Origin of the sequence: Intestinibacillus massiliensis, from assembly GCF_900155735.1 — a bacterium.
GTDB lineage: Bacteria > Bacillota > Clostridia > Oscillospirales > Butyricicoccaceae > Intestinibacillus > Intestinibacillus massiliensis.
The window spans coordinates 429,640-486,450 of sequence record NZ_LT707059.1 but is presented as its reverse complement, the minus strand read 5'-3'; the positions used below and the strand labels follow the sequence as shown (position 1 = coordinate 486,450).

Annotated in this window: 55 protein-coding genes and 1 riboswitch (1 of these 56 only partly in view); of the genes, 13 read left to right on the top strand and 42 right to left on the bottom strand. The window is 58.8% G+C overall.

Going from position 1 to position 56,811, the window contains the following annotated elements; all coding sequences use genetic code 11:
- The 4 genes from CZ203_RS10210 to glgB all read right to left on the bottom strand — a co-directional run.
- Positions 1-737, bottom strand: the 5' portion of a protein-coding gene (locus CZ203_RS10210; protein ID WP_087066239.1) for an ABC transporter substrate-binding protein. It extends 253 nt beyond the left edge of the window; only the first 737 of its 990 coding nucleotides appear in the window; the start codon lies at positions 735-737; its stop codon lies off the left edge, out of view.
- A gap of 5 nt (positions 738-742) precedes the next feature.
- Entirely contained in the window at positions 743-991 is a 249-nt protein-coding gene (locus tag CZ203_RS10205; RefSeq protein WP_087065992.1) for a TM1266 family iron-only hydrogenase system putative regulator, read from the bottom strand.
- Positions 992-1,167: 176 nt separating this feature from the next.
- The gene (rbr, locus tag CZ203_RS10200; protein ID WP_087065991.1) at positions 1,168-1,707 is read right to left on the bottom strand and encodes a rubrerythrin; all 540 of its coding nucleotides are present in this window, start codon (positions 1,705-1,707) and stop codon (positions 1,168-1,170) included.
- 117 nt (positions 1,708-1,824) lie between these two features.
- Positions 1,825-3,597: a 1,4-alpha-glucan branching protein GlgB gene (gene glgB, locus CZ203_RS10195; RefSeq protein ID WP_087065990.1), complete on the bottom strand. Its 1,773-nt coding sequence runs from the start codon at positions 3,595-3,597 to the stop codon at positions 1,825-1,827.
- Positions 3,598-3,789: 192 nt separating this feature from the next.
- Here glgB and CZ203_RS10190 point away from each other — a divergent pair, with 192 nt between their 5' ends.
- A complete protein-coding gene (locus tag CZ203_RS10190) occupies positions 3,790-3,951 on the top strand; it encodes a DUF1540 domain-containing protein (protein WP_087065989.1) in 162 nt (53 codons plus the stop codon).
- A gap of 85 nt (positions 3,952-4,036) precedes the next feature.
- Here the strand turns inward: CZ203_RS10190 and CZ203_RS10185 are convergent, their stop codons facing one another.
- The 4 genes from CZ203_RS10185 to htpG all read right to left on the bottom strand — a co-directional run bounded on the left by CZ203_RS10185 (position 4,037) and on the right by htpG (position 10,525).
- On the bottom strand, positions 4,037-5,884 hold the full coding sequence (locus CZ203_RS10185; RefSeq protein WP_143436189.1) for an ABC transporter ATP-binding protein: 1,848 nt from the start codon (positions 5,882-5,884) through the stop codon (positions 4,037-4,039).
- Positions 5,884-7,617: an ABC transporter ATP-binding protein gene (locus CZ203_RS10180; RefSeq protein WP_087065988.1), complete on the bottom strand. Its 1,734-nt coding sequence runs from the start codon at positions 7,615-7,617 to the stop codon at positions 5,884-5,886. The genes CZ203_RS10185 and CZ203_RS10180 overlap by 1 nt, the downstream gene beginning before the upstream one ends.
- A gap of 61 nt (positions 7,618-7,678) precedes the next feature.
- Positions 7,679-8,575 carry a YegS/Rv2252/BmrU family lipid kinase gene (locus tag CZ203_RS10175; protein ID WP_087065987.1) on the bottom strand — a complete coding sequence of 299 codons (897 nt, stop codon included), beginning with the start codon at positions 8,573-8,575 and terminating at the stop codon, positions 7,679-7,681.
- Between the two features lie 48 nt (positions 8,576-8,623).
- A complete protein-coding gene (gene htpG, locus CZ203_RS10170; RefSeq protein ID WP_087065986.1) occupies positions 8,624-10,525 on the bottom strand; it encodes a molecular chaperone HtpG in 1,902 nt (633 codons plus the stop codon).
- Between the two features lie 325 nt (positions 10,526-10,850).
- Between htpG and CZ203_RS10165 the strand changes: the two genes are divergently transcribed.
- Positions 10,851-12,053 carry a saccharopine dehydrogenase family protein gene (locus CZ203_RS10165; protein WP_087065985.1) on the top strand — a complete coding sequence of 401 codons (1,203 nt, stop codon included), beginning with the start codon at positions 10,851-10,853 and terminating at the stop codon, positions 12,051-12,053.
- A 102-nt stretch (positions 12,054-12,155) separates the two neighbouring features.
- Positions 12,156-13,286 (top strand): carboxynorspermidine decarboxylase, encoded by a 1,131-nt coding sequence (nspC, locus tag CZ203_RS10160; protein WP_087065984.1) that lies wholly within the window; start codon positions 12,156-12,158, stop codon positions 13,284-13,286.
- 46 nt (positions 13,287-13,332) lie between these two features.
- Here the strand turns inward: nspC and CZ203_RS10155 are convergent, their stop codons facing one another.
- Entirely contained in the window at positions 13,333-14,172 is an 840-nt protein-coding gene (locus tag CZ203_RS10155; RefSeq protein ID WP_087065983.1) for an AraC family transcriptional regulator, read from the bottom strand.
- Positions 14,173-14,347: 175 nt separating this feature from the next.
- Between CZ203_RS10155 and CZ203_RS10150 the strand changes: the two genes are divergently transcribed.
- Positions 14,348-15,478, top strand: coding sequence for a Gfo/Idh/MocA family protein (locus tag CZ203_RS10150; RefSeq protein WP_087065982.1), 1,131 nt, complete (start codon positions 14,348-14,350; stop codon positions 15,476-15,478).
- Between the two features lie 40 nt (positions 15,479-15,518).
- Positions 15,519-16,400 (top strand): sugar phosphate isomerase/epimerase family protein, encoded by an 882-nt coding sequence (locus tag CZ203_RS10145; protein ID WP_087065981.1) that lies wholly within the window; start codon positions 15,519-15,521, stop codon positions 16,398-16,400.
- A gap of 131 nt (positions 16,401-16,531) precedes the next feature.
- On the opposite strand, the gene CZ203_RS10140 is transcribed toward CZ203_RS10145, so the two are convergent.
- Positions 16,532-17,551: a hypothetical protein gene (locus CZ203_RS10140; protein WP_087065980.1), complete on the bottom strand. Its 1,020-nt coding sequence runs from the start codon at positions 17,549-17,551 to the stop codon at positions 16,532-16,534.
- Between the two features lie 131 nt (positions 17,552-17,682).
- On the opposite strand from CZ203_RS10140, the gene CZ203_RS10135 reads away from it, so the two are divergent.
- The 6 genes from CZ203_RS10135 to CZ203_RS10110 all read left to right on the top strand — a co-directional run bounded on the left by CZ203_RS10135 (position 17,683) and on the right by CZ203_RS10110 (position 22,490).
- Positions 17,683-19,080, top strand: coding sequence for an MATE family efflux transporter (locus CZ203_RS10135; RefSeq protein WP_235847506.1), 1,398 nt, complete (start codon positions 17,683-17,685; stop codon positions 19,078-19,080).
- A 19-nt stretch (positions 19,081-19,099) separates the two neighbouring features.
- Positions 19,100-19,312 (top strand): hypothetical protein, encoded by a 213-nt coding sequence (locus CZ203_RS10130; protein WP_087065978.1) that lies wholly within the window; start codon positions 19,100-19,102, stop codon positions 19,310-19,312.
- A complete protein-coding gene (locus CZ203_RS10125) occupies positions 19,309-19,677 on the top strand; it encodes a DUF2085 domain-containing protein (RefSeq protein WP_227103246.1) in 369 nt (122 codons plus the stop codon). The genes CZ203_RS10130 and CZ203_RS10125 overlap by 4 nt, the downstream gene beginning before the upstream one ends.
- 181 nt (positions 19,678-19,858) lie before the next feature.
- A complete protein-coding gene (locus tag CZ203_RS10120) occupies positions 19,859-20,317 on the top strand; it encodes a MarR family winged helix-turn-helix transcriptional regulator (RefSeq protein WP_087065977.1) in 459 nt (152 codons plus the stop codon).
- Positions 20,304-21,743, top strand: a complete 1,440-nt coding sequence (locus CZ203_RS10115) for an MATE family efflux transporter (protein WP_087065976.1) — start codon at positions 20,304-20,306, stop codon at positions 21,741-21,743. The genes CZ203_RS10120 and CZ203_RS10115 overlap by 14 nt, the downstream gene beginning before the upstream one ends.
- Positions 21,744-21,956: 213 nt before the next feature.
- On the top strand, positions 21,957-22,490 hold the full coding sequence (locus CZ203_RS10110; RefSeq protein ID WP_087065975.1) for a hypothetical protein: 534 nt from the start codon (positions 21,957-21,959) through the stop codon (positions 22,488-22,490).
- A gap of 59 nt (positions 22,491-22,549) precedes the next feature.
- Here CZ203_RS10110 and CZ203_RS10105 read toward each other — a convergent pair whose 3' ends face one another.
- The 6 genes from CZ203_RS10105 to CZ203_RS10080 all read right to left on the bottom strand — a co-directional run bounded on the left by CZ203_RS10105 (position 22,550) and on the right by CZ203_RS10080 (position 28,790).
- Positions 22,550-23,431, bottom strand: a complete 882-nt coding sequence (locus tag CZ203_RS10105; protein WP_087065974.1) for an aldose 1-epimerase family protein — start codon at positions 23,429-23,431, stop codon at positions 22,550-22,552.
- Between the two features lie 20 nt (positions 23,432-23,451).
- A complete protein-coding gene (locus tag CZ203_RS10100) occupies positions 23,452-24,447 on the bottom strand; it encodes a helix-turn-helix transcriptional regulator (protein WP_087065973.1) in 996 nt (331 codons plus the stop codon).
- Positions 24,448-24,450: 3 nt separating this feature from the next.
- Entirely contained in the window at positions 24,451-24,957 is a 507-nt protein-coding gene (locus CZ203_RS10095) for an O-acetyl-ADP-ribose deacetylase (RefSeq protein WP_087065972.1), read from the bottom strand.
- Between the two features lie 129 nt (positions 24,958-25,086).
- Positions 25,087-26,019, bottom strand: a complete 933-nt coding sequence (gene cysK / locus CZ203_RS10090; RefSeq protein WP_087065971.1) for a cysteine synthase A — start codon at positions 26,017-26,019, stop codon at positions 25,087-25,089.
- Positions 26,020-26,032: 13 nt separating this feature from the next.
- Positions 26,033-27,331 carry an O-acetylhomoserine aminocarboxypropyltransferase/cysteine synthase family protein gene (locus CZ203_RS10085; protein WP_087065970.1) on the bottom strand — a complete coding sequence of 433 codons (1,299 nt, stop codon included), beginning with the start codon at positions 27,329-27,331 and terminating at the stop codon, positions 26,033-26,035.
- Positions 27,332-27,578: 247 nt separating this feature from the next.
- On the bottom strand, positions 27,579-28,790 hold the full coding sequence (locus tag CZ203_RS10080) for an AI-2E family transporter (protein ID WP_087065969.1): 1,212 nt from the start codon (positions 28,788-28,790) through the stop codon (positions 27,579-27,581).
- 177 nt (positions 28,791-28,967) lie between these two features.
- On the opposite strand from CZ203_RS10080, the gene CZ203_RS10075 reads away from it, so the two are divergent.
- Complete coding sequence (locus tag CZ203_RS10075; RefSeq protein WP_200809470.1) at positions 28,968-30,041, top strand: 6-phosphofructokinase; 1,074 nt, start codon at positions 28,968-28,970, stop codon at positions 30,039-30,041.
- Between the two features lie 44 nt (positions 30,042-30,085).
- On the opposite strand, the gene CZ203_RS10070 is transcribed toward CZ203_RS10075, so the two are convergent.
- The 5 genes from CZ203_RS10070 to ribD form a co-directional block, all read right to left on the bottom strand.
- Positions 30,086-30,751, bottom strand: a complete 666-nt coding sequence (locus CZ203_RS10070; RefSeq protein ID WP_087065967.1) for a hypothetical protein — start codon at positions 30,749-30,751, stop codon at positions 30,086-30,088.
- Positions 30,752-30,887: 136 nt separating this feature from the next.
- Positions 30,888-31,349 (bottom strand): 6,7-dimethyl-8-ribityllumazine synthase, encoded by a 462-nt coding sequence (gene ribH, locus CZ203_RS10065; RefSeq protein ID WP_087065966.1) that lies wholly within the window; start codon positions 31,347-31,349, stop codon positions 30,888-30,890.
- 28 nt (positions 31,350-31,377) lie between these two features.
- Complete coding sequence (locus tag CZ203_RS10060; RefSeq protein WP_087065965.1) at positions 31,378-32,583, bottom strand: bifunctional 3,4-dihydroxy-2-butanone-4-phosphate synthase/GTP cyclohydrolase II; 1,206 nt, start codon at positions 32,581-32,583, stop codon at positions 31,378-31,380.
- Between the two features lie 18 nt (positions 32,584-32,601).
- Positions 32,602-33,246 carry a riboflavin synthase gene (locus tag CZ203_RS10055; protein ID WP_087065964.1) on the bottom strand — a complete coding sequence of 215 codons (645 nt, stop codon included), beginning with the start codon at positions 33,244-33,246 and terminating at the stop codon, positions 32,602-32,604.
- On the bottom strand, positions 33,246-34,325 hold the full coding sequence (gene ribD, locus CZ203_RS10050; protein ID WP_087065963.1) for a bifunctional diaminohydroxyphosphoribosylaminopyrimidine deaminase/5-amino-6-(5-phosphoribosylamino)uracil reductase RibD: 1,080 nt from the start codon (positions 34,323-34,325) through the stop codon (positions 33,246-33,248). The genes CZ203_RS10055 and ribD overlap by 1 nt, the downstream gene beginning before the upstream one ends.
- A 140-nt stretch (positions 34,326-34,465) precedes the next feature.
- Positions 34,466-34,591, bottom strand: a riboswitch (FMN riboswitch).
- Between the two features lie 298 nt (positions 34,592-34,889).
- Between ribD and nrdR the strand changes: the two genes are divergently transcribed.
- A complete protein-coding gene (gene nrdR, locus CZ203_RS10045; protein WP_087065962.1) occupies positions 34,890-35,345 on the top strand; it encodes a transcriptional regulator NrdR in 456 nt (151 codons plus the stop codon).
- A gap of 85 nt (positions 35,346-35,430) precedes the next feature.
- On the opposite strand, the gene CZ203_RS10040 is transcribed toward nrdR, so the two are convergent.
- The 21 genes from CZ203_RS10040 to CZ203_RS09940 all read right to left on the bottom strand — a co-directional run.
- The gene (locus CZ203_RS10040; RefSeq protein ID WP_143436188.1) at positions 35,431-36,249 is read right to left on the bottom strand and encodes a sugar phosphate isomerase/epimerase family protein; all 819 of its coding nucleotides are present in this window, start codon (positions 36,247-36,249) and stop codon (positions 35,431-35,433) included.
- A 91-nt stretch (positions 36,250-36,340) separates the two neighbouring features.
- Positions 36,341-37,249, bottom strand: coding sequence for a protein translocase subunit SecF (gene secF, locus CZ203_RS10035; RefSeq protein ID WP_087065960.1), 909 nt, complete (start codon positions 37,247-37,249; stop codon positions 36,341-36,343).
- 18 nt (positions 37,250-37,267) lie between these two features.
- Positions 37,268-38,548 carry a protein translocase subunit SecD gene (gene secD, locus CZ203_RS10030; RefSeq protein ID WP_087065959.1) on the bottom strand — a complete coding sequence of 427 codons (1,281 nt, stop codon included), beginning with the start codon at positions 38,546-38,548 and terminating at the stop codon, positions 37,268-37,270.
- 138 nt (positions 38,549-38,686) lie between these two features.
- Complete coding sequence (gene purB / locus CZ203_RS10025) at positions 38,687-40,117, bottom strand: adenylosuccinate lyase (RefSeq protein WP_087065958.1); 1,431 nt, start codon at positions 40,115-40,117, stop codon at positions 38,687-38,689.
- A 126-nt stretch (positions 40,118-40,243) separates the two neighbouring features.
- On the bottom strand, positions 40,244-41,374 hold the full coding sequence (locus tag CZ203_RS10020; protein ID WP_087066237.1) for a pyridoxal phosphate-dependent aminotransferase: 1,131 nt from the start codon (positions 41,372-41,374) through the stop codon (positions 40,244-40,246).
- A 227-nt stretch (positions 41,375-41,601) separates the two neighbouring features.
- A complete protein-coding gene (locus CZ203_RS10015; RefSeq protein ID WP_087065957.1) occupies positions 41,602-42,252 on the bottom strand; it encodes a thiamine diphosphokinase in 651 nt (216 codons plus the stop codon).
- Complete coding sequence (gene rsgA / locus CZ203_RS10010; protein ID WP_235847504.1) at positions 42,222-43,121, bottom strand: ribosome small subunit-dependent GTPase A; 900 nt, start codon at positions 43,119-43,121, stop codon at positions 42,222-42,224. Before rsgA ends, CZ203_RS10015 begins: the two co-directional genes overlap by 31 nt.
- A 21-nt stretch (positions 43,122-43,142) precedes the next feature.
- On the bottom strand, positions 43,143-45,236 hold the full coding sequence (pknB, locus tag CZ203_RS10005; RefSeq protein WP_087065956.1) for a Stk1 family PASTA domain-containing Ser/Thr kinase: 2,094 nt from the start codon (positions 45,234-45,236) through the stop codon (positions 43,143-43,145).
- A gap of 4 nt (positions 45,237-45,240) precedes the next feature.
- Entirely contained in the window at positions 45,241-45,990 is a 750-nt protein-coding gene (locus CZ203_RS10000) for a Stp1/IreP family PP2C-type Ser/Thr phosphatase (RefSeq protein WP_159456464.1), read from the bottom strand.
- Positions 45,987-47,027: a 23S rRNA (adenine(2503)-C(2))-methyltransferase RlmN gene (gene rlmN / locus CZ203_RS09995; protein WP_087065954.1), complete on the bottom strand. Its 1,041-nt coding sequence runs from the start codon at positions 47,025-47,027 to the stop codon at positions 45,987-45,989. Before rlmN ends, CZ203_RS10000 begins: the two co-directional genes overlap by 4 nt.
- Positions 47,024-48,373, bottom strand: coding sequence for a 16S rRNA (cytosine(967)-C(5))-methyltransferase RsmB (gene rsmB, locus CZ203_RS09990; protein ID WP_087065953.1), 1,350 nt, complete (start codon positions 48,371-48,373; stop codon positions 47,024-47,026). Before rsmB ends, rlmN begins: the two co-directional genes overlap by 4 nt.
- Positions 48,366-49,070 carry a zinc metallopeptidase gene (locus tag CZ203_RS09985; protein ID WP_087065952.1) on the bottom strand — a complete coding sequence of 235 codons (705 nt, stop codon included), beginning with the start codon at positions 49,068-49,070 and terminating at the stop codon, positions 48,366-48,368. The genes rsmB and CZ203_RS09985 overlap by 8 nt, the downstream gene beginning before the upstream one ends.
- Before the next feature lie 45 nt (positions 49,071-49,115).
- Positions 49,116-50,048, bottom strand: coding sequence for a methionyl-tRNA formyltransferase (gene fmt / locus CZ203_RS09980; RefSeq protein ID WP_087065951.1), 933 nt, complete (start codon positions 50,046-50,048; stop codon positions 49,116-49,118).
- Between the two features lies 1 nt (position 50,049).
- The gene (gene def, locus CZ203_RS09975) at positions 50,050-50,523 is read right to left on the bottom strand and encodes a peptide deformylase (protein ID WP_087065950.1); all 474 of its coding nucleotides are present in this window, start codon (positions 50,521-50,523) and stop codon (positions 50,050-50,052) included.
- Between the two features lie 15 nt (positions 50,524-50,538).
- Positions 50,539-53,010 (bottom strand): replication restart helicase PriA, encoded by a 2,472-nt coding sequence (gene priA / locus CZ203_RS09970; protein WP_087065949.1) that lies wholly within the window; start codon positions 53,008-53,010, stop codon positions 50,539-50,541.
- A gap of 1 nt (position 53,011) precedes the next feature.
- The gene (gene coaBC / locus CZ203_RS09965; protein WP_087065948.1) at positions 53,012-54,217 is read right to left on the bottom strand and encodes a bifunctional phosphopantothenoylcysteine decarboxylase/phosphopantothenate--cysteine ligase CoaBC; all 1,206 of its coding nucleotides are present in this window, start codon (positions 54,215-54,217) and stop codon (positions 53,012-53,014) included.
- Complete coding sequence (gene rpoZ / locus CZ203_RS09960) at positions 54,218-54,559, bottom strand: DNA-directed RNA polymerase subunit omega (protein WP_087065947.1); 342 nt, start codon at positions 54,557-54,559, stop codon at positions 54,218-54,220.
- A gap of 36 nt (positions 54,560-54,595) precedes the next feature.
- On the bottom strand, positions 54,596-55,195 hold the full coding sequence (gene gmk, locus CZ203_RS09955; RefSeq protein ID WP_087065946.1) for a guanylate kinase: 600 nt from the start codon (positions 55,193-55,195) through the stop codon (positions 54,596-54,598).
- A complete protein-coding gene (gene remA, locus CZ203_RS09950) occupies positions 55,188-55,457 on the bottom strand; it encodes an extracellular matrix/biofilm regulator RemA (RefSeq protein WP_087065945.1) in 270 nt (89 codons plus the stop codon). The genes gmk and remA overlap by 8 nt, the downstream gene beginning before the upstream one ends.
- A gap of 12 nt (positions 55,458-55,469) precedes the next feature.
- Positions 55,470-56,345 (bottom strand): YicC/YloC family endoribonuclease, encoded by an 876-nt coding sequence (locus tag CZ203_RS09945; RefSeq protein WP_087065944.1) that lies wholly within the window; start codon positions 56,343-56,345, stop codon positions 55,470-55,472.
- Positions 56,346-56,408: 63 nt separating this feature from the next.
- Positions 56,409-56,811, bottom strand: a 403-nt coding sequence (locus CZ203_RS09940; protein ID WP_407927729.1) for a hypothetical protein, incomplete at its 5' end; no start/stop codon positions are given.

Genomic DNA, 56,811 nt, shown 5'->3' with positions numbered 1-56,811 from the left:
GATTCCGCGTGGTCGCTCAGGAAGGCGTCCATCGCCATCGGCTCGAATCCCATACGCGAAACCGTGACGCCCGTGACCAGGTGGCTGCCGTCCTGCGCGACCTTGTCCCACTCGTCGCCCAGATGCATCACAATTTGGAGCGTATCGTTTTGCGTGGTGGCAACCGTGGCAAACGGCTGCGGCAGCAGGCCGACCGCGCTCGCGTCCTGTGTCAGCGCGGCAACAACTTCCGCGGCCTCGCTTTTAAAATCAATCTGCATGTCGTCCATCGAAAGGCCGTTCTTTTCCAGCACATAACGGAGCGCATATTCCGGCGTGGTGCCCTTGCCGGTCATATAAACCTTTTTGCCCTTCAGGCCGGCAACCGACTGCACGGCCGTGTCGGCGGTCACAAACTCCAGTACGCTGAGCGTGTTCACGCCGATTACGCGCACCTGGCCTTCGGTCTTCTGATATAGCGTCGCGGCGACATTGGCGGGCACGAGCGCAATATCGACCTCGCCCTTGACGAGCAGCGGCACGATTTCGTCCGCGCCTGTATACAGGTCAAACGTATAGATCCCCGGCTGTCCCTTATAAGTATCCATCATTTTGACCATGCCGATCGCGGTCGGCCCCTTGAGCGCCGCCACACGGGTCGGGCCGGCCGGCGCGGCGGCTGCCTCAGGCTGCTTTTCCGCGCCGCAACCCGCCAGTGCCATGGAAAGCAGCAGCAACGCCGCCATAAACTTCTTCATCAAGGTCATTTCTCCTTTACATACTGTGTTTTGACCTGCACGCCCGCGATCCGCCCCAGCTTGCCGCTGAGCGCGCTGATCAGGTCGCCCGGCGCGTCGATAATAATGCTGATCAGGGACAGCCCCTTACCGCGGTACGGCACGCCGAGCCGTCCGACAATATAGTCCCCATATTCATGCAGCAGCGTGTTGACCGTAGCGCTGCAATCGCGGTCGTCCACCACGATCCCGATAAAAGCAATCCGAGATTCCATCGATAACCGTTCCTCCACAAAAGAAAATGCGTCCTGCACCCATTAGGGTACAAGACGCATTTTAACCGTTTCTTTCAGGATTTAGTCGTCTTCCCTCGCAGGCACAGCCTTTGATATCAGATTTGCAAATACGTTGTAAACCTCACCCGCGGGGAAATCCTTAGGCTCGGAAAAAATCAATAGTTCTGCGCGCGGAGCTGGAAGTAGGACTGCGGATGCGCGCAAACCGGGCAAACCTGCGGCGCCTGCTTGCCGACATGGATATGGCCACAGTTGGAGCACTGCCAGATCATCTCGCCGTCACGGGAGAATACCAGGCCGCCCTCTACGTTGGCGAGCAGCTTGCGGTAGCGCTCCTCGTGCTCCTTCTCGATCTTGGCGACCTCAGAGAACAGGAAAGCGATATGGTCGAAGCCCTCTGCCTCCGCTTCCTTCGCAAAGGTGGCGTACATATCGGTCCACTCGTAATTTTCGCCCTCTGCCGCGTCAAGCAGGTTGGCCTTGGTATCGGGCATGCCGTCGTGCAGCAGCTTGAACCAGATTTCCGCGTGTTCCTTTTCGTTTGCGGCGGTCTCTTCAAAAATATTTGCAATCTGTACAAAGCCGTCCTTGCGTGCCTTGCTTGCGTAATACGTATACTTATTGCGTGCCTGGGATTCACCTGCAAATGCTGCCAGCAAATTGGCTTCCGTCTTGCTACCCTTTAATTCTGCCATGATAAAGACTCCCTTCACATTTAAGATTTCGGATAAATTCAGGAATAATTCTTGTTATTATAATACCTTTCCGCTCCCCATTTGTCAAGCACATTTTACCAACTTTTCGAAAATAAATCACCGTTTGAACGCGCACCCGCCGTATCCGGGCAAACGGAGCGTCAAACAGCCCCCTGCCACCTGCTTTTCCCCGTTCGTCAGGCCAGCCCCGCCGAACGCCTTATCCTCTGTGGACAGGGCTTCCCGCCACAGGCCGTCACGCACCCTGACGGAGAGGTGCAGGCAAGGCTGCCCGCTGAAATTCAGCGCGACCACGACCGGCTCCCCCTGCAGGCTCCGGCGTTCATAGACGAAGACGCCGCCGTCCGTATGCAGCCAGCAGAACCCCTCCGGATGCAGGTCGGTTTCGTATAGCGCGGGTTCCGTGCCGTACCACCTGCTGACAGCACAGAAGAACCGGTTAAACTGCGCGTGCCCCAGGTTATCCAGCAAATCCCAATCAAGCTGGCGCGCCTCGTCCCACTCGCGGACCGCCGCAAACTCGTTGCCCATGAAGTTCAGCTTCTTCCCGGGATGCGTGAAAAAATACAGGTACAGGGCGCGCGCCTGCGCGAGCCTTTGTTCCAGCGTGCCGGGCAGCTTATTCACAATCGTATTTTTACAGTGCACGACCTCGTCATGGGAAAACGGCAGGATGTACTTCTCCTGATAGAAATACTCCGTAGACGCGGAAATCCGCTCCTGCCGCCGATTGCTGCCCGCCAAGTAGCGGAACGTATCGTTCATGAAGCCGAGATCCCATTTATAGTCGAAGCCCAGCCCGCCATAAGGCACCGGCGCAGTCACCTTCAGGTACATGGAGGAATCTTCCGCAATCAGCATGACGTCCGGCCATTTCTGCCCAAGGGCGTAATTTGCGTTTTTGAGGAACCAGACGCCCGCTTCATTCACGCCGTTTTCCGGCCGGCCGCCATGGTAAATCAGGCAGGATACCGCGTCATACCGGACGCCGTCAATGTGGTAATAGGCCATCCAGAAATCCAGGGCGGATTTCATGAAGCTGAGCACATGCGGCTTTGTATAGTCGAATAACGCCGTCCCCCATTCGGAAAACCGGCGCGCCTCATCCTCGCTCTCATATAGGAAGCTGCCGTCAAATTGATGCAGTGCGTAAAAATCCGTTACAAAGTGCAGCGGGACAAAATCCAAAATCACGCCGATCCCGGCCTGATGGCAGCGGTCGACAAACTGCATCAGCTCCCGCGACCCGCCATACCGGCTGGTCGCGGCAAAATAGCCCGTGCACTGGTACCCCCAGGAACCGTCAAAGGGGTGCTCTGTCAGCGGCAGCAGCTCCACATGGGTATAGCCGCCCGCTTTCAGATAAGGGATCAGGCTGTCTGCCAGCGCGGTATAGGACGGCATGCCCTGCCCGTCCGGCCGCTTCCATGAGCCTGCATGCATTTCATAAATATTGAGCGGACGGCTGAAGTTTTTGTCACGCGCTGCCAGGAATGCCCCATCGTGCCACTCATACCGCGTGACGTCGTAAACGACCGACGCGGTATCCGGCCGCACTTCGCTATAAAACGCAAAAGGGTCGGCGCGGTCATACACCTCGCCCGCCGAAGTCGTGACGCGGTATTTATATTTCATCCCTTCCGGGATATCGCGTACAAATATACTCCAGACGCCCTCCGGGGTACGCTCCATCCGCCAGCCCTGCCAGTCGTTGCACTCCCCAATGAGCTGCATGCCGGCGGCAGCCGGCGCATAGACGGTAAACCGGACGCCGTCCTGCCCATACTCGTGCGTAAAATGCGCGCCGAACACTTCATATCCCGTCGTCGATGCGCCCTGCAGGTATTCCAAAATCTCTTGCCTTGCCAATCAGCCGCCTCCTTCCAATATTCCCTGCGTACGATACGCTTTTATGCAAATATTACAAACGAAGTGCAAATTTACAGTTCTATTGTAACACACTTTGTCCAATCCCGCTCAAATTTTTTTGAATTTCTGCCTGTATACTTTGCCGTAACAAAGGCATACTAGCTTTGTAAAACCACAAAGGAGGTCTTTAAAATGGATAAGGCAAATAAGAGCATCCGTTGTACGGTGCAGCAGTGTGCAAACCACTGCAACTGTGACGACTACTGCGCACTGGACTGCATCACTGTTGGTACGCATGAAGCGAACCCGACGGTAGACCAGTGCACCGACTGCATGTCCTTCAAGCGCAAGTAAGCTAAGGCCTGCAGCCAAAAAGAGGATGACCGATTTTGCAAACGGTCATCCTCTTTTTCTATTTACTTATTTAATTTTTGGGCAATTAATCCAGTTCGAGCGCGCCTGTATAGAGCTGGTAGTACCGGCCATGCTGCGCGAGCAACTCCTCGTGCGTGCCGCGCTCCTCGATCTGCCCCTGTTCCATGACCATAATGGCGTTCGAGCCGCGGACAGTGGACAGGCGGTGCGCGATGATAAAGGTGGTGCGGTCTCGCATCAGGCGGTCAAGCCCGTGCTCGATATGGCGCTCCGTCCTGGTATCGACCGAGCTGGTCGCTTCATCGAGCACCAGGATCGGCGTATCCGCCACGGTCGCGCGCGCAATGTTGAGCAGCTGCCGCTGCCCCTGCGACAGGTTTGCGCCGTCGCCCTCAATCACGGTCTGATAGCCCTGGGGCAAGCGCATGATAAAGGAATGCGCGCTGGCCGTTTTGGCCGCCGCGATGACCTCGTCATCCGTGGCGTCCGGGCGGCCGTAACGGATGTTCTCCATCACGGTGCCGGTAAACAGGTGCGTATCCTGCAGCACGACCGACATCGCCCTGCGCAGGCTGTCGCGGGCGATATGCTTGATATCAATCCCGTCGATCGTGATGCTGCCCTGGCCGATGTCGTAGAACCGCGTCAGCAGGTTCATGACGGTGGTCTTGCCCGCGCCGGTCGAACCGACGAAGGCAATCTTTTGCCCGGGCTTTGCATAAAGCGATACGTTTTTGAGCACGGTTTTATCCGGCGCATACCCGAAGGTGACGTCGTGGAACCGCACGTCGCCGCGCACAGGGACGTTGTCCGCCTTCCCCTTCCAGTACCACTGCCCTTCCGCACGCTCCAGCGTGTAGTCCGGCGTATCCGCCGCCTGCTCGGGCGACTCCGCAATGACCTCAAAAATACGTTCTGCGCCAGCCATTGCCGTGACCACGGCGTTATATTGGTTGGACGCTTCGGTAATAGGACGGTTAAACTGTTGCACGAGCTGTAAGAATACCACCAGCCCGCCGACGCTCAGGTACCCGAACACGGCAAGCACACCGCCAACCATGGCGATCAGCGCAAAATTGATGCTGTTGATATTTTTGCTGAGCGGCATCATCATGCCCGCATATGCCTGCGCGGAAGCCGCAGAACTGCGCAGCGTCTCGTTGAGGTTGTCGAAGCGCTCTACCGCGCGGTCCTCGTAGCCAAACACCTTGACGACCTTCTGCCCGGTCATCATTTCCTCGATATAGCCGTTTACGTCGCCAAGGTTTTTCTGCTGTGCCGCAAAATATTTGCTGCTGGCCTTCATCAGGCGTGTCACGGCAAACAGCAGGATAGGTGTGAAAAGCAGCGTCAAAACCGTCAGCGGGATGCTGCGGTAAAGCATCAGGCCGAGAATGCCCGCCAGCGTGATAACGCTGGAAAACAGCGTTGTCAGGCCGTTTTGCAGCGCGTCGTTCAGCGTATCCACGTCATTTGTGAACCGGCTCATCACCTCGCCGTGCGTCCGGGTATCAAAATACCGGATGGACAGCGTCTGCAAATGGCAGAAAAGGTCCTGGCGCACGTCGTTGATCGTGTGCTGCGCGATATGCACCATCAGGCGCGACTGGAAATAGGCCGCCGCACAGGAAACCAGGAAAATGGAAAACAGCACGGCCGCACCGTGCGTCAGCCCGGCCAGGCGCGCGGCCACAGTCGGATCCCCGTTTACCGGTTGCAGGAAATTATCGATAATCGGCTGCAAATAGCTGGTTGCTGCTAGCGAAGCGCCGATATTGAGCAGTACCATGGCAAAAGCTATGACGAGCAGCAGTTTGTAACGGGATAAATATCCCCAAAGCGATTTTAATGTCTTTTTTGTATTCTTGGGCTTCTCGATACGGACGCCCTTTCTGTGACCCGGTCCCGGCATCAGGCGCTCGCCTCCTCTCCCTGCTGCGACGCATAAATCTCCTGGTAAGCTTCACAGGAGGCCAGCAGCTCATCGTGCCGGCCAATGCCGACAATGCTCCCGTCGTCCATGACAACGATCTTATCCGCATCCTGCACCGAACTGATGCGCTGCGCGATCAGGAAGATGGTCGTCCCCGCAAGCTCATTCCGGAAGGACTCCCGCAGGCGCTGTTCCGTCGCGGTGTCGACCGCGCTCGTGGAGTCGTCCAGGATCAGCACCTTGGGCGCCTTAAGCAGCGCGCGTGCGATGCAAAGGCGCTGTTTTTGCCCGCCCGAGACATTTACGCCGCCCTGTTCGATCCAGGTGTCGTACCCCTTGGGGAACGACATGATAAAATCGTGCGCCTGTGCGGCCTTCGCGGCGGCATAAATCTGCTCGTCCGTCGCGTCCTGGTTGCCCCACCGCAGGTTATCGCGGATGGTGCCGGAAAACAGCGTGTTTTTCTGAAGCACCATGGCTACCTCGTCGTGTAGGGACGCCAGATGATATTCGCGCACGTCTACCCCGTCCAGCAGCACCGCGCCTTGCGTGACGTCATACAGGCGCGGGATGAGCTGTACCATAGAGCTTTTGCCCGCGCCGGTGCCGCCAATGATGGCCACGACTTCACCGGGCTCCGCCGTAAAGCTGACATGCGACAGCACCGGGTCGCCGTCGTCCTCCGCATGGTAGTGGAAGGAAACGTCCCGGAATTCGACGCGGCCGCGCAGGCCTTGCGCCTTCCGCGCGCCCTCCGCATCCTGCATATCCGATTCCGTATCCAGCACCTCGCGGATACGGCGGTAAGACGCGCTTGCGCGGGTGAGCAAAATGAACATCATGGCCAGCATCATCAGCGACATCAGGATTTGCATGATATAGTTGATGAACTTGGTCATTTCGGCGACTGTCAGCGTATTGCCGATGATCTGGCGGCCGCCAAAGAATACGACCGCGACAATCGTGCAGTTCATGACCAGCATCATCAGCGGCATGTTGACGATGACCGCGTACATCGCGCGCATCGCAGTGTTCATCTGCCCGTCGCTGGCCTCTGCAAACTTGCGCTTTTCATGCTCTTCCCGCACAAACGATTTTACCACGCGCATGTTCGTCACGTTTTCCTGCACCGTCCGGTTTAGCCGGTCTACCGAACGCTGCATTTTTTCAAACATCGGCATCGCGCGGCGCACGAGCAGGGTGAGCAGTACCAGCAGCACCGGCACCGATACGCCGAGGATCAGCGCCAAGCTGCTGTTGATGCGGATCGCCATCACCAGTGCGAACGGCAGCATGAGGGGCGCGCGGATCATCATGCGCATCCCCATCGTGGCAAGGTTCTGCATCTGCGTCACGTCGTTCGTCAAACGGATGCTGAGCGATGCGGTAGAAAAGGAGTCGATATTGCGGAAGGAAAAGGTCTGCACCTTGCGGAACAGCCTGTCGCGCAGGTTCGCTGCAAAGCCCACGCCCGCTTTGGCGGAGTATTTCGCGTTTCCAAACCCGGACAGCAGGCCGATGGCCGCTACCAGGATCATTAACAGCCCGGTGCGGACAATATAGCCCACGTCCCCGCTCTGGATGCCCTGCCCGATAATATCGGCCATCAGGGTCGGCTGGATCACTTCGGCCAACACGTCCAGCACCATAAAGCAGACCGCCAGGATGGCCGCCCTGCGATATGGCTTTAAACAGCTTAATATTTTCTTCAAATGCAATCCTCCTTATAAAAGGCAGCAAGCCGCCGAGGCTAAAGCGCCCGGCGGCTGTGCCTTATACGTCTTCCACCAAAAGTGTCAACGCGCGTTTACAGTTTTCAATCTCCACCTGCTGCGGGGCGCCCCCGTACTCGCCATCCAGCGTCCACGGCATTTCGCCTTGTGCCTTAAAGCACACGCGGTCCGCTTTAAAGTGCACGATGAGTTCCGAGCGCATATCCTGCGCCAGCAGCATGCTGATGATGCCCTGGAGCTGCATGGGGTTTTCCGGCTGGCGCACGAGCAGCACTTCAAACAGGCCGTCGTCCATCTCGACATCCTCCGGCGCGACGCCGATGATGCCGCCTACCGAAGTAGTATTTGTCACCATGCCGTAAATAAAATCCCCCGCCAGGGAAATCCCAGCCTGTTTCGCTTCCACTTCAATCGGGTACGCCTTGATCGTCGGCAGCGTGCGGATGCCTTCCAGCACATATGCCGCATGCCCAAACAGGCTTTTGTACGGCTGCGGCGTGGAATAGGAAACGCCGGTAAACGCACCGAACGCTGCAATATAGGTGAAGTAGCGGTCGTTAAAGCGCCCTACATCCATAGGGAACGGCCTGCCGTGCGCCGCAATCTTCGCCGCGTCTTCCGGATATTTCGGGATGCCCAGGCTGTTCGCCATGTCGTTTGTGGTGCCGCCTGGGATGTATCCGAGCGGCGGCGGGTTTTCACAGGCCATCAGCCCGTTTACCACCTCGTCGAGCGTACCGTCGCCGCCGCAGCATACGATGCGGTCGAAGCGGTGCGACTCCTCTCGCGCGATCCGGCAAGCGTCCTGCGGCCCCTGCGTCAGATAGACCGTGGGCTCATAGCCCGCCTTGCAAAAGATATCAATACAGTCCATCATGTCCTCGCGGATCGCCCCGCTGCCGGAATGTGGGTTAACAATCCATAATAGTTTATCCACGGCACGCCTCCCCCTTGCGTCGGGCCGGAAAAATATCCGGGGTGATGCTTATACCAGCAGGCTGCACACCTCGTTGGCGTATGCAACCGGGTCGTCGATCGGCATGCCTTCGATCAGGAGCGCCTGCGTATACAGGACGTCCGCAAAGGCCTTTAGCTTTTCGCCCTCGCCCGCGGCCTGGAGCGCCTTGACCTTTTCAAAGATCGCATGGCCTGCGTTGAGTTCCAGGACGCGCTCCGCGTGGACGGGGCTGCTTTCGCCGTTCTGCGCCGCCAGTACCTTTTCCATCTCGAGTGAAACGCCGCCCTTAGTCGTCAGGCAGCACGGATGGCTTTTCAGGCGGCCGGTAAGCTGCACCTTGGAGACCTTGTCGCCGAGCGCCTCCTTGACCGCATCCAGCACCGGCTGGTTTTCTTCGGACAGCTTTTTAATTTGCTCCTTTTCCTCGTCGGTTTCGAGGTCAAGGTCGTTGTCTGCGATCGACTTGAAGTCCATATCCTTGTAGCCGTGCATCATTTTGATGCAGAACTCGTCGATGTCCTCGGTCAGGCACAGCACCTCGTAGCCCTTGTCGCGGAGCATTTCAAGCTGCGGCAGCAGTTCGATCTTGGCGACGGTTTCGCCCGTCGCATAATAAATATGCTTCTGCCCTTCCTTCATGCGGGAAACATATTCCTCGAGCGTGACCAGCTTGTTTTCCGTGGAGGAATGGTAGAGCAGCAGGTCCATCAGCAGCTCCTTGTGCGCGCCGTAATCGACATACGCGCCGTATTTAAGCTGGCGGCCAAAGGACTTAAAGAACGCTTCATAATCCTCGCGGCGGTTTTTCAGCAGGTTCTGCAGCTCCGACTTGATCTTCTTTTCCAGGCTGCCCGCAATTACCTTGAGGCGGCGGTCGTGCTGCAGCATTTCCCGGGAGATATTGAGGGAAAGGTCGGCGCTATCCACAAGGCCACGGACGAAGCTGAAATGGTCGGGCAGCAGGTCGGCGCATTTATCCATGATTAAAACGCCGTTGGAATAGAGCTGCAACCCCTTTTCAAAATCCTTGGTATAGTAATCGAACGGCGCACGCGCAGGGACAAACAGCAGGGCGTTGTAGGTCGCCGCGCCCTCGGTGCTCGTATGGATATGGCAGAGCGGGTCTTCGTAATCGAAGAACTTCGTCTTATAGAAGTGGTTGTAATCGTCGTCCGTCAGTTCATTTTTCGCCTTTTTCCAAATCGGGATCATGGAGTTGAGCGTTTCAAGCTCCTGGTAGTCCTCGTATTCGGCGGGCGTGTCTTCGGTGCCAGTGCCCTCCTTGACGCGGCTCTTGGTCATCTCCATGCGGATCGGGTAGCGGATATAGTCGGAATACTTCTTGACGATCCCCTGGATACGGTACTGCTCCAGGTATTCGTCGTAATTCTCCGTTTCCGTGTTTTCCTTGATCGTCAGGATAATGTCCGTGCCGCGCTCCGCACGGGCCGCAGGCTCAACCGTGTACCCGTCCGCGCCGTTGGACTTCCAGAGGAACGCCTCGTCACTGCCCTCCGCGCGGCTCAGCACCTCCACCGTGCTTGCAACCATAAATGCGGCATAGAAGCCGACGCCGAACTGGCCGATGATATCGACGTCCGCCGTGCTCTCGACCCCCTGCTTAAACGCCAGCGAGCCGCTGCGTGCAATCGTACCGAGGTTGCTTTCCAGCTCGTCGCGCGTCATGCCGCAGCCTTTGTCGGAAAGGGTCAGCCTCCGGTTTTCCTTGTCGATGGTCAGCACAATCGCCAGGTCGTCGCGGTTAAAGCCGGTTTCCCCGTTCTGCATCGCATTGTAATACAGCTTGTCCGTCGCGTCGGACGCATTGGAAATCAGCTCGCGCAGGAAAATCTCCTTGTGCGTGTAGATCGAATTGATCATTAAATCCAGCAGCCGCTTGGATTCCGCCTTGAATTGTTTCTTTGCCATCGCAAAACACCTCTTGATGTAAGTTTTAAAATGGATTTAGCACTCAGTCTATAGGAGTGCCAACGCTACTATATTAATACCTCCTTCCGTAAATTGCAAGAGCCCTTCTAAAAATTTAACAGTTCATTCATGAGTTCCCATGCAGCGCGCCGTTGCCATGCATGCCATGGCGGGTCTGCGGATAGACTATCTGACAGATATCCCTGACCGGCGTGCGTTAAAAATGGTTTTTTTGCCGGAACGCTTTGCGCTTGCACCTCCCGGCAGTTTTCTGTATAATGTGTATGTACTATGAAACGACAAATATTTTCAGGAGGTCATCATCATGGGAAAAGCCCTGATCATTGGCGCGGGCGGCGTCGCCGGCGTTGCCATCCATAAATGTTGCCAGTATTCCGAAGTCTTTGAGGAAATCATGATCGCGAGCCGTACAAAGGCAAAATGCGACGCCTTCGCGGAAAAGCTCGCTGGCACGACCAAGACGAAGATCCGCACCGCCAAGGTCGATGCGAACAACGTGGACGAGCTTATCGCGCTGATCGAGGAGTTCAAGCCCGACGTCGTGCTGAACCTTGCGCTTCCCTATCAGGACCTGACGATTATGGACGCATGCCTCGCGACGCGGACGCACTATGTCGACACGGCGAATTACGAGCCGGAGGACACGGCAAAGTTTGAATATTCCTGGCAGTGGGCCTACCGCGAGCGCTTTGAACAGGCTGGTATCTGCGCGGTGCTCGGCTCCGGGTTCGACCCCGGCGTGACCGGCGTATTTTCCGCCTACGCGCTCAAGCACCAATTTGACGAAATCAATTATATTGATATCCTGGACTGCAACGGCGGCGACCATGGCTACCCGTTTGCGACCAACTTTAACCCGGAGATCAACATTCGCGAGGTCACGGCCAACGGCTCCTACTGGGAAGACGGGCATTGGGTCGAGACCGCGCCCATGGAGATCAAGCGCGAATACGATTTTAAGGGCGTTGGCCCGAAGGACATGTACCTGCTACACCACGAGGAGCTGGAGTCCCTCGGCCTCAACATCCCCGGCATCAAGCGCATCCGTTTCTTTATGACCTTCGGCCAGAGCTACCTGACCCACCTGCGCTGCCTGCAAAACGTAGGCATGACCTCGATCGAGCCGATTGCGTTTGAAGGTAAGCAGATTGTGCCGCTGCAATTCCTCAAGGCCGTCCTGCCGGATCCCGCCTCGCTCGGCCCGCGCACGGTCGGCAAGACCAACATCGGCTGCATCTTCCAGGGCAAGAAGGACGGCAAGGACAAGACCTATTACCTCTACAACATCTGCGACCATCAGGAATGCTACCGCGAGGTCGGCTCGCAGGCCATTTCCTATACGACCGGCGTGCCCGCCATGATCGGTGCGGCGCTCGTCATCACCGGCAAATGGTGCAAGCCCGGCGTCTATAATGTCGAGGAGTTCGATCCCGACCCGTTTATGGAACTGCTGAACAAGTTCGGCCTGCCGTGGCACGAGGACTTTAACCCGGTTCTGGTCGACTGATCCCCCTGTGCCCCTCGCGGGCATATAATTTGTGACAGCTTCAGGCCAGCCGAAAGGCTGGCCTTTATCCTACTGAAACCTGTACTGGAAAGGACGCAACCTATGGACTTTTCTTCCCTTCCAACCCCTTGCTTCGTCGTGGATGAGACGTTGCTGACCCGGAACCTTGCAATCCTGAAGGACGTCGCCGACCGTTCCGGCGCAAAAATCCTGCTTGCGCAAAAGGCGTTCTCCATGTTTTCGCTATATCCCCTGATCTCCCGTTACCTATCCGGCACTACGGCCAGCGGCCTGCATGAGGCGCGGCTCGGCCGTGAGGAATTCCCCGGCGAGGTTCATGTATTTTCCCCCGCCTACCCCCCGCAGGAATTTAAGGCGCTGCTCCCCATTGCCGACCATTTCGTGTTCAACTCCTTTGCGCAATGGGAAAAGTACGGCGCAGCGGCGCGCGCAGCGGGCAAATCCTGCGGTATCCGGATCAACCCGGAATGCTCCACGCAGGAGGATGGGCACGCGATTTACGACCCCTGCGCCCCCGGTTCACGCCTCGGCGTCACGGAGCGGGCGTTCCGCCCCGACCTGCTCGGCGGAGTCGACGGGCTGCACATGCATACGCTGTGCGAACAGGGCTTTGACGCGCTCTCGGAGACGCTTGCCGTATTTGAAGCCAAATTCGGCAAATACTTGCACGGGATGCAGTGGCTGAACCTTGGCGGTGGCCACCATATCACCAAGGAAGGGTACGACCGCGAGGGGCTGGTGGCCTGCGTGCGCCGCCTGCGCGAAACCTATGGCGTTGAAGTATATCTGGAGCCTGGCGAAGCGGTGGTGCTAAACACCGGCTTCCTTGTGTCCTCTGTGCTGGAAACCATGCAAAACGGCATAAATATTGCAATCCTGGACGCTTCAGCCGCATGCCATATGCCGGACGTGCTGGAAATGCCCTACCGCCCGCCCGTGCTGGACGCCGGGGAGCCGGGTGAAAAGGCGCACACATACCGCCTGACGGGCGGCACCTGCCTGGCGGGCGACGTGGTCGGCGATTATTCCTTCGACCAGCCGCTCCGCGAGGGCAGCCGCGTCGTCTTCGGCGACATGGCGCTTTATACCATGGTGAAAACCAACACCTTTAACGGTATGAACCTGCCGTCCATCGCCATCCGCCATACCGACGGCACGGACGAGATCGTCCGCACTTTCGGATATGGGGATTTTAAAACCCGCCTTTCCTAAAGATACAAAACAGGGGCCTGCATCGATGCAGGCCCCTGTTTTGTATTTAAAACTGCGTGGTGCGGAATTGCTTCGGTGTAAACAGCGTTTCCTTTTTAAAGGCGCGGATAAAGTGCGACGGGCTGTTAAACCCGCATTCCGACGCGATATACTCAATGGAGTGCGCGGACTCCAGCAGCATTTGCTTTGCATGCTTAATCCGGGTGTTGAGCACAAACTCATGCGGCGTGCTGTTCGTGTTCTTTTTAAACAGCCGCGCAAAGTGGAACGGGCTGAGGTTGACGCGCGACGCGATCCGCTCCAGCGTGAGGTCTTCGGCGAAGTGGGCGTTGATGTACCGGATCGCGTCGCGCACGCTGCTGTCGCAATTGCGCGCCGTCGCAAGCCCAGGGCTGGCAAATTCCCCCAGCATACTGTGCAGGCATACGGACATACGGTGCTCGTTCATTGCGTCCTCCCGGAGCATGTTCATGACCTGGCGGAACGCCGTCAGCGCGGCCGGGACGTCAGCGCTGTCAAAGACAAGGTCGCCATCCTCCGCCAGCAGGTCAAAATAATGCTGCGTACCTGCGCCTGCGAAATGGAACCATTCGAAGGCCACGCCTGGGGTCGCCTGATAAAAATGCGGCAATTTTGCGTCTATCAGCAGGAGTTGCCCCTCCAGCAGCGAAAAATCCTTCCCCTGATACGAAACATGCAGGCTGCCGGCTTTGACCCAGAACATGATAAACGTGTGGAACGTTTCCCGTTCAATCACGAACCGTTCGTCGCAGACGTAGTCGCCGCCCATCTCCGCATAATACAGCGTGTCCCGCGCGAATGCTGACGGCACATGGAAGCTGATGCTGGATTCCGGCAGGATCCCCGGTTCCCTGTTGACGGCCATGTGGCAGTCCCCCTCCCCTTTTTGAAAAAGCAATTTTTGTATATGTCTTAGCAAGTGTTTGCAGTGACGGTATCGTTTTTTCAGTATACTATAAGTACAAAGAAAAGGCAAGCCAAGGCGGTTTAAGCCATTTGCCGCACAAAATACAGCACTTACATTTTAGGAGGAAACTGTCATGAAGGAAATCAAAATCGGTTTGATCGGCTCGGGTTGGATGGGCAAGGCGCATACAAACGCTTTTCTGAACGCACAGATGCTTTTCGGGCCGGAGTTCGGCCGCCCCGTTTTTGAATGCGTATCCGATACCCAGGAAGACGTTGTGAAGGCTGCCGCTGAAAAGCTCGGCTTCAACCGCTGGACCACCAATTGGATGGATATCATCAACGACCCCGCAATCGACCTTGTAGACATTGCCACCCCGAACTTCCTGCACTATGAAATGGCAAAGGCCGCCCTGCTGGCCGGCAAGCATGTATACTGCGAGAAGCCGCTCTGCTTTACCCCGGCGGAGTCCAAGGAGCTGGCCGACCTGGCCAAGGAAAAGGGCGTTGTCAACTATGTCGGCACGCAGAACGTCAACAACCCGGCAAACGCCTACGTCCGCGACCTGGTCAAGGAAGGCAAGCTCGGCAAGATCATGCGCTTCATTGCGACATACGACCAGGACGCGCTGCTCGACCCGGAATCCCCGATCACCTGGCGCCACATCAACAAATTCGCAGGCTCCGGCGCGCTGGGCGACCTAGCGTCCCACATGATCGCGGTTTCCCAGATGATCCTTGGCGATATTGACAGCGTAAACGCGGTTTCCCAGATCATCATCCCCGAACGTCCCAAGGCTCGCGGCTCCTCCGAAATGGCGAAGGTGGAGAACGACGACATCATGACCTTTATGGCCAAGTACAAGAACGGCTGCCTGGGCACGATCGGCACCTCCCGCGTCGCGACCGGCCGCAAGAACTTTTTCTCCTATGAAATCCAGGGTACCGAAGGCAGCGTTTATTATAGCCTCGAGCGCATGGGCGAGGTACAGGTCTACTTCCGCTCGGACGACGGCCGTGACGGCGGCTTCCGCACCGTCCTGCTGAACCCAGAGCACGAGGGCTACGGCGTATTCGAGCCGCAGGCCGGCATCGCGATCGCGTTCACCGATATGAAGATCCTCGAAGTCCACAAGCTGCTGGCCGCCATCACCCAGGGCGCGCCCTACATGTGCGACTTTGCCTTTGGCCACAAGATCGACTGTGTCATCGACGCGGTGCTTCAGTCTGCGGAGAGCGAGCAGTGGACCAAGGTTGCGGACTGACCGCCGCCGTTCAAACCCACGATTGACAGGAGGAAGAAAAATGAAGATCCGTGTTGGCAGCTGCCCCGATTCCTGGGGCGTATGGTTCCCTTCCCATGAAAAGCAGACCCCGTGGACAAGATGCCTGGATGAGATGGCCGCCGCCGGTTACGCCGGCACCGAGCTTGGCCCCACCGGCTATCTGCCCACCGATTATGATACGCTGCGCACTGCGCTGGATTCCCGAGGCCTCGACCTGATCGGCGCGACGCTGTCCGGCGATATGTGTTCGGACGAAGGCGTGAAGGCCGTCATGGATACGGTCGACCTACTCGGGCCGATCCAGGTCAAATTCCCGGACGCGCGTTATATGGTGCTCTTTACCGACGTCTACACCGACCTCGAAACCGGTGAGCTGATCCATCCCGCTTCGATCGACGGCGAGGGCTGGAAACAGTTTTGCGCAAATATCCAGAAGGTCTCGGACTACGCCAAGGAAAAGTTCGGCCTGACCGTCGTTTACCATCCGCATGCGCAGACCTACTGCGAGAGCGAGGAGCAGATTGAGCGCCTGCTAAATGACACGACCGTGCAGCTCTGCTTCGATACTGGCCACCATGTCTACGGCGGCGGCGACCCGGTTGCGTTTTTCCGCAAGCACCACGACCGCATCCCCTATCTACATCTGAAGGACTGCAACCAGAAGCTGCGCGACCAGATCAAGCACGAAGGCCTGTCCTTTGTCAAGGCGGTTTCCATGGGCCTGATGTGCGAGCCCGGTTCGGGCGCGGTGGACTTTTCGGATATGTACAAAGCCCTTCAGGAAGTCGATTATGATGGTTGGGTCGTCGTAGAGCAGGATATGTTCCCCTGCCCGTTCGACCAGCCGTTCCCGATTGCCAAGCGTACCCGTGCGTTCCTCGCAAGCGTCGGCATGAAGTAAAACCAATTCTAAAGGGGTCTGGGCAACATGCCCAGACCCCTTTTTAGTGTCCCTGCTTTATGAAGGAAGCCCTGCGGGATAAATAAAACCGTTTTATCCCGCTTGCCGGATGGTTTACGTGCCGGGAGCGCTTACTCGTGCTCCGGTGCGAATAGCGTGTTGAGGATTTGCTCCATTGCAAGCGCCGTGCGGCTGCTGTCCAGGCACTCGCGCAGGCGCTGATCCATATCGTCCGTAATGGCGCGCGCCTCGCCGAGCAGCTTTGCCCCCTCCGCAGTCTGCGCCTTATACTGTTTAGCCGTTACGCCAATCTGTGCGGCATACCGCTCGTCAGTGCCGGGACGGACGGCCGCGGTATAAATATCGACGATTTCGTCCCCCGACCGGGTCGGGAAATACTCGTGCGGCGCGGTGCTGTCAAAGATGCAGACGCCCTTTGCGCGCATAACGAGCATATCAAGGCTCTCCGGGTCGAACGCACAGTGATAGACCTCGGTGTCGACCCCCGCCTGCACCGCGGCGTCCGCCACCTTTTTGAGGAATGTGGATTTGCCGGTGCCCGGCCTGCCCTTCATAAAGTAGCGCTGTGGCAAATCCATGGTCAAGTTTGCAATATAGTCGACCGGCCCTTCCGGCGTGGAGGCGCCGAACACCGCGTCCGTACGCTTGCCCGGCTTCCCGGCCTTTCCGTCTGCGAGCACCTTTTTGGCAAACGCCTCCGCCATTTCATTGAGCACCTTGAAATCCATTTGCGAAATATAAATTTTTTCCCACTCATCGTGGATTTTCAGCGCGGCGGCATAGGCGTCATACGCCTTTTGCAGCAACGCCCGCGCTTCATCGCGCGCCTCGTCCTCCAGCAAATTGTCCACATGGCGGCTCCGGTCGAGCCAATACGGCGTATTGAGCACCGCGGCCGAGCGTTCCGGCAGGATCAGCCCGGTTACGCTGCCGTCCAACGGCTGGTGTACGATGTCCAGCCGCAGCCCCTGTTCGCGCGCCAACTCAATCGCCGCGCCGGACAGGTCGCGCATCACCGCCGACGGGTACCCGACCGTGCGCTGCACGTGCTGCAGCCCCGCTGCGCGGCCGGCTGTAAAATCAATATATCCGCGCGAGCTATTGGCGCTTAAGTAGTAATGATAGACCATGTTATCAAACCCTTTCCGTTTTATCGTCTTGTTCTATGCCTATGCCGCGCGCCCGCCCGTTATGCCCGGCGCACGGCATTGCCGATCCTGTGCCCGCGTGGTATAATAATAAAATCCCAACATAACCGCAGGTGATTGAAACGAAAGCATCCGTAAGCGATTTTTCGCAGGGTCCTGTATATCAGAACATCCTGCGCCTCGCAGGCCCTATGACGCTCGCGCAGCTCATCAACGTGCTCTATAATATCATCGACCGCATGTATATCGGCCACATGGCGCAGGACGCCGTCAACGCGCTGACCGGCGTAGGGCTGACCTTCCCCATCCTGTCCATCGTCCTGGCCTTTGCCAACCTATTCGGCACGGGCGGCGCGCCGCTTTTTTCCATGGCGCGCGGCCGTGGGGATACGGAGGACGCCGGGAAAATCCTGGGCAATACCTTTGCCATGCTGCTGTCAACCGGCGTGGTGCTGACCGCCGTCATCCTGCTGTGCCAAAAGCCGCTGCTGTACCTATTCGGCGCAAGCGATATTACCTATCCCTATGCAAGCAGCTACCTAACGATTTACTTATGCGGCAGCGTGTTCGTCATGGTGGGCTTAGGGCTTAATAACTTTATCAATGCGCAGGGCTTTGGCCGGACGGCCATGGGCACGGTCGCCCTCGGCGCAATCCTGAACATCGTCCTCGACCCGCTATTTATTTTCGGGCTGCACCTCGGCGTGGCCGGCGCGGCGATTGCAACCGTCATCTCGCAGTTTGCATCCGCGGTCTGGGCGGTACGCTTCCTGACCGGCGCAAAAGCCGTCGTCCGGTTGCGCCGGGGCGATATGCGCCTGCAATTGGCGCGCATCCGGCGTATCGTGACGCTCGGCCTGTCGGGCTTCATCGTTTCGATCACCAACAGCGCCGTGCAAATAGTATGTAACGCAACCCTGCAGCATTATAGCGGCGACCTCTATGTCGGGGTCATGACGATTATCAACTCCACCCGAGACGTCGTTACCGCGCCGGTCAACGGCCTGACAAGCGCCTCGCAGCCCGTGCTTGGCTACAATTACGGCGCGCAGCAATATCGCCGCGTGCGCACGGGAATTGGCCTCATGTCCATCCTGTGCGTGGCGTACACGACGGTAGTGTGGCTCATCCTGCTGCTCTTCCCCACGGCTTTTATCCGTATCTTCACCGACGACCCCGCGCTGGCGGCCGCTACGGTTCCGTCGATGCACCTGTATTTTTTCGGCTTCTTTATGATGTCTCTGCAAATTGCCGGGCAGACCGCCGCCGTGTCGCTCGGGCGCTCCGCGCAGTCCATCTTCTTTTCCCTGTTCCGCAAAATCATCATCGTCGTGCCGCTGACCCTTCTGCTCCCACGGCTTTGGGGGCTTGGCGTGCGCGGCGTATTCCTTGCGGAACCGGTGTCCAACTTCATCGGCGGCGGCGCCTGTTATATCACAATGCTTCTCACAATATGGCGCGGGCTGCGCCGCAAGGAACGGGAAGCCGCGCAGCCGCCCCCCATAAACTGAATCGTTTGGAGGATAAACTATGAAATGTCCAAGATGCGGCGCAGACGCCTGCCAGATCGTCACCGAGACCTCTTCACACTATAAGGGCTACGGCGCGGGGAAAGGCTGCCTCGGCTACCTGTGCTTCGGCCCCCTCGGCTTGCTTTGCGGCATGTGCGGCATGGGGGAAGGCCGCACGCGCAGCAAGACCTATTGGATCTGCCACAATTGCGGCAACAAGTTCCAGGCATGACGGCGCAAAAGCTTTGGCTGCTGGCCATGCGCGCGGGCGCGGCCTGCGGCTGCCATCAGCGCTATGAACGCAGCTTCCGCTTCCGCGGCTATCAGTTCCCGCTTTGTGCGCGCTGCACCGGGATTGCCCTCGGGCAGTTGCTGGCGCTTGCGCGTCCGGCCGCGAAATCCCTTCCCAAATCGTTGATGGGCTGCCTGCTCCTCCTCACCCCAACAGCGGTGGACGGGCTGACCCAGGCTGCGGGTCTGCAGGCCTCCACCAACCGGCGCCGGCTATGGACTGGCATCCTGGCAGGCCTTGGTTATGTGCAAGCGCTGCGCATCCTGTTACAGCGGATTTTTTCAAAAAAGGGCAAAGCATCGTAACCCTAAAATGGGATGGCTGGGCTTACCACCATCCCATTTTTGTTGCAATTGCTGAAAATATATTGCTATTTTTCAGATATTATTTCATGCTATTCTCAAAAACCTCTTCTTTTTTAGTTGCGCGGCCAATCAATTTATGTTATGATAATTGAGCACTCAACCATTGAAGGGAGGGATGGACATGAACCAACTATCCTATACCAAGTCCGCTTCCATTATCCACCGCCAGACCAACCGCTTTTACGACCGCGCGCTCGCCTCGTTCCACGTCGGATGCGGCCAGCAATTTTTTTTGGCAAAAATCTACGAGCATAACGGCATCAGCATGTACGACCTGGCAAAAACGGGGCATTTTGATAAAGGCACCGTGACCAAAGCCGTGCAAAAGCTGGAAGAACTCGGCTATATCCAAAGCTGCGCGGACGGCGACGACCGCCGCATCCGCCGTCTTTACACCACGCCCGCCGCGGAACCCGTGATCCAAACGCTGCGGCAGAGCAAGCAGCGCTGGGACCGTGTGCTGACCGAATCCCTCTCACCGGAAGAAGCCGCCGAGCTTTTGCGCCTTATGACGAAAATGGCGGAAAATGCCTATCACTACATCGAAAAAGGAGTATCTGAAAGCAATGCCAACCCATGAAACAACCATACAGAACCCACTTGGATATAAGCCGATTGGCATGCTGCTCGCATCGTTTGCCATCCCGTCGATTATCGCCTGCCTTGTCAATTCGATCTATAACATCGTCGATCAGATTTTTATCGGGCAGGGCGTAGGCTACCTGGGCAACGCCGCGACAACCGTTGCCTTCCCGATCGTCACGATCCTGATGGCTTTTGCCACTATGGTCGGTTCCGGCGGTAGCGCCTACGCGGCCATTAAGCTCGGGCAGGGCGAGGATGGCGAAGCCCGCCTGACGCTCAATAACCTCCTTGTGTTATCGGCGGCGATCGGCGTTGTATGCGCGGTGCTGGGGCTTGTTTTCCTCGAACCCGTGCTGCGTCTGTTCGGCGCGACCGACCTTGTGATGCCCTTTGCCAAGGACTATACCTCGATCATCCTGATCGGCTCCCCGTTCAGCGTCATCAGCGTCGCGCTTTCCAATATGGCGCGTACCGACGGCGCGCCGCGCCTATCCATGTACGGCATCCTGATCGGCGCCGCCCTGAACACGGTGCTTGACCCGATTTATATTTTCGTACTGCACTGGGGCGTGAAGGGCGCCGCAGTCGCGACGATTACCTCCCAGATCCTATCCTCCCTCATTATGGTGGTATACTTTGCACGCAAAACCAAAAAGCAAAAGAGCCATATGCGTTTTTCCCGCCAGGCCATGAAGCCGGTCGGCCGTGTAATGGGCAAAATCGTCGTACTTGGCGTGTCATCGGGCATCACCTCCGGCGTCGCATGCATCATGCAGGTCGTCATGAACAATTCCCTGGTATATTACGGGAACCAGAGCCCGGTTGGCGGCGAAATCGCCCTCAGCGCAATGGGTATCGTCATGAAGCTTGCCATGATCCTCGGCTCTGTGGCAATCGGCATCGGCGTCGGTTCGCAGCCGATCCTTGGCTTTAACCTCGGCGCGGAAAAGTATGAACGGATCCGCAAGACTTACAAAACCGCCGCCATCTCCGCGACGGTCGCCATCATCATCTGCTGGGCGTTCTGCCAGCTCTTCCCGCAATTTGTCGTGCAGATTTTCGGCGCGGATAACGAGCAGTTCACGGCGTTCGCAATCAAGTGCCTCAAGATCTATCTGTTCGGCATCTTCTGCGCCGGGTTCCAGATCGTGTCCACCAACTACTTCCAGGCTACCGGGCAGCCGCTCAAGGCGTCCATCCTTTCCATGCTGCGCCAGCTGTTGCTGCTCATCCCGCTGCTGCTGATCCTGCCCCGCTTCTTCGGGCTGGACGGCATCCTCTTTGCCGGCCCGGCTGCCGATATCGGTTCCGCGATTATCGTATTCCTGTTTATCGTACCCGAAATGAAAAAGCTGAACCGCCGCATCCAGGAATCGCACGATGGGCCTTCTCATCCGGATATGTCCGCCACGACCGTTTAACCCCCGGTTTAAAACACCATAAAAAGCCACGGGAGCCTGCGCTGCATCCCGTGGCTTTTTTGTGTCCCTGCACATATAAATAATTTTAGCTTCCCTCGTACCCGCCGCAGGCACGCCGCATAAAATAAAGCATCAGGCTATCCGGCGCTAACCATCAAAATACATAAGAGCCTTTGCTTCTTATGAATTTCATCTTTTGGGAGGTTCTCTTTTATGGAACGTAATCTTGCCGAAGCGGTTGCCCTGTCCGATCTGACTGCCGCACATACCCCTGCCCTGACAGACGGCCAGGCCGCCTCGTCCTGCCCCTGCCGCCAGGGCGCTGCTTCTACCTCCGTAACGATGGCAAGCTGCCGCGCAACGCCTGCCGATGTTTTCTTTGATTACTGCGAAGACATCAAATGCGCTAACATTGGCGACGCCATCATTGAAAGCCAGGGGCGTATCCTCGACGTGACGGCGACCCTGCGCAACGTCTGCCCCGGCAAGCGCGTGGCAGTCGGCATCACGCTGATGGAGGTCGACCCCAACGGCACATCCCATCCCCGCGGGATCAAGACCCTTCTTGTCCCCGCACAGGGCGGGATGGCCTGTGTCGACGTGCAGCTCCCCTCCGCCCGCTTTATCCTGCCGGAGGAAGACAGCGCCACAATCCCGCACTCCAACAGCACCTGCTCAAACCAGCGGCACTTTACCGTCCGTGTTGACGCGCACTATGCGGATGTGACCGGCGTACCCTGCTCATAATGCATCTATCGCATAGCAAAAGCCCCTCCCGCAAAAGCGGAGGGGGCTTTTTTCATGTTTTAAACTTCAAACGCCATCCGGTAGGCCAAGGTCTCCTGCTGTCCCGCCGCAAGTTGCCGCACGCCCACTTTATGTTCCAACGCGCTGTCCAGGTAAGCGCCGTCGGGCAGGGCGCTCCAAGGCTCGATGCAGACATATCCCGGCTCTTCCACACCCGGTTTGCTCCAAATGCCCATATAGCCAAACCCTTCAAACGCTACCGTGACACGGCTGCTGTTCTTGTCGCTGCCCAATACCAGCGTTTTGCAGGTGAGGTCGTCAAGAATCAGCGCGTCGCCGTCAAACAGGCCGGGCGTCAGGTACAGCTTGCCGTCTGTGAGCGGCAAGCAGCCCTTCTTTTCCGTCAGGAATACGTTTTCATCCGTTTGGATCGGGTGGATTTCCGTCATCCCCGGGAACAGGATATAGGAATCCCGCATACGCTCGCCTTCCGTTAGCGCAATGCAATAGCCTTCGTGCCCGCCGAGTTCATAATACAGCGGCTTTTCAGAGCGGTTCCACACGGTATGCGCCTTGACAAGCGTATCCCCTTCCAGCCGGTACTCGACCGACAGCGTAAACCGGAACGGATAGTGCGCCAGCGTCTCCGCCGTTTCCGTCAGTTCCAGCACAAGGCGCTCCTGCTCATGCACCGTCGCCCGGAATTCATTATCGCGCGCAAAGCCGTGCTGTGAAATCTGATACGGTTTGCCGCCCAAGGTGTAGCCGCCGCCTTTCAAGCGTCCCACAATCGGGAACAGCATCGGCGCATGGCGTTTCCAGACCGCCGGGTCAGCCGTCCACAGCCGTTCCTGGCCGGAAGCGTCCCGCACGCTGGACGGCTCTGCGCCAAAGCTATTGATCTCAACCTTCAAAAACTGGTTTTCCAGTGTATAAAACATGTCTGTCCTGCCTTTCTTGACTACCTACCTTTTAATACCTGCTGCAAATAGGCGCGGTATTGATCCGCCACCGCCTTCGGTTCGGCAATCTGTACCCCCGCGCCAAGCCCGCAAAGCCAGCCGAACAGCTGCGGGCTGACCGCAACCTCTACCTGCATCCGGAAATGGGCCTCGTCTTCCGGCAGCAGCATCATATCTCCGCCAAACCTGTCGTGCATCACGCCGGCCAAGCGGTTCTCGCAGCGCAGGACGACCGTTTCCACGGCGCCGCCGAACATGCCAAACAGGTGCTTTGCATATTGCCCGACGTCCTGCCGTTCAAACTGCTCCTTGCCCTGCCGCGCCGCATCGAGTATCCCGATTTGTTCCATCTTATCCACGCGGTAATGGCGGATCGCCGCGGCCATGGGGTCGTATGCGACCAAATAATAGTTTTCGCTGTTCCAGACAAGCGCCCAGGGGCTGGCCGTATATTGCGCGCCATCACGCCGGAATTGCTTTTTTACCTGCAAATCCGGCGTAATCGTCCATTCAAAATACCGGAAACAGATTTGCTTCCCCTGCGCAATCGCGCTGTGTATGCGGTCGATATTGTAGTAAATGCTCTCATTCATGGTTTTGATGCGCCCGCTGACATAAACCTGGCGCTGGAGCGCCCTTGCCTGGTACGAGCTTGCAAGCCGCTCCACCTTATTGATTAGGGCATGGGATTTCCGGTGCGTGATAAAGCGGGAGGACTGCACCGCGTCCACCAATAGTTTCAGCTCAGGCTGTTCAAACATGCGGTTGGCAAGATAATAGCCGCCGCCGCGCCCGCCCTGACGCTCAATATCGAAGCCGCATTGGCACAGCGCCTCAATATCCGTGTAAATGCTTTTGCGCTCCGCTTGGATACCGTATTCTTCCAGGCATTCGATGAGTTCATCAGCGCTTAAAACATGCGCTTCGTCCGTGCGCTCGTGCAGGATCTGCGCGAGGCGCAACACCTTCTGCTTTTGGTTTTGCTTCCGTGGCATTGTTTACAGCTTCTCCGCCGCATGCTCATAAGCCGCCTGGGTGACGCGGTCAAAGCACACCATGATAATATCGCGGGGCACAAGGTTTTCCTTGAGGAAACGGCGGATTTCCCGCACGGCAATTTCCGCGGCCTGGTCGAGCGGGTAATTATATACCCCCGTGCTGATCGACGGGAACGCGACGGTCTCGCAGTTATGATCGCGTGCAAGCAGCAGGCTGTTATGGTAACAGGAAGCAAGCAAGGCCGCTTCCCCGCGGATGCCGCCCCGCCATACCGGCCCCGGCGTGTGGATGACATACTTTGCCGGCAGCCGGTACGCCTTTGTAATCTTTGCCTCGCCGGTCTTGCACCCGCCGAGCTGCTTGCATTCCGCCAGCAGCCCGGGGCCTGCTGCGCGGTGGATCGCGCCGTCCACCCCGCCGCCGCCGAGCAGGCTCTCATTCGCCGCGTTTACGATTGCGTCTGCCTTTACCTGTGTAATATCGCCCAGCATAATTGAAAATCCCATTTTAACGCCTCCTGCCGTCCGTTCGTCCTGTCATCCAATTTGTTCCTACTGCTATTGTACCTGCGACGCCCCCGCAAGTCAATACGATAAACAAAAAGGCCGTCTTATCAGACGGCCTTTTTGTGCGAATTAGTCAGTAAACATGTGTGTGGACAAATAGCGCTCCCCTGTGTCGGGCAGCAGTGCGACGATCCGCTTGCCTTCGTTGCCGGGGCGCTTTGCGACTTCCATCGCCGCCCATACGGCCGCGCCGGAGGAAATGCCGACAAGCAGCCCTTCCGCGCGCGCGATCGCGCGGCCGGCCTGGAACGCCTCGTCGTTCCCGACCGTAATAATCTCATCATAAACCGCGGTATCCAGCGTATCCGGGACAAAGCCCGCGCCGATCCCCTGCAGCTTATGAGGGCCGGGCTTGCCGCCGGACAGCACCGGCGAACCGGACGGCTCCACGGCAATGATACGGACGTCAGGGTTCTTTTCCTTGAGGTATTTGCCCACGCCGGAAACCGTGCCGCCCGTGCCGACGCCCGCCACGAAATAATCGACCTTGCCGTCGGTATCCGCCCAAATCTCGGGGCCGGTCGTGGCATAGTGCGCCGCGGGGTTTGCAGGGTTTACAAACTGGCCGGGGATAAACGCATGCGGGATTTCCTTGGCAAGGGCTGCAGCCTTATCGATCGCGCCCTGCATCCCCTTTGCGCCGTCCGTAAGCACCAGTTCCGCGCCATACGCCTTGAGCAGGTTGCGGCGTTCTACGCTCATGGTCTCCGGCATGGTCAAGATGATCCGGTATCCATGTGCCGCGGCCACCGCGGCCAGGCCGATCCCGGTGTTGCCGCTGGTCGGCTCGATGATCACCGAACCGGGGACGAGCAGCCCCTTGGCCTCCGCATCCTCTACCATTGCCTTGGCGATCCGGTCCTTTGCCGACCCCGCCGGATTAAAATACTCCAGCTTAGCAAGGATGTGGGCGTTGAGGCCGTGGGTACGCTCAAAATTTACAAGCTCGAGCAGCGGCGTACCGCCGATCAAATCTGTTACGCTACGTGCAATTTTTTCCATAATAAAGGCTCCTTTATGGGTTTTTAACCGCCCGGAATGCGGTATCAAGGTCAAGTAGGATATCGTCGATATGCTCCGTGCCGATCGACAGCCGGATGGTGTTCGGCCGGATCCCCGCAGACGCGAGTTCCTCCGCATTGAGCTGCGCATGGGTCGTCGAAGCCGGGTGGATGACAAGCGACTTGACGTCCGCCACATTTGCCAGCAGCGAAAAGATCTCCAGATGGTCGATAAACGCGCGCGCTTCCTGTTCCCCACCCTTGATTTCAAAGGTAAAGATAGAGGCGCCGCCCTGCAGGAAATACTTTTTGTACAGCGCATGGTAAGGGTTCCCCGGCAGCGAAGGATGGTTTACACGCTCTACCAGCGGATGGTTCTGTAAATATTCTACCACCCTTTCCGCATTTTGTACATGGCGCTCCACCCGCAGGGACAGCGTTTCCAGCCCCTGCAAGAACAGGAACGCGTGGAGCGGCGCAACCGACGCGCCGGTGTCGCGCAGCAGGATCGCCCGGATGCGGGTGACAAAGGCCGCCGCCCCGGCCGCCTTGGCAAAGCTAACACCGTGATAGCTGGGATCGGGGTCGGTCAGGCCGGGGAATTTGCCCGAAGCCTCCCAATCGAACTTGCCGCTTTCCACGATTACGCCGCCGAGCGCCGTACCGTGCCCGCCGATAAACTTGGTGGCAGAGTGTACAACAATGTCCGCGCCGTATTCGATCGGCCGCAGGAGGTACGGGGTTGCGAAGGTGTTGTCCACGACCAGCGGGATGCCGTGCCGGTGGGCAACCTCGGCAACCTTTTCGATGTCGATCAGGCTTGCGTTGGGGTTGCCGATCGATTCGATATAGACCGCGCGGGTATTGTCCTGGATTGCGCGCTCAAACGCGCCCTCCTCGTCCGGGTCGACAAAGGTCGTTGCAATGCCGTATTCCGGCAGCGTATGGGCGAACAGGTTATGCGTGCCGCCATAGAGCGTACGCGCGGCGACGATATGCTGCCCGGCCTTTGCAAGGTTCAGCACCGCGTAGGTGATCGCTGCGGCGCCGGACGCCACCGCCAGCGCCGCGGAACCGCCCTCCAGCGCCGCAATACGCTTTTCAAAAGCCTCCTGCGTGGGGTTGGTCAGGCGGCCGTAAATGTTGCCCGCATCGTTCAGGCTGAACCGTGCCGCGGCATGCGCGCTGTTTTCAAATACATAGGATGTGGTCTGGTAAATCGGTACGGCGCGTGCGCCTGTTACCGGATCGGGCTGCTCCTGGCCGACATGGAGCTGGAGGGTCTCAAAATGATAATTCCTATTGTTCTGCATAATAATGTCCTTCTTTCTGTGTTGTCTGATTTAAAATGAATCTTTCCCTTTTAGCGACAACACATTCGGCTGCCCTCCCGCTTGCCACGTACAATCGTATCCATCTTTGCAGCCTCCTTCCAAACTCCTTATTTCATATTTGTTTAGTATGGATTTATTATACCATGCCACACGGTTTTGTCAATCGGTCAATTCTGACAAAAAGGCGTGGAAACCGGAAGGGATTCCCACGCCTTTTGCCAAATACCTATTCTTTTGCGCCTGTCTTGCCCTTTGGCGGTTTTTGCGGGCTGTCCCCCCACTTTTCCGGCGGGACGCCCCGCGCCCGCAGGCGGTTGTTGGTCGCCGTCCGGATCAAGGTATAGAGCACCGAAAAGACCGGGATACAGATAATCATGCCCACGATGCCCATTGTGCTGCCGCCGACGGTCACCGCCACCAACACCCAAAGCGAGGGGAGCCCCACTGAATTGCCGACCACATGCGGGTAAATGAGGTTGCCCTCCACCTGCTGCAGCACCAGGAACAGGATAATGAACCACAGCGCCTGCATCGGGTTTTCAATCAGGATCAGGAATGCGCCGACGAAGCATCCGATAAACGCGCCGAAAATCGGGATCAGCGCCGTCAGCGCGATCAAGGCGCCGACCAGCAATGCATATGGGAAATGCAGCACCGACATACTGATAAAAAACATCAGCCCGAGGATGACCGCCTCCGTACATTGCCCGGTGATAAAGTTCGCGAAGGTCTGCTGGGAAAGGGTGCAGATCGATAGGAACCCGTCCGCCTTCGGCGAGGGCAGCACGGCATACAGGAGCTTTTTGACCTGGCGGCCAAGCTTTTCCTTTTGCAGCAGCACATAGAGCGCGAAAAACATACCGAGGAAGAAGTTTACGATCGCCCCGATGATCGAAGACGCCATGTTAAAGGTGGAACCCAGCATGTCACCCGCACCGTTGCGGAGGAAATCCCATGCGGTCTGGCCGACCATGCCCCAATCGATGGTATCCCAGTCAAACTGCAGGTTGGAAAGCTGCCCCGACAGCGCTGGGAACTGGGCTTCCAGTTCTGAAATCCAGCCCTGTACCTTAAGGAAGAAATCTGGCATGCGGTTGCTCAGCAGCCCGATGGAACGCGCAATCTGCGGGGCGACCAGCAGCACCACCACGACGACCAGCCCCAGTACGAGCGCGATCGCCAGCACCAGGCTGACCGGCCGTTTGCACTTGCGCGCCCAGGCTTCCCGGCGTTTCCCAAACAGGCTGCGCTCGATAAAGGCCATGGGCACATTCAGGATAAACGCGATACACCCGCCCAGGATAAAGGGGGAAACCAGCGCGAAAAAGCCGGATATGACGCCGGTCACTTTCTGGAAATTTTCCAGCCCTACAAACAGCAGTACCGCAAAGGCAATCAGTAATGCAATTTTTTTCATATTGTTTCGGTTTAAATCCATAAGTCTCCCCTGCAAATCAGAACTTTTCTATCTATTGGGTATACGAAGCATTATACCACACAAAACCTGTAAATACAGCCAGCCATGATCAAATTTTTGTTTTTTATGTTACCGTTGTTTTTTTCCACCATTTAGATTATACTGAGATTAAGAAATGAGAAAACGGAGGAATGCATTATGAAGATCGGTATGCTCACCAGTGGCGGCGATTGCCAAGGGCTGAATGCCGCGCTCCGCGGCGTCGCCAAATCCCTCTATAATGAATTCGGGAAAGACGTCACCATTTATGGCTTTTCCGACGGGTACCGCGGCCTGATCGAGGGCAATTATAAGGAAATGCAGCCCCGCGACTTCTCCGATATCCTGACGCTCGGCGGCACGATCCTCGGCACGTCCCGCGAGTCTTTTAAGGCAATGCAGATCCCGCTGGAGGACGGTACGACCAAGCTCGACCGTATGCTGAAGACCTACCGCGACATGGGGCTCGACGCCATGGTCATCCTCGGCGGCAACGGCACGCATAAAACGGCCAACCTGCTGTCGGAAAACGGCGTGAACGTCGTCACCCTGCCCAAGACCATTGATAACGACCTTTGGGGCACGGAAATGACCTTCGGCTTCCAAAGCGCGGTTGATATCGCGACCAACGTCATCGATTCCATCCATTCCACGGCGTTTTCCCACAGCCGCGTGTTTATTGTCGAGGTCATGGGGCATAAGGCCGGCTGGCTGACCCTGCACGCCGGCATTGCCAGCGGCGCGGATATTATCATTATCCCGGAAATCCCCTACAATGTCCAGCACATCGTCGACGCGATCGAGAAGCGGAGCCAGTCCGGGAAACGGTTCTCCATCCTCGCTGTTGCCGAGGGCGCGATTTCCAAGGCCGAAGCCAAGATGTCCAAAAAAGAATTCCGCATTGCCCGCGAAAATATGAAGCAGCCCTCGATCTCCTACCGCCTGGCGGACGAAATCCACGCCATCAGCGGCCAGGAAATCCGCGTCACAATCCCTGGCCATTTCCAGCGCGGCGGCAGCCCCTGCGCCTACGACCGCCTGCTGTCCAGCCGGTTCGGCACCGCGGCGGCGCGCCTGATCCGCGAAAAGAAGTTCGGCAACATGGTCGCCCTGCAAAACGGCAAAATCGTGCCTGTCCCGCTGAAAGACGTCGCCGGGAAGCTCAAAAGCGTCCCGCCGGATTGCGAGATTATCCGCTCCGCGCGCGACCTCGGCCTGTCGATGGGCGATTGACCCCCTTTTAAGTACCGCGAGCCGCCCCAACCGGGGCGGCTTTTTTATGGGCGCGGCTCAATATTTTCCTTATAAAATGTTTCAAAAAGCGACATCATCAGCTCTTTTTTGCCGTGCTTTAAATAGCGGTAACAGAAGTAGGCCGTGATGAAGCCGCCAATTGTGCATACGATCATGTCCTGCATGGTATCGTTGACGCCGGTCGTCGCAACGAGCTGTGGATCCGGGCCAAACTGGCTGAGCGTATATTCATAAATCTCCCACAGCACGGCGCTCGACATGGCGAACATCGCGGCAAACATGGAGACTACCGGCGCGTCCGACGCCTCCTTCCGCCGCCCCGGCTTGTAGTAATAATAGACCAGCATCCCAGCCACGGCAAACAGGAAGCCCGAGGCGCAGTGCAAGATCTTGTCCAGGTGCGGCACCATATCGTAGCCGCCCAGCACGCTCGCAAACGTGACCGCGACAAAGGCAAATACGATAAAAATGATATCGAACAGGTAGACCGGCCGCAGCTTAAAAACCTTATAGATCAGTTTGGGCACGGCAGGCAGCAAAAGCCCGGCTACCGCCATCAACACCAAATAAACCTGCGCCCCATGCGTCAGCACATAGCCCAGTGCAGCAGCCGTACCTACAAAATAGAGCGCCAGGATGGCAAGGTACGCCTTGCGTATATTCTGCTGCCCTTTATCTATGATTTGCATATCCTCCGACCTCTCCTTTTCAATACATAGGTCAAGTGTATCGCAGCAGCCTGTCCACGTCAACCGGGTTTTCGCAAATCTTAAGAAAGAAAAAGGGGCCGTTTTACGACCCCTTTTGACATATCCCGTTTGTATGTTAGAGCTGGCGCAGCAGATTGGCCATTTCGATGGCGGTGCAGGCCGCATCATAACCCTTGTTCCCCGCCTTGGTGCCCGCACGCTCGATGGCCTGCTCGATGGTATCGGTCGTCACAACGCCGAAAACCGTCGGTATGCCGGTTTCCAGGCCGACCGCCGCAACGCCCTTGGATACCTCGTTGCACACATAGTCGTAATGGGAGGTGGAGCCGCGGATCACCGCGCCGAGGCACAGCACCGCATCGTACTTGCCCGAGGCGGCGAGCTTTTTTGCGACCAGCGGGATCTCAAACGCGCCCGGCACCCAGGCCAGCGCGATATCCTCATCCTCCACGCCGTGGCGGTGCAGCGCGTCCTGCGCGCCGCCGACCAGCTTGCTCACGATAAATTCATTAAAGCGGGCGGCGACGATCGCATATTTGCCCTTGCCCGCTACCAGTTTGCCTTCATACAGCTTCATAAAATAATCCTCCTAAAACCTTATGTTTTTATTTGTACTGCGTCATATGATCCATTTTGGCCTGCTTTGTTTTGAGGTAAAACGCATCGTAGGGATTCGCCGCGATCTGGATGGGGACGCGGTCGACCACCTCGATGCCGTAGCCGGAAAGCCCCACGATTTTGGTCGGGTTGTTCGTCATCAGGCGCAGCTTGTGCACGCCGAGGTCGCTCAGGATTTGCGCGCCGATGCCGTAATCCCGCAGGTCGGGCGGGAAGCCGAGCGCGACGTTCGCCTCCACCGTATCCATGCCCTGATCCTGGAGCTCGTAGGCTTTCAGCTTGTTGATCAGCCCGATGCCGCGGCCTTCCTGCCGCATATAAACGAGCACGCCGCGGCCTTCCCGCGCAATCATCTTCATTGCGGCGTCGTACTGCTCGCCGCAGTCGCAGCGCGCGGAGCCGAGCGCATCGCCGGTCAGGCATTCGGAATGCACGCGCCCGAGCACCGGCTCGCCGTTCCCCACGTCGCCCATCGTCATGGCGACATGGTGCTCGCCGTTGAGCTTATTGACATAGCCGTAAATCTGAAACTTGCCATAGCGTGTCGGGAAATTCGCACAGGCCACGCGCTCCACCAGCGTCTCCGCGCGGCGGCGGTATGCGATGATGTCCGCAAGCGTGATGAGGGTCAGGCTGTGCTGCTGCGCAAAGGCCTTTAGCTCCGTCGTGCGCATCATCGTGCCGTCCTCCCGCATGATTTCACAGCATAGGCCGCACTCCTGCAACCCGGCAAGGCGGCACAGGTCGACCGTGGCCTCGGTATGGCCGGAGCGCTTGAGCACGCCGCCCTCCACCGCACGCAGGGGGAACATGTGCCCCGGCCGGCGGAAATCCGACGCTTTGGCGCCTTCCGCCACCGTCATGCGGGCGGTAAAGCCGCGCTCCTCCGCGGAAATCCCGGTCGTCGTATCGCGGTGGTCGATGGAGACCGTAAAGGCGGTCTCATGGTTGTCCGTGTTGTTCTCCACCATCTGGGAAAGTTCCAGGCGGCCGGCCAGCGCGCCCGACATCGGCATGCAGATCAAGCCTTTGCCGTATGTCGCCATAAAGTTGACGTTTTCCGTGGTGGCAAATTCCGAGGCGCAGATGATATCGCCTTCGTTTTCCCGCTCCGGGTCGTCGATTACCAGGATGTTCTTTCCGTTTCTCAGGTCTTCGAGCGCCTGCTCAACGGTTCCAAATACGTTATCCATTCCAATTGCTCCTTTTCATTAAAAGCCATGTTCCGCTAAAAAATCCATCGTGAGGCCGGCTTTTTGCAGCGGTTCCGACGGCTGCAGCAGCTTTTGCACATATTTTCCAATCACGTCGCATTCAAGGTTGACCGGGTCGCCCGGCCGTTTGCCCAGCAGCGTTGTCTCCGCCCCTGTATGCGGGATCACCGACACCTGGAACCCTTGCCCGTCGACCGCCGCAACCGTCAGGCTGATGCCGTCAATGGCAACCGAGCCCTTTTCCACGATATAGCGCAGCAGCGCTGGCGCGGCCTGCACCGTCACCCAGACCGCATTGTCCTCGCGCCGCAACCCCGCGACCGTGCCCGTGCCGTCGATGTGCCCGGATACGATATGCCCGCCGAAGCGCCCGTCCGCCGGCATCGCGCGTTCCAGGTTGACCCCGCTCCCCGGCTTCAGTTGCCCCAGCGCGGAACGGCGCAGCGTTTCCGCCATGACGTCCGCGGCAAAGGCCTGCTTTTCCATATCGGTGACTGTAAGGCACACGCCGTTTGTGGCGATGCTGTCACCGATTTTCGTGCCATCCAGCACGGTATGCGCCGTGACCCAAAGCCGCGCGCCCGCCGCGCCGCGTTCGATCCGCGCGATGCGGCCTACCTCTTCAATAATCCCTGTAAACATCAGAGCGTCCCCTCCAGCAGGAAATCCCCGCCCAGCGGCGTGACCGTCAAATCCGTGACCGGCACGGCCTGCGCCATGCGGTCGAACCCGCGGCCGCCCAGCGGCGTTTTTGCCGCCGCGCCGCCGATCAGCTTCGGCGCGACATAGGCCTGTACCTTGTGCACGATCCCGGCCTCCAGCGCCGCAAAATGCAGCCCTGCGCCGCCTTCGAGCAAAATGCTGTCAATCCCCATCTGTCCGAGTTTTGCTATTAAATCGTTTAAATCGACCCGGCCTTCCGCGGCGTTACACAGGAGTATTTCCGCGCCTGCCTGTTCCAACGCCGCCGCATTTTCGCCGCGCTCCACCGCCGCCAGGATCGTGCGCGTCTGCCCCGCGGTGCGGATCAGGCTGCTGCCCGGCGGCGTGCGTAAACGGCTGTCACAGACGATGCGCACAGGGTTCCGACCGCCCTCCATCCGGCAGGTCAGCAACGGGTCATCCGCCAGCACAGTGCCAACCCCCACCATGATCGCCGACAGGCGGTTGCGCATCCGGTGCACATGGGCGCGCGCCGCCTCGCCGGTCACCCAGCGGCTGTCCCCCGTGTGCGCCGCGATTTTCCCGTCCAGCGTCATGGCGTATTTCATGACGACAAAAGGCGTTTGATGCGTAATGTAATGGAAAAACGCCTCGTTCAGCGCGCGGCATTCCGCTTCGAGCACGCCGGTCTCCACCTCTACGCCGCGCCCCTGTAAAATCGAGGCTCCACGCCCCGCCACCAGCGGGTTCGCGTCTAAGCACCCGACCACAACCCGGGCAATCCGGTGCTCCAAGATGGCCTCTGTACAGGGTGGCGTTTTCCCCCAGTGGCAGCAGGGTTCCAAGGTCACATAGAGCGTCGCGCCCGCCGCGTCTTCCGTGCAGTTTTGAAGCGCATTGCGCTCGGCATGCAGCCCGCCGTACTGTTCGTGCCAGCCTTCGCCGATGACGCGCCCGCCTTTTACAACCACGCAGCCGACCATCGGGTTCGGGCTGACCCGCCCTTCCCCGCGCGCCGCCAGCGACAGCGCCCGGCGCATATATTCCTGATCTTCCATTGTTTCACCTCGCTAAATAGAAAAAGCGCCCCGGAATACATCCCCGGGGCGCGCTGCACTTTACGCGTGCAATAAAAAATCCTGAAATACCAAAGTATTTCAGGACAAAATACGCAAAATAAGCGTGAAACCGCCTTTTACGTGTTCTTCTTCCATCCAGACTATACTGTCGGCCTCGGAGTTTCACCGAATCTGCTGCAATGCTTGCGCATCCGCTCGCGGGCTATACCGCCGGTAGGGAATTCCACCCTGCCCTGAAGAATGCCGTATTCTGTTTTCGTCTATGAGTATACTGCATCGCGGGGCGGTTTGCAAGTGCTTTTTTCAAAAACTGCAAAATAGCCCGGCGCCATATCTTGCAAAAACAGGTATCCCCGATCTGTTTTTCCACACAAGATGCGTTTTCTATGTCCTATCTCCCCTATATATGGCGCACACCCCATAGGTTGTACCGGTAGGCAGGGACAGTAAATGTGTCCGCCAGCATTTTAACACTTTCATTTCTCCATGGGAAATGTTACAATAAAAGAAAAATGCAACTCCAAAGAAGAGAGATGATTTTATATGAAATGCCCATTTTGCAATTTCCCGGACAGCAAGGTCGTGGACTCCCGTCCAACGGACGAGGGGACCAGTATCCGCCGCCGCCGCGAGTGCCTGCGCTGCCTGAAACGTTTTACCACCTATGAGACGGTCGAGCACCTCCCCATGATGCTGATCAAGCGTGACGGCACGCGCCAGCCTTACAACCGCCAAAAGCTGCTCGCCGGCGTGATGAAGGCGTGTGAAAAGCGCCCGGTGTCCCAGGCGCGTCTGGAGCAGCTTGTAGACGACGTGGAGCAAAAGCTGTTCGGCACGTTGGAATACGAAGTGTCCTCCAAGGCCATCGGCGAACTTGTCATGGAGCAGCTCAAGGAGATCGACGAGGTGGCATACGTCAGGTTCGCCTCGGTTTACCGGCAATTCAAGGACATCAACACTTTTATGGAAGAACTCTCCAGCATGATCCGTGAAAAGTGATCCATCTGCATTTCCAAAGTTTTAAAGCCCCCGGGTAGGATCCCGGGGGCTTTTTGCCGCTTCCTTTTGCTCATCTTACGGGCGTTCAGCCTACAGGCTGAGCCGCCTTGACCCGGCCATGGACAAATGGCTCTAAATACTCCACCGACCGGCGGAACTGCGCGCGGTCGGCAAAATTGGAAGCATAGACCTCGATGAGCAGGTGCCCGCTATAGTGCAGCGCATGCAGCCTCTGGAAAAACGCCGCGTAATCCATCGCGCCTTCGCCCGGCAGCAGGCAGCTCCTCGTGCTGTCGAAATCATTGAGGTGCACGTTGACCACCCGGTCGCCGACCGCGTCCAGGTATTCGCCCCAATGATGTCCCGCGCGATGCGCCTGCTTTAAATCCAGCGTAAACCCCAGCTCCGGCACCTGTTCATACAGCATGCGTAGATAATTGGGGTTCTCCGACTTGCACCATGCCACGTTTTCCTGCGCAAGCACAAGCCCCTGCCCCGCAGCCAGTTCGCACAGCCGTCGGTAGGCGTCCACCTTGCGCGCAATATCGGCCGCATCCCGGTCGCGGATCACGCTGCGCTCCCCGTGAAAGGTAAAGTAGCGCGCGCCCAGGCCGCGTGCCGCCTCGAAATAGCGCGCATACATCTTCATACCGTCCTCGGTGCGCCGGGCATAATCCGAAAGCAGCATCTGCCCTTCCATAGGCGAAGTGTACGGATGTACCGAAGTAACGCGCAGCCCATGCGTGGAGAGCAGTTCACGGAGCGCCTCAATGTAATCCGGCCGGAATTCCGATTCGGTATTGATGAATACTTCCGCGTTGCTGACGCCCATCTGTGCGGCCTCATAGGCTGCCTGCTCCAATGGCTTCGGATAAAAACAAGCTGTCGAAATGCCGAGTTCCACCGGCAACGCCCCCTTCCCAGGTTCTATTGTATCCAAAGTTACAAAGGAGGATACCCGGTTAACCGGGTATCCTCCTTTAAAATGCAGTTGTTTACGCGTGACGGCGGCGGAAGATCTTACGGAACTTGCCCCACAGGGAAGCAGACAGGAAGATCGAGGAATACGCGCCGCTCACGATGCCGATGATCAGCGGCAGGGTGAAATTGCGCAGGGACGGTACGCCCAGGATAAAGACCATGCCGACCGTCAGCAGGGTCGTTACCGTGGTGTTGATCGTACGGCCCATGGTCTGCCAGACGCTGCGCTCCGCAACATCCTCAAACGGCTCCTTGCGCGCAACGCGCAGGTTTTCACGCACACGGTCAAACACGATAATGGACGCGTTGATCGAGTAGCCCAGGATGGTCAGCGCGGCCGCAATGAAGTTCTGATCCATCTGCACCTGGAAGATGACATAGAAGGACAGCATCACAAACAGGTCGTGCAGCAGGCAAACGACCGCCGCCAGGCCGGATGTAAACTCAAAACGGATCGCGATATAAATCATCATCAGGATTGCCGCGAGGATTGCGGAGATAAACGCGGCTGTCTTGAGGTCGTTGCCGACCGAAGCGCTGACGTCCTCGTTGTTATACAGGTCGTCGTCGGTCAAGTTAAACTTTGCCTTCATCGCCTCGATAACCGCGGAGCGCTTATCGGTGTCGATGCTCGTGGAGCGGATGATCGCCTGCTGGTTCACGCCGGAGCCCGCCTCGACGACCGTACCGTCGACGCCGGTGGCTTCCTTGAACAGGTCGGCGATTTCGCCCTTCATATCCGGGGTCACCGCGGCATGCATGTTAAATTCCATCTCGGTGCCGCCGGCGAAATCGATGGACAGGTTGAAGAAATTCTTGCCGAACGGCAGCGCAATAAGGCTGACGATGCCGACAATGCACAGGATGCAGGAAATGATGCCAAAAATCTTAAAATTCTTAATAATTTGAAATTTACTCTTCATCTGAAAACGCCTCCTTTCTTACGCACCGTAGACCTTGGGGTTTTTGATCCGGAAATCCACCATGCGGTTAAGCAGGAAGTGGGTCACGGTCAGCGCCGTGAACATGGAAATGATAACGCCAAGCCCCAGCGTGGTCGCGAAACCGACGATGGTACCGGTGCCCTTCCAGAACAGCACGGCCGCTGCAATCAGGGTGGTAATATTGGAGTCGAAGATTGCGGTGAAGGCGCGCTTAAAGCCCGAATCGATCGAAGCCTTTACCGACTTGCCCGCGCGCAGCTCTTCCTTGACACGTTCAAAGATGACGACGTTTGCGTCAACCGCCATACCGATTGACAATATGATACCGGCGATGCCCGGCAGGGACAGGTTCACCTTGAGCAGCGACAGGATCACAGCCTCGATGACCATGTAGAAACCGAGCGCGATGACCGAGATAAAGCCCGGCAGGCGGTAGATGATGATCATGAAAATGGCTACCAGCGCAATGCCGATGAGCGCCGCTACGAAGCTGGAGCGCAGCGCGTTGGAACCGAGCTGCGGGCCGACTGCGCGAAGCTCGACCTGATCCAGCGTGAACGGCAGCTGGCCGACGTTGATCAGGTTGGCCAAAGACTTGGCGCTGTCCGCATTAAAGCTGCCGTAGATGATGCAGCTGTCGCTGTCGATGCGCTCATGTACACCCGGCTGGGACTGTGCGACGCCGTCCAGGTTGATCGCCATCCAGTTCTGGCCGTCCGTGCGGGACGAAATCGCTTGGGTCGCGTCGGCAAACTTCTTCTGGCCGTCCGCCGTCAGCGTCATCTGTACATAATGCTCTTCCTTGACGGAGCTTTCGCTGATGCGGCCATACTGCGCCTTGGCTTCCTTGACGTCGGAGCCGTTCAGCCATACCTTGCCGTCAGCATCGGTAAAGGTCAGCTGCGCGGTCGCGCCCAGGATCTTGACCGCGTCTTCCGGGTTCTTGATGTTCGGGATCTCTACGACCAGGCGCTTGTCCCCCTGCAGGGTAACGCTCGCCTCCGTAAAGCCCTCGCGGGTCAGGCGCTCACGCAGCATTTCCTGCGCGGTTTCCATATCCTTGGAAAGGTTGCCGGAATCGTACCCGTCCGGCAGCTGCGCCTCAAATGTAATCGACGAACCGCCCACCAGATCCAGGCCGCGGCGGATGCCGTTCTCCGAATCGAATACGCTTGGGATGATCGTCTTGTCCCCCACGCTAAATCCCATAATCGCGGCAATACCGATCAAAACGATGACCAGCATAACAGCAATGAAGGATATAATGCTCTTCTTCAATGTTTTTACCTCCTTGCATCATTCGCACATGAAGTTTATTATAAACTTCCCGTGCAATAAAGTCAATTGATGTTTGACTTTGGTACAGCATTTGTCATACAAATGCAAAATTGAAAAAAACGATCCTGCCGTTTGCTGTTACAGGTTGATTTCTACCGTGACCTCTTCCCCATCCAGGTAGCGGTCGATGCGGGGATGCACTTCCTCCCGCAGGAAATCGTCCACCTGCGCGGGGCAGCGGCCGATATAGTTCTGCGGGTCAAGTTCCGCCTCGATTTCCGCACGGGTCATGCCGAACATCGGGTCGTTGGCAATGCGGTCGATGAGGTCGTTATCCAGTCCCTCTTCCTTGATCCGCTTGCCCGCCGCCATAGAATGCTCACGGATGCGCTCATGCAGCTCCTGGCGGTCGCCGCCGCGCTTCACCGCGCCCATCATAATATTCTCGGTCGCCATGAAGGGCAGCTCGTTCATCACGCGCTGGCGGATGACCTTGGGGTATACGACCAGGCCGGAAACGACGTTGATCATGATATTCAGGATCGCGTCAATCGCGAGGAAGGCCTCGGGCACGGAAATACGCTTGTTCGCGGAATCGTCCAGCGTGCGTTCAAACCACTGGGTCGCGGAGGTAAACGCCGGGTTCAGGCTGTCGCAGATCACGTAACGCGCCAACGCGCAAATACGCTCGGAACGCATCGGGTTGCGCTTATACGGCATTGCGGAAGATCCGATCTGGTGCGCCTCAAACGGCTCCTCGATCTCTTTGAGGTGCTGCAGCAGGCGCAGGTCGGTCGCGAACTTGGAAGCGGACTGGGCGATACCGGACAGGGTCGCCAGCGCCTGCGCGTCGACCTTGCGAGAATAGGTCTGGCCGGAGACCGGGACAACCCCCGCAAAACCAAAATCGTCCGCAATACGCTTTTCCAGCTCCTTGACCTTGGCGTCGTCGCCGTCAAACAGCTCCACAAAGGACGCCTGCGTGCCGGTCGTGCCCTTGGAACCCAGCATCTTGAGGTTCTCGATGCGGTACTCCACCTCGTCGAGATCCATCAGCAGCTCGTTCATCCAAAGGGTGGCGCGTTTGCCGACCGTCGTAAGCTGCGCGGGCTGGAAGTGGGTAAAGCCAAGCGTCGGCTGCGCCTTGTGCGCATCCGCAAACCCGCCCAGCTTGTCCAGGACGGTGACCAGCTTCTTGCGCACCAGCTTGAGGCCTTCGCGCAGCTGGATAATGTCCGTATTATCGCCGACATACGCGCTGGTCGCACCCAGGTGGATGATGCCGGCCGCCTTCGGCGCCACCTTGCCGAAGGTGTAAACATGCGCCATCACGTCGTGGCGCACCTCTTTTTCCCGCTGGCGGGCAACCTCATAGTCGATGTTTCCGACGTTCGCTTCCATCTCATCAATCTGTTCCTGCGTAATCGGCAGGCCAAGCGCCATTTCGGCCTTGGCCAGGGAAACCCACAGGCGGCGCCAGGTGGAAAACTTCATGTCCGGCGAAAACACATAAAGCATTTCCTTAGAGGCATAGCGTGCGGAGAACGGGCTTTCATATACTGCGTTCAATGTACGACATCCTTTCGGTGTTTATTTTCTATTTTGACACAAAAAAGGCGGACTGCGAAAAGTCCGCCTTTATTTTATCATTTTTTCCCGCTTACTTCAAGAAAAAACGGCGCGAATTTAGTTTGTTCAAGCGTTTTTTATGAACTGTTCTAAACGGTCAAGCCCCTTGTCGATCTCCCGCATGGAAGTTGCATAACTCCAGCGGATGTAACCGGGCGCGGCGAAGGAGCTGCACGGCACGGTTGCAACCTTGCCTTTTTCGAGGAACAGCTTCGCAAAATCCACGTCGTCATGGATCATCTGCCCATACATTTCCTTGCCAATGAAGCTTTCCATGTTCATCATGACATAGAACGCGCCCTGCGGGCGCAGGCAGGAAACGCCCTCAATCCGGTTCATGCGCTCGACCAGGTGGTCGCGGCGCTCCTGGAACTCGAGGCGCATGGCGTCGATATCCTCCTGCGTACCGGTCAGCGCTTCAATCGCGGCATACTGGGAGACCGTGCTCGGCGCGGAGGTGGAATGGCTGAGGTAGTTGCCCATCACCTTGGCGATCTGCTTGTTGGCAGCCGCATAGCCGACGCGCCAGCCCGTCATCGCATAGGACTTGGAAACGCCGTTGATCAGGATGGTGCGCTCCTTGACGTCTTCGCCCAGCGAAGCGAAGGATACGAACTCCAGGTCGTCATAAATCAGGTTGCAGTAAATCTCGTCGGCGATCACATATACGTTGCGGCGCACGCACACATCCGCGATCGCCTGCAGCTCCTCGCGGGAATAGACCATGCCGGTCGGGTTGGAGGGCGAGTTGAGCATGACAACCTTGGTGTTTTCCGTGATCGCGGCCTCGAGCTGCGCCGCGCTTACCTTGAACTGCTGCGCTTCCGTCGCTGCCACGATAACCGGCACCGCGCCGGCCTGCTGCACCATCTCGCTGTAGGATACCCAGTACGGCGCAAGGATAACCACCTCGTCGCCCGGGTTGCACAGGGTCATGAGCGCAATATAGACGTTGTGTTTTGCTCCGGACGCGACCACGATCTGATCCGGCGTATATTCCACACCGCAGTCCAGCTTGAGGCGCAGGCATGCGGCTTCTTTCAGCGAAGGCAGGCCGGACGCGGGCGTGTAGCGCGTATGGTCCCCCATAATCGCGGCAATCCCCGCCGCCTTGATCCTCTCAGGGGTCGGGAAATCAGGCTCGCCGGCGCCGAAGCCGACGACATCCTCGCCGCGCGCCTTCATCTGTTTGTACATTGCGTCAATCGCAAGCGTCGTGGACGCCTGTACCTGCGAGGCAATTTTTGAAATGGGTTTTAACACAACCAACCTACCTCCATAGATTCTCTCTTTAATCGTCTTCCTTATTATATTCTTGTTGTTTTTGTTTTGCAAGTACGACTTTTGGAAATTGCAAAACAAACACAACAAAAAAAGCCACCGCACCCATTGGGTACGATGGCGAATATACACAAAATATCCTGTCAAAGGTCGGTTGTGAAAATAATGAGCGCGGTTCCCTGTCCAATTTCCACTTCAAAGGGCGAATCGCCCGCTTCGTTTGAAATGGAGATCATGCCTTTACGCAACAAAGTTTGATGCTCCAACGGGTATTTTGCGCCCCGTATTGTGACGTCCTGCAGTTTTTCATCCAGCGGGATGATGGAAAAATACCGGTATTGGCCCGGCATTTTGAAATGCTGGCATCCGCCTTCATGCAAAACAGCCATGTTCTGATGGTCAAGCAGCGTGCAGCGCCCGCCGTAGTCCCGCGCCTCCTCCAGAAGCGACAGGTTGGCAAGCAAGTGGTCGAGCCGGCCGCCTGTTGCGCAGACGAGCGTGACCTCCGCGCAGCCGCGCGCAAACGCCTCGCGCATGCAGGACTGCGTATCGGTGTCGTCCTTTTCCGGCCGCAGCCGCAGGACTTCCGCCGCCTCGCCGGTATCCTCGCCCGAGTCAAAGTCGCCGATGGCCAGGTCGGGCTTCAGCCCCAGCGCGTGCGCGTGACGCAGCCCCCCGTCGGCACAGATGATTACAGCATCCGGATGTCCCGCAAGGAACGCCTGGATATATCCGTATTCCGATTCCGGCGCGGCTGCAAAAATCAGCGCGTGCCGCCCTTTGAAAGCTCCCATTGTTTGATATCCTTCACACTGTCATAAAGTTTTACGTAACTCTCGTGCCGGGAGCGGGCAATTTCGCCCGCTTCGACCGCGGCGATGACCGCGCAGCCCTTTTCCTTGACATGCGCGCACCCGGTGAACTTGCACTGCCCTAAATAGGGCGCAAATTCCGGGAATGCGTATTGCAGGTCTTCCGCGAGCACCAGATCCATCTGCTCCGTATCGAAGGAAGAAAACCCGGGCGTATCCGCGATAAAGCCGCCGTCCGGCAGCTTCATCAGTTCGACGTGGCGGGTCGTGTGCTTGCCGCGGCCGATCCGGTCGGATATCCCGCCCACTTGCGCGCCAAAGCGGTCATCCAGCCGGTTGAGCAGGCTGGATTTCCCCACCCCGGAGTTTCCGGCAAAGGCGGCGGTCTGCCCGCGGAGCCGGGCGCGGAGGGCGCTTATGCCCTCCCCCGTCTCCGCGCTGACGCACAGTGTCTCAATGCCCGCCTTATGATAGATTTCCGCAAGGGCGGCGCCGTCGTCCAGGTCGGCCTTGTTGATGACGAGCAGCATGCCGATCCCCTTGTGCGCCGCAATCGCGAACACCTTATCGATCATAAAGGGGTCGGTCTTCGGGGGCGCGCATGACGCGACCACCACGAGCAAATCCAGGTTTGCGACCGCAGGGCGCACCAACTGGTTTCGCCGGGACGCGATATCAATCAAGTAGCCCGTACCGTCTTCCGGCTGGATTTCCAGCGTCACGTGATCCCCCACGATCGGCTTGCCGACCGTTTTACGGAATTTGCCGCGCGCCTTGCACTCAACCAGCCCATCCGGCGTATCCACATAATAAAAGCCGCCGATCCCCTTTAAAATCATGCCTTCCGTCAAACACTCGCTCCCTTTTCCCAATTACTTAAAAGTCACTTCCTGGTTGGAGGTATAGCCGCCGTTGACCGTAACAGTCAGCATCTGCGTGCCGCTGCCCTCCAGCGTGATGCTCTGGGATTCGCCCGCGCCGGTCAGGGTACTGTCATAGAGCACCGTACCGTCGGACTGCTTCACGACGATGCGCGCGCTTTCGCGCTCCGCAGCCGGGATTGCGACGTCAATGGTCGCGCTGCCCTTTTGCGGCGCCGGGGCCGTACTGCCGCCGCCGTCGTCGGGCTTTTGTTCACCCCCGCCGCCGTCCGTCGGCTCGTCGCCTCCCGTTTCCGGCGCGGCCACGCCGCTTGAGACCTCCAAGATGACCGTTTTATCCTTGGAAACCGTTTCGCCTGCGTCCACCGACTGGCTGACGACTAAATCCTTTGTTTTGTCGCTTGCGACAATATGGATTTCCGATTTGATTTCCAGCGCGTCAAGCGCCTTGACCGCGTCGTCCTTCGGCGCGCCGACCACGTTGATCATCACGCCCATGGCGTTTTCATCCTTACCGCTGCTCACGATCACCGTCAGCGTTTCGCCGCGTTTAAGCTTCGTGCCCTCTGCCGGCTCGGTGCGGATGACCTTATCCTTTTCGACCGTATCCGAAGTCTCGTCCGGCCCGCGGCGTACGATCACGCCCGTGTCCTTCAGCAGCTCCTTGACCTCGTCATAGGTGTAGTTTTCAAACTTCTCAACCGTATATTCCTCGTCTTCCTTGGCATTGCCGGCCGAGCATACGGTAAGCGTAATTGTGGCGCCCTCGGCGACCTTTTCGCCTGCTGAGGGATCCTGCTTCAGGATTTCGCCGTCCACGCCGTTTTCGTCCTGCACCGTTTTGGTCTTGAATTTGAAATTCCGGTACGCGTCGTCGCTCAAATCAACATACTCCGCGAGCGTGGTATCCGAAATGTTGCGACCCACCAGGTTTGGCACTTCGACCTTGCCGCTGCTGCCGCTGGAAACCATTAGCCAGCCGACGATAACGGCAAATATTACAAATGCCACCACAGCCGTCGTCGCCACGGCAACCGGGGAGCTGAAAAACCCCTTTTTCTTGCGCTGCGGGCGCGGCGCATACCCTTCCGGCTCTTCACGTACCGGCTGGTAGCGTGCGTGCTGCTTTTGCGGCTGCGCGGGTGCGGCGGAAGCCGCGTGCCGGATGTCCGCATAATTCGGCAGCGCCTGCGTCTCGTCCAAGGAGGGCGCTTCACCGCGGATGGATTCCCCGTCGTACTGAAATGTCACATTGGGGTCGTTTTTCAGCTTCTGCAGGTCGTTATAAAGCTCCTCCGCGGAGGCATACCGACGGCTTGCCGTCGGGCACATCGCATGCATGACGATATCGTCCATCCCGCGAGGGATGCCGGGCACCACCTCGGACGGCAGCAACGGCATCGCGCTGATGTGCTGCATGACGATGGCGAGCGCATTATCGCCCTCAAACGGCAGCTTCCCGGTCAGCATCTCGTACATCACGACGCCGAGCGAGTAGATATCCGTACGGAAATCAATCGTCGACCCCTTGGCCTGCTCGGGGGAGATATAGTGCACCGAGCCGATGGCCTCCTGTACGACGCGCGTTTCCTGGCTCGTCGCGGCAAAGCTCGCGATGCCGAAATCCGTGACCTTGGCCGTGCCGTCGCGCAGGATCAAAATGTTCTGCGGCTTGATATCCTGATGGATGATGCCGCGGCTGTGGGCGTGGCTGAGCGCCCGGGCGATCTGCTGTGCAAAGAACAGGGCTTCCTGCCAGGACAAATGCCCCTTCTTTTGCAAATACTCCTTGAGCGTGATGCCCTCCATAAGCTCCATAACAATGTATTCCAGCCCTGGGGTGTGGCTCACGTCGTAAACCGATACGATATTGTTATGCGACAGTTTGGCGACCGCCTGCGATTCCATATAGAACCGGCGGCGGAACTCCTCATCCTGTGCAAATTCTTCCTTCAAAATCTTGATTGCGACGAAGCGGTTCAGCACCCGGCATCGCGCCTTGTACACGACGGACATGCCACCGGTCCCGACGACTTCCAGGATCTCGTACCGGTTATCCAGCAGCTTCCCTATGTACTGGTCCATACGATTACTCCTTCCCTTCCGGTGTTTCCCGCTTAAATAATACGGCCGTTACGTTATCCGCGCCGCCGTTTTCCAGGGCGCGGGCAATCAGCGCGTCGACCGCCGCCTGCAAGTCCGCGGCCTGTGTTACCAGCGCCGCAATATCCTCGTCGCACACCATGCCGGTTAACCCGTCAGAGCACAACAGCAGGATATCGTCCTCCCCAAGCTCGACCTCGTACAGGTCGCAGTCGACTTCGGGTTCCACGCCAACCGCGCGGGTAATCAGGTTTTTCTGCGGATGGCTGCGCGCCGCTTCCTCGGTAAGCTTGCCGCGCCGCAGCATCTCCTCCACGTAGGAATGGTCCTGCGTCAGGCGTTCCGCGCCGTTTTTGCCGATGCGGTAGGCGCGGCTGTCGCCGACGTTCGCCAGCACCAGGCTGTTACCCGTTGCAAGGCCGCCGACCAGCGTCGTCCCCATGCCGCGGAATTCAGGCTGTGCGCCCGCAAGGTCAAAAACCGTGCGGTTGGAATATTTCACGCCGTCTACGAGCACGTCGCAGATATACCCGCGGTCCATCTGCGGCTTTATCGATTGCCGCATGACCCCCATGAAGCTTTCAATGGCGAACCGGCTGGCCACATTGCCCGCGTTCGCACCGCCCATCCCGTCGCATACTGCAAGCAGCGCGGCTTCGGGCTGCAGGTCGATTGCGAATGCATCCTGATTGGTTGGCCGGACGCACCCCTTATCGCTTTTCCCAAAGGCTATCACGTTTTTTGTCCACCTTCTTCTATGTTCCTGCGGCGAAGCTGGCCGCAGGCCGCGTCGATATCCGGACCCAGGCGGCGGCGCACCGTCGCGGCGATCCCATGGCGCTCCAGGATTTCCTGAAACCTGCGCACGCTTTCCCGCGTGCTGGGCTGCAGGGCGCTTTCCTTGACCGGGTTCAGCGGGATGAGGTTGACATGCGCCGGGCGGCCGCGCAGTAGCTTTGCCAGCTGCTCCGCCTGCCACGGCCTGTCGCTCACGCCGCGTGCCATTGCATATTCATACGACACGCGGCGGCCGGTAATGTCGAAGTACCGCCCCGTCGCCTCGAGCAGCCGCTCGATCGGAAAGCTCTTGTTGACCGGCATCATCTTGCTGCGGCTCCCGTTATCCGGCGCATGCAGGGATATGGACAACGTGATTTGCAGCTTCTCCTGTGCCAGCGTTTCTATTTTATCAGCTAATCCGCTTGTTGACAAGGAAATATGCCGCTGCCCGATGTTGATCCCTTGCTCGCAGCTGACAATATGCAGGAATTTCAGCACATTTTCATAATTATCGAGCGGTTCGCCAGTGCCCATCAGTACAATATTATGGATATTCTCCCCACTGTCCTTTTGCATAAACAAAATTTGGTCTAAAATTTCACCCGCGGACAGGTTGCGCTTGAGGCCGAACAGGCCGGAGGCGCAAAACGCGCACCCCATACGGCACCCCACCTGCGTGGAGACGCAGGCCGTGTTGCCGTGCTTATAGCGCATCAGCACGCTTTCGACACAGTCGCCGCCCTGCAGCTCCCAAAGGTATTTCATCGTGCCGTCCAGCTGGGAGACCTGCCGGCGCACGGCCTTCGGCACGGTCAGCACAAAGCTTTCCGCCAGCTTCTGGCGCAGCGCCTTGGACAGGTCGGTCATTTCGTCGAACGAACCCACGCCCTGGTGCAGCCATTTGAACACCTGCCCCGCACGGAAGGGCTTTTCGCCCAGCGCGGCAAGCTGCCCCTTCAGCTCGTCAAATGTAAGGGATTTTATCTCGGTCATGCGTTTCTCCTCAGCTTTGCAATGAAGAACCCATCCGTATCATGTACATGCGGCAGCAGCGTCACCATACCGTCCTGCCGCTCGCCGCAGGCCGGATGGGTAAACGGCACGGCGGAAAAACCCGGATGCGCGGCAAGGAAACCCTCCACCACGCCGGCGTTCTCCCGTTCCAGGACGGTGCAGGTGGAGTACACGAGCGTGCCGCCCGGCCGGACATACTGCGCGCAGTTTTCCAGAATCGCACCTTGCAGCGCGGGAAGCCCCGCAAGCTCGGCTTCCGGCTTGTAGCGGATCTCCGGCTTTTTCCGGATAATCCCCATCCCGGAACAGGGCACGTCGCACAGCACGAAGTCCGCCTGACCGGCAAGGCCATTTTGCAGCCGTGTCGCATCCGCCAGCCGCGGCTCGATACAGCCAAGGCCAAGGCGCGCCGCGCCCGCCCGGATCCTGTCCAGCTTATGTTCGTAGATATCGCAGGAAACGACCCGCCCGGTATCCTGCATGCGCGCGGCGAGCGCAAAGCTTTTGCCGCCTGGCGCGGCGCAGCAATCGACCGTCAGCGCGCCCGGCGTGGGCGACAGGATATCGGCGCACACCGCGCCCGCGCCGTCCTGTACCGTGACGAGGCCGTCCCGGAACAGCGGCAGGGATGCGATATCGCCGCCCGCGCACAGGATGACGTCCGCGATGGCCTCGTGCGGCCGCGGTTCAAACCCGGCGTCCGCTAGTGCGCGGAGCGCGTCCTCCCGCGTCGTACGCAGCGTATTGACGCGCAGCGACAGCGGCGCGGTGCGGTTGTTTGCCTCGCAGATCTTGCCAGCTTCCTTTTGCCCGAACTGCGCGGACAGCGCGCGCACCAGCCATTCGGGATGGCTGTAGCGCAACGCGTAATAACGCTCCTTGTCCGGGCAGTCCAGCACCGGCAGGCCGCCCTCCTGCGCCGCGCGCGCGACCGCACGCAGCACGCCGTTGGCATAGCCGACGGTACGCGGGCTTGCGTGCGCGTATTTCTCAATCAGCGCGACCGTTTCCCCCACGGCGGCATGCGCCGGGATGCGTTCCATCATCGTGAGCTGGTACACGCCCAGGCGCAGGCAATCGAGCACGCGCGGCGCGATTTTCCGCAGGCGCACGCTGGAAAACTTCGCAAGGTAAAAGTCGCACATCGCGCGGTTTTGCAGCACGCCGTAGCACAGGCGCGTGGCCAGCGCCGCATCCCGCCCGGGCAGGCCGGCGCGGGCGAGGTATTGGTGCAGCGCACCGTCCGACCAGGCGCCGTCCTCCGCCATGGAGAAAAGGGAAAAGGCGGCGACTTCACGCGCCGTCGCCGGACGTTTTTTAATCATTCCGTCTCCGTCCTCCGAAAATGAGCAGCAAGCGCAAGAGCTGCGCCAGCGACATGGCAAGCGCCGCAACATAGGTCATCGCCGCCGCCCACAGCGTTTTTTTCGCCATCGGGTATTCCTCCTCGTCCAGCAGGTAGCCGGAACGGATCGCGGCGAGCGCACGGCGCGACGCGTCCAGTTCCACCGGCAGGGTGATGAGCTGGAACAGCGTGGACAGCGAAAACAGCAGGATGCCTGCAAAAATCATCAGGTCGCTGTTGAAAAGCAGGCCGATCAGCAGCAGCGGCCAGGAAAGCGTCGACCCGAACTGCGTCACCGGCACAATTGCGGCGCGCAGCTTGATCGGCGCGTAATTGACCGCGTACTGCACGGCGTGCCCGGCCTCATGGCAGGCCACGCCGATGGCCGCCACCGACGCCGAATCGTACACTGGCGCAGACAAACGGATCACGTTGCTGCGCGGGTCGTAATGGTCGGTCAGGTTGCCCGCCACGCGCTCAAACCGCACGCCGGTGACCCCGTTCGCGCGAAGCACCGCTTCCGCGGCCTGCGCGCCCGTCACGCCGCGGCGGTTACGCACCTGCGAATACTTGTTGAATGTGGATTTGACGCGCATCTGCGCCCAGAGCGCCAGGATGACGCAGGGCACGATCAGTACCAGATAGTACATATCGAAGCCGTAATAATATCCAAACATGTTTTTACCGCCAATCTCTCAGAATATTGATACTGCCGGTATCTTTTATGATTCCCCCAGCACCGTCCCGGACGGGACGGCGTGCCCGCGCAGGTAATCCCCCGCCTGCATCCTTTTGCCGCCGACGACCTGGATCTCTGTCAGGCGCAGCGCGCCGTCGCCGCATGCGACGACCAGACCGCTTTTCGGGTCGGAAACAAGCACCGTACCCGGCGCGCCGCTGCCCTGCACCGGCTCCGCCGCATACAGCTTCATGCGCTCGCCGTGCAGGGTCGTCAACGCGACCGGCCACGGGTTCAGCCCCCGCACCAGGCAGTCGATCTCCCGCGCCGTGCGGCGCCAGTCGACCTGCGCCAGCTTTTTATCCAGCATGGACGCGTAGCATGAGGCCGCGTCGTCCTGCCGCTCCGGCACAATGTCCCCCTTTTCCAACCGACGCAGCGTCTCGCTTAAAAGTTCCGCGCCCGCGGTGGCGAGGCGTTCATAAAGTTCGCCCGCCGTTTCCCGCGCGCCGATCTCGGTCTCATACCGTAGCAGCATGTCTCCGGTATCCAGCCCGGCGTCCATCTGCATCGTCGTCACGCCCGCGGTACGGTCGCCCGCGATCACCGACCACTGGATTGGCGCCGCGCCGCGCCAACGCGGCAGGAGCGACCCGTGGACGTTGACACAGCCGTAGCGCGGCAGGTCAAGCACATACTGCGGCAGGATTTTCCCGTAGGCCACCACCACGATGATCTCAGGGGCGAGTTCCTGCAAAAGCGGCAGCACCGCCCCGTTTTTAAAGGTTTCCGGCTGGTAAACCGGCAGTTTTGCCTGTAAAGCTAGTTGCTTTATAGGAGGCGCAGTCAGCACCATTTTACGTCCCTGCGGCTTATCCGGCTGGCTAAATACGCCGACAACGTCATGGCCATCGTCCAGCAGCCGCTTTAGGCACGGCACGGCGAAGTCCGGCGTGCCCATGAAGACTATCCTCATGTTATTCCGTCTCCACGTCTACGTATTCTTCCACCTTTTCCGTGAAAAGATGCCCGTCCAAATGCTCGGTCTCATGGCAGAAGCACTGTGCGACCATACCCTCGCCCGCACGCTCAAACCAGTTGCCGTTGCGGTCCTGCGCGCGGATCACCGCATAGTGCGGGCGGGTGACGTAGCCGTATACGCCGGGCACGGACAGGCAGCCTTCGATCATGCGCTCCTCGTCGCGCTTCTCGATCACTTCCGGGTTCACCAGTTCCACCAGCTCTTCCGGGTCTTTGTTCACGTCAAGCAAAACGACCACACGGCGCAGGATGCCGACCTGGGGCGCGGCGAGGCCGACGCCGCCCGACTCGCGCAGCGTTTGGGCCATATCGTCCAGAAGCGTGTGCAGGCGTTCGTCAAACTGGGTGACCGGGCGGCAGCGCTTGTTCAGCGTTTCGTCGCCCTGCTTTAGGATATTTCTCGTGGCCATCTTTCAAAACACTCCTTATAATGAATCTGGGTTCTGGTCTGCGAACAGGGACACGCCCCTGTTCTGTTTATCACGGCTGAACTCCCGCATCACGCCGGAGATCAGCTCCCTGCGGCGTTTGTGGTCGGGGCAGCGCATCGACAGGTGATAGCGGAACCGCCCGCTGACGCGCACAACCGTGGCCGCTGCGGGGCCGAGCACCGCGCACTTCATATCGCGGAACTGCCCTTCCATCAGGCCTTCCAGCCTGGCCTTCAGACGCAGGAGGGCGGCGAGTACCTGCTGTTCGACCTCCCCGGCCGCCGTTAGGACTAAAAGCTGCGCGACCGGCGGGTCGAGCAGCGCGCCGCGCTCCTCAATTTCCATTTCGTAAAAGCCCTCATAATCCTGCCGCGCCGCGGCAAGGATCACCGGATGCTCCGGGCTGAAGGTCTGTATCACGGCGCGCCCCTCGGCAAAGCGCCGCCCGGCGCGTCCCACGACCTGGGTAATCAGGGAAAACGTGCGCTCCCGCGCGCGGTAATCCTGTGCGTATAGGCTTTGGTCCGCGTCGAGCACGCCGACCAGGGTGACTTTCTCAAAATCCAGCCCCTTGGTGACCATTTGCGTACCGAGCAGGATGTCGGCGCGCCCTGCGCCGAAGGTGGACAGCAGCTTTTCATGCGCGCCCCGCGTCGCCGTCGTATCCGCGTCCATACGGAGCACGCGCGCGGACGGGTAACGTGCATGGAGCTCCTCCTCCACCTTTTGCGTGCCGGGCGTTTCCGTATGGAGGTGCCGACTGCCGCATTCCGGGCAAATCCCGGTAATTTTAATGGAATATCCGCAATAATGGCACATGGCGCGTCCGCTTGCGGAGTGGTAGGTCAACGTCGTCGAGCAGGAAGGGCACTCGGGCACCCAACCGCACATGGAACAGCCGATGACGCGGCTGTTGCCGCGCCGGTTCAAAAACAAAATCGTCTGTTGCCGGTTCTCGAGGTTTTTCTCTATTTCCGCGCCCAGCACCGGGCCGATCGAGCCGCTGTAGCCCTGCCGCATCAGGCCGCGCATATCCGCGATGAACACGCGCGGCAGAGCAGTGCCGAGGTAACGCTCCGTCAGGCGAAACACAGGGTATTTCCCCTGTTTCGCCCCCCAAAAGCTCTCTACCGAGGGGGTTGCGGAGCCAAGCACCAGCAGCGCCCGGTTGTGCGCGGCACGGAATTTTGCAATATCCCGCGCATGGTAACGCGGGGATTGTTCGGATTTATAGGCGCCGTCCTGCTCCTCGTCCAAAATGAGGAGCCCAAGGCTCTGTACCGGCGCGAACACGGCCGACCGGGTGCCGACCACCACGCGCGCGGTACCGGCGCGGATTTTCTTCCAGCCGTCGTACCGTTCGCCGGCGGACAGCGCGGAATGCAGCACCGCGACCTCGCCGCCGAAATGGGAGACAAAGGTGCGGATCAGCTGCGGCGTAAGCCCGATTTCGGGGACGAGCACGATGGCGGACTGCCCGCGTTCGAGCACATCCGCAATCAGCTTGATGTAGACCTGCGTCTTGCCGCTGCCAGTTACGCCGAACAGCAACGCCGCCGAAGCCTGATCCTGTGCCAGCAGCGCCCGCAGCCCTTCATACGCGCCCTGCTGCTCCTTACTGAGCACCGCTGGCGGCGCGGGCGGGACCTCTGAAAAATCCGGCGCGCGAAGGCGCTCCTCCCGGAACACTTCCAGGACGCCGTTTTTCACCATCGTACGCAGCACGGAATCGGTCGCGCCGGTCATGTAGCACAGCTCTTTCCAGCCCATCGCGCCGCCGTCCGACAGGCAGGACACCACGTCCGCGCGTACCGGGCTGCGCCCGCGCGCGACGCGCTGCTGCGCCTCTTCCGGCTCGATCGCAAGGGTGACCATGCGCTCCGTTTTATCCAGCGTCTTTTGCATGATATTGCTGCGGTATACGAGCACGCCTTCCGCGCACAGCGCGTCGAGCCGCGATACCACCGCACGGCCGCGCAGTGCTTCCGACAGCTCGGCCAGCGTGTGGGCGGGCTGTTCCAGCGTAAACAGGGACAGCAGCCGCCCCTCCTCCTCCGGGCGCGCATGCAGCGCGGCAAGCGCCGCCGCGTCGACCCCCGGCGCGAGGGCATAGGTTTCATTGCGCCGGAACCACAGCCCGGCGGGCAGCATGGCGCGCACGCAGTCAAAAAAGGTGCAATAAAGCCGCTCCCGCATGTAAACCGCAAGCCGGATCATCTCGGTATCCAGCACCGGCGTTTCATCCAGGATTTCGCAGACCGGCTTGAGTTTATCCGGCTGCGCCACAGCCTCGCGGAACGCCAGCAAAACCCCTTCACTGCGCAGGTTCCCCCGTCCAAACGGGACGAGCACGCGGCATCCCACCCGCGCCTGGCCTGCAAGTTCGGCGGGGATGCGGTAATCATATAGTTTGTCAATCGCATATGTCGCAGCGTCCACCGCGACAGCGCCGATCAAACCCTCCATCTCAGTTGCCCCGCCGTAGCGCAAGCAGCCGGTCGAGCACGATGTCGGCAAGCGCATCCTTCTGCATCAGCTCGACCGGCTCTACCCGGCCGTCGCGGTACAGCAGCGTCGCCACGTTCGTATCGTGCGCGAACCCCGCGCCCGCGACTTTGAGGTTGTTGGCGACCATAAGGTCGCAGTTTTTCTTTTCCAGCTTGGCGCGCGAGTTTTCGAGCAGGTCGCGCGTTTCCATGGAGAAACCGCAGACCGTCTGCCCTTCGCGCTTGTTTTGCCCGATTTCGGCCAAAATATCCGGGTTGCGCACCAGCGCAACCGACATTTCGCCGTCTTTCTTCTTCATTTTGTCCTGCGCCTGCTGCGCCGGGCGGTAATCGCCGACCGCGGCGGCCTTGATCACGATATCCTGCCCCTGCAGGCGGCTCATCACCGCCTCCCGCATGTCAAGCGCGGAAACCACCGGCACAAACGTAACGCCCGCCGGGGCTTCCAGGGCGGTCGGGCCGGACACCAGCGTCACCTTTGCCCCGCGGGCATGCGCGCGCGCGGCGAGGGCGTAGCCCATTTTGCCGGTCGAGTGGTTGGACAGGAAACGCACCGGGTCGAGCGCCTCGCGCGTCGGCCCCGCGGTTACAAGCACCGAAAGGCCGTCGCAGTCGTGCGTCGTCGCGGCGTCTGCGATGGCCTGTTCTATGCGCGCCACGTCGGCCAGCTTACCGCGGCCGGAATCGCCGCAAGCAAGGTGCCCGTCTGCCGGGTCGACAAAAACTGCCCCGCGCGCCTTTAAAATCTCCATATTTTGCTGCACAACCGGGTTTTCATACATACCCGTGTTCATCGCCGGCGCAACGACCAGCGGCGCGCGCGTCGCGAGCAGCGTCGTCGTAGCCATATCGTCCGCAATACCGTGCGCCGCCTTGCCGATGATGTTGGCTGTGGCCGGGGCAATCACGAACACGTCCGCCCGCTTGGCAAGCGAGATATGCTCGACCTCCCATGAGGCGGTACGCGCAAACATGTCGCTGACCACGGGGTGGTTGCTCATGGTCTCCATCGTCAGCGGCGTGATGAACTCGCAGGCCGACCGGGTCATGATCACGTAGACCTCCGCCCCGCGCTTGCGCAGGCGGGACACCAGGTCGGCCGCCTTATAGGCGGCAATGCTGCCGGTGACGCAGAGCACGACGTTTTTGCCCTGTAGCTCTTTCATTTACTCCTCATCCTCATCCAGGATATCTTCGATTTCATCGGCTTCCGCCAGCTCGGCTTCTTCCTCTTCCTCATCCTCTTCCACAAAATCGAGGTCGAGCGTGCCAGCGATATCGGTCGCCGCGACCGTCGGGATGATCTTTTCCACACGCGGACCCGGGCGGTAAACGATCTTGCCGTCTGCAATCTCGTCCAGCGCCAGCTTGACCGCCTTATCGTCGAGCGGCTCGCCGCTTTCTTCCGCCTGTTCAGACAGGTCGCGCGCACGCTGTGCGGCCAGGTTGACCAGTAAATAACGGTTGCCCACTCGTTTCATCAGTTCGTTCATGGATGGCTTCAGCATATTGTTACCCTCTTCTTCCTTGGTTTGTTATGTTGCTTATTTTATCGTATGTACTTCGCCGTTTTTACGCGAAATCCGGCAACGCTCGGCAATAAAGATGGCGGAAAGGTCGCGCACCGCCGCCTTGAGGTCGTCGTTCACCACAAGGTAGTCGAACTCCTCCTGGTGGCGCAGTTCCTCCCGCGCGGTCGCAAGGCGCGCTTCCACAGTCTCCTCGCTCTCGGTGCCGCGCCCGCGCAGGCGGGACGCAAGCTCGTCGAAGCTGGGCGGCGCGACAAAGATCATCACCGCGTCCGGGCGTTTGCTGTGGACAGCCATTGCGCCCTGCACCTCGATCTCGAGTACGACGTCGTACCCCTCTTCCAGCTTCTGCTGCACCGGGGCTTCCAGCGTCCCGTAACTGTTGCCCACATAATGAGCGTATTCCAGGAACGCGCCGGCCTCCACGCGGCGGTCGAACTCCTCCCTGGAAAGGAAGAAGTAGTGCACGCCGGCCTGCTCCCCCTGGCGTGGGGCGCGGGTCGTCGCGGAGACCGACAGGAACAGCCTGTCGTCCTGCGCCATGACCCGGCTTAAAAGCGTGCCTTTCCCCGTGCCGGAAGGGCCGGTAAAAATATAAAGTGTCCCTTTACGCATCCTCCGGCACCTCGTCTTCCGTATCGGCATGGCCGCCCAGGCGGCCCGCCACGGTTTCCGGCTGGATCGCTGACAGGATGACATGGTCGCTGTCCATGATCAGGACGGCGCGCGTACGGCGGCCATAAGTCGCGTCGATCAGCACGCCGCGGTCGCGCGCTTCCTGTATGATACGCTTGATCGGCGCGGACTCCGGGCTTACGATCGCGACCACGCGTCCTGCCGAAACCATGTTCCCGAACCCAATATTGATCAGCTTCATCGCCTTGCCCCCTTATTCGATGTTCTGGATCTGCTCTCGGATCTTTTCGATCTCGGCCTTGAGGGAAACGACAATATTGGCAAGCTGCACGTCGTTGGCCTTAGAGCCGATGGTGTTGGACTCGCGGTTCATCTCCTGCACCAGGAAATCCAGCTTGCGCCCTACCGGCGCGTCCTCTTCCAGCATCAGCCCAAGCTGGTGCACGTGGCTGCGCAGGCGGACGGTCTCTTCGTCCACCGCGGTCTTATCCGCAAAAAGCGCCGCCTCGGTCAGGATGCGCTGCGGGTCAATCGACGTATCCGCAAGCACCTCGCGCATGCGCTTTTCCAGCTTTTCGCGGTATTCCTGCACGCACTGGGGCGAACGCTCCTCCACCTGGGAGACCAGCCCGAGGATGGTCTCCATACGGCCGGACACGTCGGCCGCCATCTTGCGGCCCTCGCGCCCGCGCATCACGTCGAACTCATCGGCCGCCTGCCCAAGCACGGTAAGGACGTCCTTCTTGAGCGCCTCGATGTCCTCTTCTTCCTTTTCGGCGGTAAGCACGTCCGGCAGCTTCGCAATCGACATGACGCTGATGTCGTCGCGCAGGCCGAACCGGTCGCGCAGGGCGGAAAGCGCCTCCAGATACCCTTCCGCGACCTTGTCGTTCAGTACGATGCGGGTATCCGCGCCGCCGACCGCATTGACCGACACGAAGATATCCACCTTGCCGCGCGCGATGCGCTGGCCGGCCGCTTTCTTTACTGGGTCTTCCAGGAAGCCGTACATGCGCGGCGCCTTCACCGTGCAGTCAAAATAGCGGTGGTTTACCGCGCGCAGCTCCACTGTAATTTCACGGTCGGACAGCGTTTCACGCGCCCTTCCATAACCGGTCATACTTTTCATCGTTTTAACATCCTCACTCTTTTTGTGGTATTCCGCCCAAACCGGGTGCGGTACCGGCCAGCTTCACTCCGGCGGGAAAATACGCCGCAATAGCTGGAGCAGCCGGGAAAACGCGATATCATAAAGCACAAAAACAACAAAATACAGCAGCACCGCGACCACGAAGGCCGCGCCTGTATCCAGGGAATCGGGCAACACGCGCATCGAAGGCGCAAGCAGCATGGGCGCCGCCAGCAATACAACCCCCAGCGCAACCCCGGCGCAGCCCAGCTTGCACACCCACTGCAAGGGCTTGGCACGTAGCTTTTCAATTGCGTATTTGAGCAGCGTATACGCGCCGAACACCGCGGTATAGGCAAACGCGGCCGTTTTCTTTGGTAAAATCAAAAAGCCCAGCACCGCACTCGCCACATAGACGCACATGCCGAGCGCGACCCGGCGGCGGGACAGCGGCGCGGCCGGGACG

Coding starts and splice junctions, on each gene's coding strand:
- CZ203_RS10205 (WP_087065992.1), bottom strand. CDS start 991: ATGGAATCTCGGATTGCTTTTATCGGGATCGTGGTGGACGACCGCGAT.
- rbr (WP_087065991.1), bottom strand. CDS start 1,707: ATGGCAGAATTAAAGGGTAGCAAGACGGAAGCCAATTTGCTGGCAGCA.
- CZ203_RS10190 (WP_087065989.1), top strand. CDS start 3,790: ATGGATAAGGCAAATAAGAGCATCCGTTGTACGGTGCAGCAGTGTGCA.
- CZ203_RS10185 (WP_143436189.1), bottom strand. CDS start 5,884: ATGCCGGGACCGGGTCACAGAAAGGGCGTCCGTATCGAGAAGCCCAAG.
- htpG (WP_087065986.1), bottom strand. CDS start 10,525: ATGGCAAAGAAACAATTCAAGGCGGAATCCAAGCGGCTGCTGGATTTA.
- CZ203_RS10165 (WP_087065985.1), top strand. CDS start 10,851: ATGGGAAAAGCCCTGATCATTGGCGCGGGCGGCGTCGCCGGCGTTGCC.
- nspC (WP_087065984.1), top strand. CDS start 12,156: ATGGACTTTTCTTCCCTTCCAACCCCTTGCTTCGTCGTGGATGAGACG.
- CZ203_RS10155 (WP_087065983.1), bottom strand. CDS start 14,172: ATGGCCGTCAACAGGGAACCGGGGATCCTGCCGGAATCCAGCATCAGC.
- CZ203_RS10150 (WP_087065982.1), top strand. CDS start 14,348: ATGAAGGAAATCAAAATCGGTTTGATCGGCTCGGGTTGGATGGGCAAG.
- CZ203_RS10145 (WP_087065981.1), top strand. CDS start 15,519: ATGAAGATCCGTGTTGGCAGCTGCCCCGATTCCTGGGGCGTATGGTTC.
- CZ203_RS10140 (WP_087065980.1), bottom strand. CDS start 17,551: ATGGTCTATCATTACTACTTAAGCGCCAATAGCTCGCGCGGATATATT.
- CZ203_RS10130 (WP_087065978.1), top strand. CDS start 19,100: ATGAAATGTCCAAGATGCGGCGCAGACGCCTGCCAGATCGTCACCGAG.
- CZ203_RS10125 (WP_227103246.1), top strand. CDS start 19,309: ATGACGGCGCAAAAGCTTTGGCTGCTGGCCATGCGCGCGGGCGCGGCC.
- CZ203_RS10120 (WP_087065977.1), top strand. CDS start 19,859: ATGAACCAACTATCCTATACCAAGTCCGCTTCCATTATCCACCGCCAG.
- CZ203_RS10115 (WP_087065976.1), top strand. CDS start 20,304: ATGCCAACCCATGAAACAACCATACAGAACCCACTTGGATATAAGCCG.
- CZ203_RS10110 (WP_087065975.1), top strand. CDS start 21,957: ATGGAACGTAATCTTGCCGAAGCGGTTGCCCTGTCCGATCTGACTGCC.
- CZ203_RS10105 (WP_087065974.1), bottom strand. CDS start 23,431: ATGTTTTATACACTGGAAAACCAGTTTTTGAAGGTTGAGATCAATAGC.
- CZ203_RS10100 (WP_087065973.1), bottom strand. CDS start 24,447: ATGCCACGGAAGCAAAACCAAAAGCAGAAGGTGTTGCGCCTCGCGCAG.
- CZ203_RS10095 (WP_087065972.1), bottom strand. CDS start 24,957: ATGGGATTTTCAATTATGCTGGGCGATATTACACAGGTAAAGGCAGAC.
- cysK (WP_087065971.1), bottom strand. CDS start 26,019: ATGGAAAAAATTGCACGTAGCGTAACAGATTTGATCGGCGGTACGCCG.
- CZ203_RS10085 (WP_087065970.1), bottom strand. CDS start 27,331: ATGCAGAACAATAGGAATTATCATTTTGAGACCCTCCAGCTCCATGTC.
- CZ203_RS10080 (WP_087065969.1), bottom strand. CDS start 28,790: ATGGATTTAAACCGAAACAATATGAAAAAAATTGCATTACTGATTGCC.
- CZ203_RS10075 (WP_200809470.1), top strand. CDS start 28,968: ATGAAGATCGGTATGCTCACCAGTGGCGGCGATTGCCAAGGGCTGAAT.
- CZ203_RS10070 (WP_087065967.1), bottom strand. CDS start 30,751: ATGCAAATCATAGATAAAGGGCAGCAGAATATACGCAAGGCGTACCTT.
- ribH (WP_087065966.1), bottom strand. CDS start 31,349: ATGAAGCTGTATGAAGGCAAACTGGTAGCGGGCAAGGGCAAATATGCG.
- CZ203_RS10060 (WP_087065965.1), bottom strand. CDS start 32,583: ATGGATAACGTATTTGGAACCGTTGAGCAGGCGCTCGAAGACCTGAGA.
- CZ203_RS10055 (WP_087065964.1), bottom strand. CDS start 33,246: ATGTTTACAGGGATTATTGAAGAGGTAGGCCGCATCGCGCGGATCGAA.
- ribD (WP_087065963.1), bottom strand. CDS start 34,325: ATGGAAGATCAGGAATATATGCGCCGGGCGCTGTCGCTGGCGGCGCGC.
- nrdR (WP_087065962.1), top strand. CDS start 34,890: ATGAAATGCCCATTTTGCAATTTCCCGGACAGCAAGGTCGTGGACTCC.
- secF (WP_087065960.1), bottom strand. CDS start 37,249: ATGAAGAGTAAATTTCAAATTATTAAGAATTTTAAGATTTTTGGCATC.
- CZ203_RS10020 (WP_087066237.1), bottom strand. CDS start 41,374: ATGTACAAACAGATGAAGGCGCGCGGCGAGGATGTCGTCGGCTTCGGC.
- CZ203_RS10015 (WP_087065957.1), bottom strand. CDS start 42,252: ATGGGAGCTTTCAAAGGGCGGCACGCGCTGATTTTTGCAGCCGCGCCG.
- pknB (WP_087065956.1), bottom strand. CDS start 45,236: ATGGACCAGTACATAGGGAAGCTGCTGGATAACCGGTACGAGATCCTG.
- rlmN (WP_087065954.1), bottom strand. CDS start 47,027: ATGACCGAGATAAAATCCCTTACATTTGACGAGCTGAAGGGGCAGCTT.
- rsmB (WP_087065953.1), bottom strand. CDS start 48,373: ATGATTAAAAAACGTCCGGCGACGGCGCGTGAAGTCGCCGCCTTTTCC.
- CZ203_RS09985 (WP_087065952.1), bottom strand. CDS start 49,070: ATGTTTGGATATTATTACGGCTTCGATATGTACTATCTGGTACTGATC.
- fmt (WP_087065951.1), bottom strand. CDS start 50,048: ATGAGGATAGTCTTCATGGGCACGCCGGACTTCGCCGTGCCGTGCCTA.
- def (WP_087065950.1), bottom strand. CDS start 50,523: ATGGCCACGAGAAATATCCTAAAGCAGGGCGACGAAACGCTGAACAAG.
- priA (WP_087065949.1), bottom strand. CDS start 53,010: ATGGAGGGTTTGATCGGCGCTGTCGCGGTGGACGCTGCGACATATGCG.
- coaBC (WP_087065948.1), bottom strand. CDS start 54,217: ATGAAAGAGCTACAGGGCAAAAACGTCGTGCTCTGCGTCACCGGCAGC.
- rpoZ (WP_087065947.1), bottom strand. CDS start 54,559: ATGCTGAAGCCATCCATGAACGAACTGATGAAACGAGTGGGCAACCGT.
- gmk (WP_087065946.1), bottom strand. CDS start 55,195: ATGCGTAAAGGGACACTTTATATTTTTACCGGCCCTTCCGGCACGGGG.
- remA (WP_087065945.1), bottom strand. CDS start 55,457: ATGAAGCTGATCAATATTGGGTTCGGGAACATGGTTTCGGCAGGACGC.
- CZ203_RS09945 (WP_087065944.1), bottom strand. CDS start 56,345: ATGAAAAGTATGACCGGTTATGGAAGGGCGCGTGAAACGCTGTCCGAC.